This window comes from Amycolatopsis sp. NPDC051716, from assembly GCF_040681595.1.
Lineage (GTDB): Bacteria > Actinomycetota > Actinomycetes > Mycobacteriales > Pseudonocardiaceae > Amycolatopsis.
In genome coordinates this window covers 25,167-82,837 of the sequence record NZ_JBFAZA010000025.1, presented here as the reverse complement: position 1 = coordinate 82,837, position 57,671 = coordinate 25,167, and the positions used below count along the sequence as shown (strand labels likewise).

Here is a 57,671-nt window from a genome sequence, read left to right as displayed (position 1 = left end):
CCGGCGCGCCAAGCGCGCCGGTGGACCAGACCGCCTGCAGGAACAGCGCCAGCCGGAACGCGGCGGGCACCAGAACGAGCCGCGGCACGGCGCTCTGGACGAGCGACAGCCCGCCCCACCGCCCGCTTCCGCCGGCGAGCGCCCCCGCTCCGCCGAGCAGCACAACCCTCACGACGTCCTCCCCGGTCAAGGCGCCCCCGCCTTGATCAGCCGACCTGAAATTGAAACGTCGCCGTATTCATTTCAGTTTACCGACCCGGATCAGCTTGCCCCGAGCGGTTCCGCACTGTCAACGGGTCGGGCGGCCTTCGAGGTGACGTCCCGGGTGCGGCGGTCCCTCCCGCCTTCATCCGGACGTCTGCCGCGCTTCCTCGCGGCGGCGCGACCGCCGGGCGGCGACCGCGGCGGGCAGGATCAGCGCGGCGATCAGCGTGACGAACAGGAACGCCACGCCGAAACCCGCCGCCTGCGCGATCCCGCCGATGAGCGGCGGACCACCGAGGAACCCGGTGTAGGCGATCGCCGTGACGAAGCCGATTTCGCGTTCCCCGCCGGTGCCGTCGGCGCGTTTCCCGGCGTCCCCGGCCAGGCTGAGCGCGAGCGGGAACGACGCGGCGAGCCCCGCGCCGGCCAGCGCGAAGCCGGCGAAGCCGACGGCGGCGACCGGGACGGCGGCCGCGGCGAGCAGCCCGGCCGCGGCCAGCGTCGCACCCCCGGTGAGGCAGCGGGTCAGCCCGAACCGCCGCTGCAGCCACGGACCGCCGAGCCGGGTCAGGGTCATGACCAGCTGGAACCCCGCGAACGCCAGTGCGGCGGCGCCCGGGCCCGCCCCGCGTTCGGCCGTCATCAGCAGCGCGGACCAGTCCCCCACCGCGCCCTCGGCGACGGCCGAGCACAGCGCGACGGCGGCGAGCAGCCACAGCGCCGGACGGCGCACCGGGGCCCGGCGGCCGGTGGTCGCCACGGGCCCGGTGGTGTGCGCGGGGTGGATGCCGGGGACCGCGCGGACCACCGACAGCAGCACCACGACGGTGGCCACGCCGGCGACGGTGAGATGGCGCGCCGGGGACCAGCCGTGCGCGGCGGCGAGGCCCGCGGCCAGCGAACCGGCGAGCGCGCCGAAGCTGAAACCCGCGTGGAACACCGGCATGAGCGGACGGCCGGACCGGCGTTCGACAGCCACCGCGGCGACGTTCATCGCGACATCGAGCATCCCGATGCTCACGCCCATCACGAACAGCGCCCCGGCCAGGAGCGGGACGTCGGGCGCGAACCCGATCAGCACCAGCGAGACGGCGGCCAGGCCGGTGCTCCCCGCCACGGCCGCCCTGGCCCCGGCGCGTTCGACGAGCCGCCCGGACAACGAGGCGGCGGCCAGCAGGCCGGCGCTGGCACCGAAGAGGGCGAGCCCGAAAACCCCCGGTGAGGCGTGCACCTGCGCGGTCAACGCGGGCGTCCGCGTCGCCCACGAGCCCACCGCGAGGCCGTTGAGGGCGAAGACGGTGAACACCGCGACCCGGTCTCGCATCGCTGCCCCCTCTCGATCGTGCCAGCTTGGCACGGCCGCGCGTAACACTGGAACTCCCCGGCCGCAAGACCCATTCGCGGACCTGTGGACAACCGGTCACCCACCGGCGACTTGTCCACAGAAAGGAAATCACGGGCTGACAACTGGCCGGCAACCCGCCAATCTGGAATTACACGTTCACCGCGGCCCGCAATCGGGCCGCGACTCCGGAGGGGAAATCCACAATGTCTTCACGTCGTCTTCGCACCCGCCTGCCGCACCTGCTCGTCTTGGCGGTGGTCGGGCTCTTGACCAGTGCCGGAGTGGCACAGGCCGCGTCGGCCCCGGCGGATCCGAGCTGCCGGAAGGGTGAGTTCTGCCTGTGGTCCGCGGACGGTTATGGCGGCGAGGCCCAGCGTTTCGACCTGCGCACCGCGAATCCGGGGGAATGCATTTCCCTGCCCGGAGGATTCGACGGATCGTCGTTCGTGAACCGGATGAGCCGGGACGTCACGGTGTACCAGAGCGAGGAATGCTCGACCGAGGGTGATTTCGTCACCTATCCGGGGGGCGGCACCTTCGTGCCGGACGCGCCGTTCCTGGTCCGCGGGATCCAGATCTGGGAGTGACGTCATGAGCTGGGCCCACACCGCCGTCCGCCCCAAGGGGGAGCCGGCTCGCGGCGGCGGACGGGCCCGTCCGGGGCCGCTCCCCCGACAGCGGCCCCAACCCGTGGGCGCGCCTCTCCGGCGTGGCGCGCCCACGGGCCCCGCTCCCGCGGGTCTTCGCCCGTGCGGGCTCCGGTGGCTCTCGCTCGCCGGTGCCCGCCCAGGCGGGCTCCGTGGTCCCTGGCTCGCCGATCTTCGCCGGGCGGCTCCGGTGGGACCCCTCGCAACGTAGGGGGTCATGGCGGCCCCGTGGGGCACCCCGGGCCGACCACGCACAGCGACCGGCCACACACGACCAGCCTCCAGCCGTCGCCCGCGACTCAGCCGCCCGCGGGCCCACCCCAGCAACCGTTTCGGAAAGCGAGGAAGCCATGCCCTTCGTCACACCACCAGGCACGCGAGCAGCAGGCACGCGGCCACCCGACCGAGTGTCGCCCGCAGGTCGGCACCATCGTCGTTCCGGGCGAGCCGGCGGCGTGCGGGCTCGGTACGTTGCCCCGCCGTGACATCGGGGCCGACGAGTTCTCGAATTAAGTCGAACGAGACCTGAAACGATTCGCCGGTGTCGAACGATCGAGAGGTTGGCGACGACTAAGCTGCCGATGCCGGGCGACCGGCACGGCCGGTACAGGTCGTCGGCGCGGGCCCTCGTAGCTCAGCTGGATAGAGCAAGAGCCTTCTAATCTCTAGGTCGCAGGTTCGAGTCCTGCCGGGGGCGCCACCAGGGAAGACGCCGTGCGCGGGCCGCGCACGGTGCGCCCTGGCCGGAAAATCGGTTTCGTCGCTGGGCAGCGGTCCGCGCCCACAATGGACGGCCGCGCCTTGTCAAGCGCAGGTCCGGAAGACGCAACACGTCAGCGGCCGAGTGGCGCAGTGCCCCGATCGGACTTCCTTTCGAGACGACCTTGTTATCACCTCCTTGCGCAACCACACGATCACCCCAAGCGACGAGCACCAGACCCGCTCCCGGCACCGTGCGGGCGGGAGCACACCCGAAGGACGACCACGATGGTTCACCGGCAACCCACCCCACGGGAGCAGCGCAGGCGTGCGAACCGCGCTGCCCGCCTGGTCTTCGAGGAAGCCCGCCGGGCCGGCCTGGTCCGGCGGCACCTGGTGAAGCTGCGCCACCTCGACGAACGAGACCGGTCAGTGCGGCCGGACGCCACAGCCGGGGCAGCAGCCTCCGCGCCCACGGCCGGCCACGCATCCCGCGCCGCGACGGCACCCGGCACCGCGGCGACCCCCGGCGGCACGGCCGGCCGCCCGTCGGCCACCGGCCACGCCACGGCGACGGACTTCCGACACCCGGACAGCTGCCCGCCGGGAACCGGCCAGGCAACGGCCGCCGGCCGCGAAACCGCGGGTTCGGCGGACACACCGAATCCGCCACCCGGCGGCGGCAACCGGGACGGCACAACGGATACGTCACCGTCCATATCGGAGGCCGCTTGACGGAAGAGGCCGGTGCGAAAGCCGGCGGCCGGAACGTCCACGCCACATCGGCGAGCTCGCCGCTCATCCGCAGTTCGCTTGCGCCTCCGGCCGTCCCGGCCGGGTCAATCGAGGAGAAGGCAAGCGGCGGATCGGCGATAGCGTGGTCGGCGTCGAGTCAGCGAGGCGGGAGTGGCCGTGCGCATTCTGTTCACCACCATCGGTTTGCCGGGTCACTTCTTCCCTCTGGTGCCGCTCGCCTGGGCGTGCCGGGCTCGCGGTCACGACGTCTTGGTGGCGACGACGAACGACTTCCGCGCCACCGTCCTGCGCACCGGTCTGCCGGTCTGCTCGTGGAGCGCTTCCGGCGGGGCGGCCGACGTTGCCGCGACAGACCTGTTCCCGCACGAAAACCAGCGGTTCGCGCACGGGCTCGCCTTCGCGAGGATCGCGCGCCGCAGTCTTTCCGGAGCCGACGAGCTCGTCCGGGATTGGCGTCCCGACCTGGTCGTCAGCGAACGGGCGGAACTGGCCGGTCCCCTGGTCGCCGAGGATCACGGGCTGCCTCGTGTCGAACTGCACTGGGGCGCCGCGCAACTGACCGAGTACCGATCCGCCTGGGACGCCGAAGGGGGAAGCACCGCTCTCGGCGCCGCCGATGTCCTGCTCAACCCCTGGCCCCCGAGCTTGCGACCCGCCTACGCCGAAACCCACCACAGCATCCGGCACGTGCCGTACAACGGGGACGCGTCCGTCCCTCGCTGGCTGACCAGCCACCGGCACCTGCCACGGGTCTGCCTGACGTTCGGCACGCTGCTTCCCCACCTCGGCTCGCGGGACATCGCCGGATTCGTCGTCCCGCTGCTCCGGCGGCTCAGCTCGCTGGACGCCGAATTCGTGGTCGCGATCGACGACGAGGTGGCGGCGACCTGGCCGGACCTGCCCGACCGCGTCCGCCACGTGGGCCGGCTGCCCCTCGCCGAGGTGCTGCAAACCTGCGTGGCGACGATCAACCACGCCGGGCAGGGCACCGCGCTGACCGCCCTCGCCGCCGCGTGCCCGCAGGTGATGATTCCGCAGTTCGACGACCAGTTCGACAACGCGGAGGCCGCGGCCAAAGGCGGGGCCGGCATCATGCTCTTGCCCGACGAGACCACGATCGAAGCGGTCTACCGCGCCTGCCGTTCGGTACTCGAGCCGGCCGAGCACCGGACGGCCGCCGAGCAGATCGCCACGGAGATCGCCGCCCAGCCCAGCCCGGCCGACATCGCCGCGCGGCTGGAGAGCTGGTTCTGAGCACCGCGGCACCGCCGGAAAACCGACGTCACCGCCGGAAAACCGACGTCGAGCACGAGCATCACCACGCGAGCATGGCCACGCGGCCGAAGAACCGGCCCCGGGCATCGCCACGGAGCCGAGGAACTGGGCGCGCTGGAACTGGGCGCGCTCCGGCGGCCCCACCAGGCAGTGGGGCCGCCGGAGCGCGAACGCTATCGCCGCTGCCCTACGAACATCCCGCAGTACAACGCGTCCTCGACGTAACGCATCTCGAGACCGGCGTCGGAAAACGCCTTCAGGTACTGATCCTGTGACCACAGGCTGAAGACGTGCTTCTCGGTGAAGTGCTCCATTCCCTGCTCGTCCGCCACCACGTAGTGGATGTCCATGTGAGCGTGGTCGCCGCGACGTTCGGTGCGGGATACCCGGGACACCGTCCGGCCGTCGCCGCGGACCACGTCGCCCGCGATGTAGCCGTCGACGAACTTCTCGGTGAACCACCAGGGTTCGACGATCAGCACACCGTCCGGGGCGAGGTGTGCGACCATCCGCTCGATCGCCGCACCCAGTGCGTCGATCGACGGGAGGTAGCCCACCACCGTGTACAGCGACACCACCGCGTCGAAGGTTTGGCCGAGGTCGAAGTCGCACATGTCGCCGACGTGGAACGCCGCCTGCGGTACCTTCGCGCTCGCGATCGCCACCATGTGCGGCGAAAGGTCCATGCCCTCGACGTGGTCGAAAAGCTTCGCGAGCCGTTGGACGTGCTCGCCGGTGCCGCAGCCGACGTCGAGCAGTGTCGCCGCGTGCGGGTTGCGGGCGCGGACGACCTCGGCGATCATCTCCGCTTCGCCCCGGTACTCCTTGCCGCGGCCGGTACGGTAGATCAGGTCCCAGACCTCGGCCAGCTGTCGCTCGAACATGTCTCCCCTTCAGGCAGCGAGGTCGGCGGCGGACGACGAACGGCGGGAAAGCACGAACCCCTTGATCGAGGAGATGACGTAGTCGATCATCTCGTCGGTCAGGCCCGGGTACACGCCGATCCAGAACGTCCGCTCGGTGATGACGTCACTGTTGGTCAGTTCGCCGACGACGCGGTACGGCTGGTCGATGTACGCCGGTTGCCGCGTCAGGTTGCCGCCGAACAGCTTGCGGGTGCCGATCTTGCGGCTTTCGAGGAACGACACCAGCTGTGCGCGGGTGAACGGCGCATCCTGGGCGAGGGTGATCACGAAGCCGAACCAGCTCGGGTCCGCGCCGGGGGTCGCTTCCGGCAGCACCAGGTGGGGCAGCCCCTCCAGCCCGGCACGCAGCCGGCTCCAGTTGTGCTTGCGGGCCGCGCAGAAGCCGTCCAGTTTGGCCAGCTGGGTCAGGCCCAGCGCGGCTTGCAGGTCCGTCGTCTTGAGGTTGTAGCCGATGTGGGAATAGATGTACTTGTGGTCGTAGCCCGCCGGGAGCGAGCCCAGCTGCCATTCGAACCGCTTGAAACAGGTGTTGCTCTTGCCCGGCTCGCACCAGCAGTCGCGGCCCCAGTCCCGCAACGATTCCACGATGCGGGCCATGGCCACGCTCCCGGTCGCCACGCAGCCGCCCTCGCCCATGGTGATGTGGTGGGCCGGGTAGAAGCTGATCGTGGCGAGATCGCCGAAACTGCCGGTGGGGCGCCCCTCGTAAGTGGACCCCAGCGCGTCGCAGTTGTCCTCGATCAGGAAGAGATCGTGCTCTTTCGCCAGCCGGGCCATCTCGGTGACCTCGTACGGGTTGCCGAGCGTGTGCGCGATGATGATCGCGCGGGTCTTCGGCCCGATCGCCCGCTTCACCAGGTCCACCGTCGTGTTGTAGGTCTTCAGCTCCACGTCGACGAACACCGGGGTGAGGCCGTTCTGCAGCAGGGGGTTCACCGTCGTCGGGAACGCCGCCGCCGGGGTGATCACCTCGTCCCCGGGGCGGAGCCGCCGCTCTTCGAGGTGAGGCGACGTCAGCGCGGACACCGCCAGGAGGTTGGCCGACGAGCCGGAGTTGGTCAGGTGGGCCTTGCGCAGGTTCAGCTTGCGCGCGATCGCCTTCTGGAACTCGCGGACGGACTTCCCCGCGGCGATCCGCAGATCCAGTGCGGCCTCGACCAGCGCCACCCGGTCGTCGGCGTCGAGGACCGCTCCCGAGGGCCAGATTTCCGTGACACCCGGCTCGAACGTGGCGGCCTGGTCGACGGATTCGTGGTACTTGCGGACTTCCTCCAGCAGGTGCGCCTTCTGGTCGCTCATCTCGTCGGTCTCCTTCTCCTGGTCTGCGACCGGACGCTCAGCCGGCCAGTCCGGTGCGCGACGACGTCGCGCGATACCGGCGGGTCAGGCGCTCGAGGTCCGGCACGATCGCGGCCGGCGACGGCATTTCCAGCGTCTCCTTGCGCAACTGCTCGGCGTTGGTCTGGAAGGACGGGTCCGAAAGCACCCGGACGAGACCGTCGCGGAGCCGCTCGGGCGTCAGGTGCTCGGAATCGCTGATGTACCGGCCCGCACCGTGTTCCTGCAGCCCGTTCGCCATCGCGATCGGCCCGTACCAGCGTTCGCTCCACCAGCTGCTGGGCACGATCAGCTGCGGCACGGCGTGTTCGACCGCCGCGGCGAACGTGCCCGCGCCACCGTGGTGGACCAGTGCCGAGCAGGTCGGCAGGAGTTCGTTCAGGGGCACGAAGTCCACCGCGCGGACGTTGCCGGGCAACGTGGTCTCGCCCAGTTGCCGGGTGTCGAGGGTCGCGACGACTTCGACGTCCAGGTCGGCGACCGCGGACAGGAGATCGGCGGCCGACGCCTCACCCCGGCCGGCGTCCCGGTGGGAGTTGCCGAGCGTGACGCACACTCGCCGCCGGTCCCGTTCTTCGTAGACCCAGCTCGGTGCGAGAGCGGGGCCGTTGAACGGCACGTGCCGGACCGGGAGGTAGTCCACGCCGTCGGGGTGCCAGGTCCACGACGGCATCGGGTCGATGGTCCACTGGCCGAGCGACAGGTCCTCGGCGAATTCGCCGCAGTCGTACCGGTCGAGCCGCGGCTGGAACCACTCGCGCAGCGGGTCGTAGTCCGGGTTCGTCCGCTCGGCGAGGAAAGCGGTGCGCAGCTGGCCCATCCCGTCGGTGGCGAGGGTGAGCCGGGCGTGAGCCGCGCCGCAGGCCCGGGCCGCCAACGGGCCCGCGTAGGTCAGCATGTCCCAGATGACCAGATCGGGTTGCCAGCGGCGGGCGAAGGTCACCAGGTCGTCCAGCATAGCGTCCGGCGACATCACCGAATAGAGGTTGGTGATGAGGGATTCGTACTCGCCGATCCGGTCGTCCTTGGCGTAGTCGGTCTGGTGGGGATCCCGCCAGCCGTCCGGGTCCGCGGGTGGCTCCGGTTCGGCCTCGTTCATCCGCGCGGTCATGGTGGCGTCGTCGGGTGGACCGCAGGTCACGCCGATGAGGCCGGTCTGCTCGATGGTCTCCGCCAGGTCCGGCCTGCTGGCGACGCACACGTCGTGCCCGGCGCTGCGCAACGCCCACGCCAGTGGAGTCGCGATGTAGAGGTGTGACCTGTTGGCCGGGGTCAGGAACAGCACGCGCATGGACAAACCTCCAGTTCGCGCGAAACGGTGCCGGCGTCCCGCGATCTCAAGCGACCTTCGCACTGTTCGACGCGCCGGGGCTTCTCTTCGTCTGCCGCTTCCGGCTGCCGCTCACGCCGGGCCCGGCCACTCCCGCCCGCGTCGCCAGAGCAACCCTGAGGACGGCGGACCCGCTCCGCACCGTCGAGACTGAACCTCCGTCAAAGGTTTCAGGCGCCGGAAACCTCACGAGAGGAACGTGATGATCAACGTCTTCCAGCCGACCGTCGGTCAGGCGGAACTGGCCGCGGTCGCTGACGTCTTCGAGAGCAACTGGCTCGGCAAGGGCGGACGGACCGCGGAATTCGAGGCGATGTTCGCCGATCACCTGGGTATCACGCACGACCGGGTCACGACAGTCAGCTCCTGCACGGAGGCCTTGTTCATCTCGATGCAGCTCGCCGAGGTGGGCGAGGGGGACGAGGTCGTGCTGCCGACCGTCAGCTTCGTGGGCGCGGGCAACGCGGTCGCGGCGCACGGGGCGACCCCGGTCTTCTGCGACGTCGATCCCCGCACGCTCAACCCGACCGTCGACAACATCGAAGCCGTCCTCACCCCGCGGACGAAGGCCGTCATCCTGCTGCACTACGGCGGATATCCCGGTCAGATCACCGAAATCGCCGAGCTCTGCCGCCGCCGGCGGATCTTCCTCGTCGAGGACTCCGCCAACTCCATCGCCTCCCGGGTGGACGGCCAGGCGTGCGGCACGATCGGGGACGTCGGGACGTGGAGCTTCGACAGCGCGAAGATCGCGGTGGCCGGGGACGGCGGCATGCTGTCCGCCCGCGATCCCGAGCTGGTCCGGCGAGCCGCGAGGTTCGCCTACTTCGGGCTCGAACAGTTCAGCGGCTATTCCCAGGCCAAGAGCGCCAGCAAGCGCTGGTGGGACTTCCAGATCACGTCGTTCTCCCGGCGCTCGGTGATGAACGACATCCAGTCCGCCATCGGGCTCGTCCAGCTGGGAAAGCTGAAGGACTTCGTCGCGCGCCGGGAAGACGTCGTCGCCCGGTACGACGAGGAACTCTCCGGTGTAGCCGGCATTCTCACCCCGCCGGCCCTGCCGCCGGGGCACCGCACCTCGCACTACCTCTACTGGGTCCAGCTGGACGAGCGGATCCGCGACGAGGTGGCAAAGGACCTGCTGGAGAACGGCATCTACACCACGTTCCGCTACCGGGCCCTGCACCAGGTCGAAGCCTACGGGTCCGCGGCCCGGCTGCCCGACGCGGAGCGCGCCGTCGCGCGGACCCTGTGCCTGCCGCTGCACCAGGGGCTGACCGACGACGACGTCGAAACCGTCATCGCCGCGCTGCGCGCGTCGGTCGCCCGCCGCTCGGCCTCGGCGCCGGGCTTCGAGGAAGGCGGGAACCGATGACCACCGACGATCGGGTCAGCGCCGTCTACGACCAGGACGTCAGCGAGCTGTACGAACTCTTCTACGCGGGCCGCGGCCAGGACTTCGCCGCCGACGGCGGCATCCTCGCCGAGGTGATCCTCGACCGGTACCCCGGCGCGGACTCCGTGCTCGACGTCGGCTGCGGGACCGGCTCCCACCTGCAGTCGCTCGCGAAGCGCTTCGGCGAGGTCGCGGGAGTGGAGCTGTCCGAGTCGATGTGCGCACTGGCCCGGGCCAGGCTCGGCGGCGCGCCCGTTCACCAGGGCGACATGCGCGATTTCGACCTCGGCCGCACGTTCGGCGCGGTCTGCTGCCTGACCAGCACCATCGGCTACTCGCGGGACACGGCCGAACTCGAGGGCGCGGTCAGGACCATGGCCCGGCACCTCGAGCCGGGCGGCGTGCTCGTCATCGATCCCTATTGGACACCGGGGAACTTCCTCGACGGGCACGTCGGGCACGACGTGGTCCGCGACGAATCCCGGACGGTGGCCCGGCTCTCGACGTCGACGCGCACCGGAACCTCGGTGCGGCACGAAGCGCACTACCTCGTGGCGGACGCCGGCGGCATCCGCCACCTCACCCACGTACAGCCGCTCACCCTGTTCACCCACGAGGAGTACCTCACCGCACTCGAACACGCGGGCTGCGCAGCGGAACACCTGCGGCGCGACGGCGGGTTCGTCCACCGTGGGCTGTTCGTCGGAGTGCGCCGAGGCTGAGCACCACCACCGAAAGCCAATCAGCAAGCGGGCGCCGGGTGCCGGAAGAAGACTTCCGGCACCCGCCGCGCCCAGGATGTCGGAATGAGGTAGCCGGTGCACAAGTTTCACGCCGACCTTACACACCATCCGGACGGCCGGGCCGGCACGCGGAACGAGCCGTCGTCATGAGCCGCGAACCGGCGATCCTGGTCCTCGAGGACGGCCGGTGCTTCGCCGGCGACGCCTTCGGCGCCCGGGGCGAGACGTTCGGCGAAGCCGTCTTCAACACCGGGATGACCGGCTACCAGGAAGTGCTGACCGACCCCTCCTACCACCGTCAGATCGTCGCGATGACCGCGCCGCAGATCGGCAACACCGGCGTCAACGGCGAAGACGACGAATCGGCGCGGATCTGGGTTTCCGGCTACGTCGTGCGCGAACCGGCAAGGCTCCGGTCGAACTGGCGCGCCCGCGGCGGCCTCGAAGACCGCCTGACCGCCGAGGGGGTCGTCGGCATCTCCGGTGTCGACACCCGGGCGTTGACCCGGCACCTGCGCGAGCGGGGCACCATGCGCGCCGGTATATCCACTGTGGACACCGAGCCGCGGTCACTGCTGGACCGGGTGCGGGAGCAGCCGTCGATGTCCGGCGCCGACCTGGCCGGCGAAGTGGCGACCGCGAGCGCTTACACGGTGCCCAGCGAGGGTGCGACCCGGTACACCGTGGCCGCGATCGACTTCGGCATCAAGCGGAACACCCCGCGGCGGCTCGCCGCCAGAGGGATCACCACCCATGTGCTCCCGCCGGATTCGGGGGTGGAGCAGGTGCTGGCGGTGGGTGCCGACGCGGTCTTCCTGTCCAACGGCCCGGGCGACCCCGGCACCGCGGACACCGCCGTCGCACTGACCAGGGCGGTCCTCGACCGTCGGATCCCGGTGTTCGGCATCTGCTTCGGGAACCAGATCCTCGGGCGGGCGCTCGGGTTCGGCACCTACAAGCTCGGGTACGGCCACCGCGGGCTGAACCAGCCGGTGCTGGATCGGTCGAGCGGCAAGGTCGAGGTGACCGCGCACAACCACGGTTTCGCGGTCGACGCGCCACCGCACCGGCGCTCGCCGACCCCGTACGGCACGGTCGAGGTGAGCCACGTGTGCCTCAACGACCAGGTCGTCGAGGGGCTGCGGTGCCGTGACACCCGGGCCTTTTCGGTGCAGTACCACCCCGAAGCGGCGGCCGGCCCGCACGATGCCGACCCGCTGTTCGACCGCTTCGCCGCGCTTTTGGAGGGACGGTATGCCTAGGCGGACCGACCTGCGTCACGTCCTCATCATCGGGTCCGGCCCGATCGTCATCGGCCAGGCGTGCGAATTCGACTACTCGGGCACCCAGGCGTGCCGCGCACTGCGTCAGGAGGGCCTGCGGGTCAGCCTCATCAACTCCAACCCGGCGACCATCATGACGGACCCGGAGTTCGCCGACGCGACCTACGTGGAGCCGGTCACCCCGGAGTTCGTCGAGAAGGTGATCGACCGGGAACGACCGGACGCGCTGCTGGCCACGCTCGGCGGGCAGACCGCGCTCAACACGGCGGTGACACTGGCCGAGACGGGCGTGCTCGCCCGGTACGGTGTGGAGCTCATCGGCGCCGACCTCGACGCGATCCGCCGCGGCGAAGACCGCCAGCTGTTCAAGGACGTCGTCGCGAAAGCCGGGGCCCGCATCGGTTTCGCGGCCGCGTCCTCGCCGTGCGGTGAGGACATCGTGCTGCGGTCGCGGGTGTGCCGGTCGATGGCGGAAGTCGTTTCGACCGTCGAAGAGCTCGGCCTGCCGGTCGTGGTCCGGCCCAGCTACACGCTGGGCGGCCTCGGTTCGGGCCTGGCCCGCACCGACGAGGAGCTCGAACGCCTGGCGGGCGGCGGGCTGACCGCGAGCCCGGTCGGCGAGGTGCTGATCGAAGAAAGCGTGCTGGGCTGGAAGGAGTACGAGCTCGAACTGATGCGCGACCGCGACGACAACGTCGTGGTGGTCTGCTGCATCGAGAACGTCGACCCGATGGGCGTGCACACCGGCGACTCCGTCACCGTGGCCCCGGCGATGACCCTCACCGACCGCGAATACCAGGCCATGCGCGACCTCGGGATCGCCGTGCTCCGTGAGGTCGGCGTCGACACCGGTGGCTGCAACATCCAGTTCGCCGTCGAGCCGGAGACCGGCCGGATGGTCGTCATCGAGATGAACCCGCGGGTGTCGCGGAGCTCCGCGCTGGCGTCGAAGGCGACCGGGTTCCCGATCGCCGAGATCGCGGCGAAGCTCGCCATCGGTTACACGCTCGCCGAGATCCCGAACGACATCACGCGATCCACCCCCGCCGCGTTCGAGCCCGCGCTCGACTACGTCGTGGTGAAGATGCCCCGGTTCGCCTTCGAGAAGTTCCCCGACGCCGACACCGAGCTGTCCACCACGATGAAGTCGGTCGGTGAAGCGATGGCGATCGGCCGAACCTTCGCCGAAGCCCTCACCAAGGCCATGCGGTCGCTGGAAACACCCGCTACGGGCTTCTGGACCACCGGGGAACCCGAGCCGGAGACCGCCGGTTCGCTGCTCGCCGCCCTGCGCGTCCCGCACGACGGGCGTCTCCACACCGTCGAGCGGGCGCTGCGGGCCGGCGTCACGGTCACGCAGGTGGCCGAGGCCTCCGGCATCGACGCCTGGTTCGTCGACCAGATCGCCGTCCTCGTCGAGCTGCGGGCCCGGATCGTCACCGCGCCCGAGCTCGATCCCGCCCTGCTGCGGGACGCGAAGCGCGCCGGTCTGTCGGACGAGCAGCTCGGCGCGCTCCGGCCGGAGCTGGACGGCGAAGGCGGCGTCCGCGCGCTGCGAGAGCGGCTGGGCGTGTTCCCGGTGTACAAGACCGTCGACACGTGCGCCGCGGAGTTCGCCGCGAGCACGCCCTACCACTACTCGTGCTACGAGGAGGAGACCGAAGTCGCGCTCTCGGCCCGCGCCAAGGTGCTGATCCTCGGCTCCGGTCCGAACCGGATCGGGCAGGGCATCGAGTTCGACTATTCCTGCGTGCACGCGGCGATGTCGCTGCGCGAGGCCGGCTACGAGACGGTCATGGTCAACTGCAACCCCGAAACCGTGTCGACCGACTACCGGACGGCCGACCGGCTCTACTTCGAGCCGCTGACGTTCGAGGACGTCTTCGAGGTGTACCGGGCCGAGCACGAGTCCGGCCTCGCCGCCGGCGGTCCCGGCGTGGCCGGCGTGGTCGTCCAGCTGGGCGGGCAGACGCCGGTGGGGCTCGCCAGGGAGCTGGCCGCGGCCGGGCTGCCCGTCGTCGGGACGACCCCGGACGCGATCCACTCGGTGGAGGACCGCGGGGTCTTCGGCGAGCTGGTGACCCGCGCCGGGCTGCTGGCACCGAGGTACGGCATGGCGCGCAGTTTCGCCGAAGCCGAGCGGATCGCCGACGAGATCGGGTATCCCGTGCTCGTCCGGCCGTCGTACGTGCTCGGCGGCCGCGGCATGGAACTGGCTCACGACCGGCACACGCTCGAGCGCTACATCGCCCGCGCGACGGACATCTCGCCGCGCCACCCGGTCCTCGTCGACCGGTTCCTGGCCGGCGCGGTCGAGATCGACGTCGACGCGCTCGCCGACGCCACCGGTGAGGTGTACCTCGGCGGCGTGATGGAACACCTCGAAGAGGCCGGCATCCATTCCGGCGATTCGGCGTGCGTGCTCCCGCCGGTGACCCTCACGCCGGAGCACTTGGCGGAGGTGCGCCGGTACACCACGGCGCTCGCGCGGCACATCGGCGTGTGCGGACTGTTCAACGTCCAGTACGCACTCCAAGGCGACGACCTGTACGTCCTGGAGGTCAACCCGCGGGCTTCCCGCACGGTGCCGTTCGTGTGCAAGGTGACCGGGACACCGCTGGCGAAGGCCGCGGCCCGGATCATGTTCGGCGCCACCATCGCGGAACTGCGCGCCGAGGGCTTGCTGGCCCGCAGCGGCGACGGCGGCCTCCCGCCCGCCTCCGCTCCCTTCGCGGTCAAGGAAGCCATCCTGCCCTTCGGCCGGTTCCGCACCCCGCGCGGGGAACCGGTGAACGACCGGCTGGGCCCGGAGATGAAGTCCACCGGCGAAGTGATGGCCACCGGGCCCCGGTTCGCCGACGCCTACCTCAAGGCGCAGACGGCGGCCCGTGGGTCGGTCAACCACGCGAAGGTGGTCGTCACCGTCCTCGGCGCCGACGGCGGGCTCCCCGCGATCGAACGCCTGGCCCACCTCGGGTTCACGTTCACGGCTACGCCGGGGACCGCCGAGCTGCTGCGGGCCGCGGGCATCGCCTGCGCCGAGGAACCGGCCGCGGACGGCGTGGAACAGGCCGTCGCCCGCACCGGGACCGGCGCGGCCGGGCTGGTCCTGACTCCGCGCGTGGACCCGCACGACGGGCAGCTCCGGTTCGACGTCCGCACCCTCGCCGTGACGGGAACTCCCGGCACCGCGCCGGAACCGGGGGCGGAGGCGGAGCGCGGTGTGCCGGTGCGGTCCCTGCAGGAAGTGCACGCGGCGCTCCGCTCGGAGGCCGCCGCCACACCCACGCCCCGGGCCGCCTGAGCCCGGCGCGGCCGATCCGGACCGGTGGGGCACCGGTCCGGATCGGCCGCGCGCCCGGACCGGGACGGGCCACGCGCTGTCGTGCCCCTTGAGCGGGCACCACGACGGGCACCCCGGCGGTGACGGTGCGGGACGAACCCGCCCGTCACCACCGGGGTGCCCGGGTCGTTGCGGACCGGAGCAGGCGCTAGTCCGATTCCAGCAGCTTGGTCAGCGATTCGGTGAGACCCGCGTACGCCTCGGCGGCGTTCGTGTACCGGTCACCGAAGCGGTCCAGGCACCAGGGTCCCAGCTCCGCGAGTTCGCTCGTGCCGTGCACGATGTGGTCGGCCAGCACCTTGCCGAGGCCGGGGCCCTGCGTCACGCCGAGCTCGTTGTCGCCGCCGAGCGCGTGCAGCCCCTCGATGCCGGGCACCGGGCCCACGAGCGCGAGGTTGTCCGGCGTGTAGCACGGCGCGCCGTGCTTGACCCGGATGCTCGCCGGACGGCTCAGCACGGGCATGAAACCCGCCGCTCCCCTGGCCATCCGCTGGTCCTCGAGGATGCCGTCGGTGGGCAGTTCGTCGAGCCGGTCCGGGATCGGCGCGTCCGCCAGCACGTCACGCGGGTAGGTCCCGTACATGCCGCCCCACAGCAGCCCCCCGTCGTGCCACCGCACCCACAGCGGCGTACCGCCGCCCGGCTCGTCCGGGGCCAGGCCGAGCATGAAGAGCATCGGCAGGGTCTCGGGAATTCCGAGGTCCTCGGTGATGATGCGCGAAGTGATCTGGGGAACCGCCGGCAGGAACGCGCCCAGCGGCTCGAGCAGCTGGTTGCTCCACGCACCGGCCGCCAGCACGACGTGGTCGCTGTCGATGCGCCCGAAGGCGGTGTCCACCCCGGTCACGCGGCCACCGGACACCCGGATCGCCTCCGCCGGACGGCGGGTCTCGACGACACCGCCGAGTTCACGGATGCGCGCGGCGAGTGCGGTGCCGACCTTGGTCGTGCTGATCTGCGCGCCGGAAGGCACGTAGTAACCGCCGTACACCCCATCGCCCGACACCACACCGGCGCTGAACTCCGCCATGCGGCCGGGTTCCACGGCCACGGCGGCGGCGTCGGCGACGTCCCAGGCGAGGCTCTGCGCCAGTGCCCAGGTGCCTTCGCTGGCGGTCACCCACAACACGCCGTTCTGCCGGTAGTCGATGTCGTGGCCCGCGGCGTTCAGCTTGGCGTAGAACTCCATTCCGTACCGCTCGAGCGGTCCGGCGGGCGAATCGGGGCCGTGCAGATGGGAAATGACCGTCCAGGGCGCCAGGAAACCGCCACCGGCACCGGTTGTGCCCTCGCACAGGCCGTCTCGCTCGATCAGGTGAACCTTCTCGACGCCGGCCTCGAGCAGGTGCACGGCATGGGTGAGCCCCATGATCCCGCCACCTACCACGACGACATCGGCAGTGTCGCTCATATCCGTCTCCTCCGGGTGGAAGCCACAGTCAAAATCAGTCGCCGCGTGCCGGACACGCCGCGCCGGCAGCCGCCGGTTGTCACCGCTTGCGATCCTCGCGGTTCACCCCGGCTTGCGGCATCCTCTGAAGTGCGCCCCGGTGCGAACGGGAATTCACCGGGCACGGAGAGAGCATTCTCGAAGTTGCGACGTGATCGGCCTCACAGAAGGATGGGGGACTGGATCTGCATACCTTCGCGTGAAACCCGATCCGGTTGGCGCTGTACCGAACGAAGGAGGGACGTCCGATGGAAACGAGCGCGGGAGCAGACACCGCCGCACGGGCCGGGCGGCGGGAATGGCTGGGGCTGGCGGTTTTGGCGCTGCCGACCCTGCTGCTGTCACTGGACCTGAGCGTGCTCTACCTCGCGTTGCCCCGGTTGACCGTCGCACTGCAGGCCAGCAGTGTCCAGCAGCTGTGGATCACCGACATCTACGGCTTCATGATCGCGGGCTTCCTCGTCACCATGGGCACCGTGGGTGACCGCATCGGCCGGCGGCGCCTGCTGCTGATCGGTGGCGCGTCGTTCGGCGCCTTCTCGGTGCTGGCCGCGTTTTCCACCAGCCCCGAAATGCTCATCATCGCCCGTGCGCTGCTCGGCATCGCGGGCGCGACGCTGATGCCTTCGACGCTGGCCCTGATTTCCACCATGTTCAAGAACCCGAAGCAGCTCGCCACGGCGATGGCCGCGTGGATGAGCTGCCTCGTCGGCGGGAACGCGCTCGGCCCGGTGCTGGGTGGCCTGCTGCTGCAGTCGTTCTGGTGGGGTTCGGTCTTCCTGATCGGCGTGCCGGTCATGGTGCTGCTGCTCGTCGCCGGCCCGCTCGTGCTCCCGGAGTTCCGCGCCCCGCACCCGGGACGGCTGGACCTGATCAGTGTCGCGCTGTCGATGGCGGCGATCCTGCCCGCGGTCTACGGCCTCAAGGAAATCGCCCGGCACGGGCTCGAACCGGCCGCGGTGATCGCGCTCGTCGTCGGTCTCGCGATCGGCGTGGTGTTCGCGCGACGCCAGCGAAAGCTCGACGACCCCCTGCTCGACCTGCGGATGTTCAGCAACCGGACCTTCAGCTCCGGTCTGACGATCATGCTCGGTGGTGGCGTCTTCCTCGGTGGCACGACTTTGCTGGTGACGCAGTACATGCAGGTCGGCGCGCGGCTCGATCCGCTGCACGCCGGTCTGTGGCTGCTGCCCGCGATCGTCGCGATGATCATCGGCTCGATGGTGGGCGGCCCGGTGCTGGCCAGGAAGTTCCGCCCGGCGTACGTGGTCGCCGCGGGAATGGTGATCGCGGCGATCGGGTACCTCGTCCTCGCCCTGGTCGGGTTCGACGTCGTGTTCGCCCGTGGCGGCCATGACACGGTCCTGCTGCACGGCGACACCCTGGCCCTGGTGGTGGTCGGCTGGGCACTGGCGCTCGGCGGCAACGGCCTGCCCGCCGGGCTGCTCGTCGGCATGATCATCGGCTCCGCACCGCCGGAGAAGGCCGGATCCGCTTCGGCGATCCAGCAGACCGGGACCGAGCTCGGCCTCGCGTTGGGCATCGCCCTGCTCGGCAGCCTGGGAACGGCGGTGTACCGCAGCGGGATTTCGGGCAACATCCCCGCCGACGTCCCCCCGGATGCGGCCGCCGCGGCCAGTGAAAGCGTCAACGGCGCTTTGGTGGCCGGGGAACGGTTCCCGCAGCTGCTCGCACCGGCGCACGACGCGTACACGGCCGGGCTCAACGTCGCCTGCGCCGTCAGCGCGGTCGTCTTCCTCGCGCTCGCGGTGCTCTCGGCGAGGGCGCTGGGACGTGCCGGCGCCCAGCAGGCCGACCAGGCGGACCAGCAGAAAGGCGAAGACTCCGAGTCCAGCGACGAAAAAAGCCGCATGGCGGCGTGACCCGGCGACCGAGAAACGCGAGGATGGCATCATGACCGAAGAAACCCCGAACACTCTCCCCGAAATCGTCGGGCCGAAGGAATGGCTGACCGCCCGGCGCGAACTTCTGGTCAAGGAGAAGGAACTGACCCGTGCTCGCGACGCCGTGACCGCGTTGCGCCGGGCCTCACCGATGATCGAGGTCGAGAAGGAATACGTCTTCGAAGGCCCCGACGGCAAGGTCACGCTCCTCGACCTGTTCGAGGGGCGTCAGCAGCTGATCCTGCAGCACGCCATGTTCGCCCCCGAGTGGGACGACGGCTGCCTGAGCTGCCGGCACGCCATCCGGGACCACGGCTACCTTCCGCACCTGCACGAGAAGAACACGACACTGGCCGTCGAGTCGCGGGCGCCGTTCCCGAAGATCCAGGCGTACAAGGAACGGATGGGGTGGACGCTGCCGTACTACTCCTCCTTCGGCAACGATTTCAACTACGACTTCCACTTCACCCTCGATGAGGAAAAGGCCCCGATCCTGATCAACTGGCGGACGAAGGAAGAACACGAAGCAGAGGTCGGTCCCTGGGACATGTGGGGTACCGAACTGCCGGGGATGGCCGTTTTCATCCGCGACGGCGAGGACATCTACCACTCGTACTCGACGTTCGCCCGTGGCACGGACAATCTCTTGTGGACACTCAACCACCTCGACCTGACGCCGTTGGGCCGCCAGGTGTAGCGGACCGAGGACCCCACCAGCCCACCCCTTTCGCGGACGGCCCGGCAGCACGCTGCCGGGCCGTCCTTCGTTTTCCCCGCAATCGACAAGACGTGTCCGGGACACCGAAGTGCGAGAGTCGACCCACGGCGCATGGGAAGGACTGGTTAGGGATGTTGATACTCGGGCTGAACGGGAACTTCGGCACCGCGGCCGCGGATCTGGTGCCGGGAATGCCGGACTACTATTTCCACGACGCGGCCGCATGCCTCATCAAGGACGGCAAGCTCGTCGCCGCCGTCGAAGAGGAACGGCTCAACCGCATCAAGAAGACCACCAAGTTCCCGGTCAACGCGGTTCGCGCCTGCCTCGACGTCGCGAAGGCGGCGCCGTCCGACATCGACGCGGTCGGCTACTACTTCGACGAGGAGTTCACCGATCACGCCCTGAACTCCTGGTACCTCGACCACCCTCGGGTGCCGAACCGCGGCTCGCGCCAGCTGATCGACGACCTGCTGCGCGCGGAGCTGGACTGGGCGCCGGCGGAGGACAAGCTCCTCTACACGCCCCACCACCTTTCGCACGCCTACTCCTCCTTCGTCCGGTCCGGATTCGACGAAGCGCTGGTCGTGGTGCTCGACGCCCGCGGCGAAGAGGACTCCGGCACGATCTACCGCGGCCACGCCGGCGGGCTCGAACCACTGTCCACCTACCCGATCGCCCAGTCGCTCGGCACGTTGTACGAGGCCGCCATCCACCTGGTCGGCTACCGCTTCGGTGACGAGTACAAGGTGATGGGCCTCGCTCCGTACGGCAACCCCGAGACCTACCGCGAACTCTTCAAGAGCCTGTACACCCTCGGGGAGAACGGCGAATACACGCTGAACCCGGCCGCACCGGAGATCAACATGGTGGGCCCGGTCTTCTTCTCCAGCGGCTTCCTGCCCCGCCGCAAGGGTGAGGAGCTCACCCAGGCGCACATGGACTTCGCCGCCGGCCTCCAGGAGACGTTGGAGACCATCGTCCTGCACGTGCTCGGGCACTGGGCGAAGACCGCCGGCCTCCCGAAGCTCTGCTTCACCGGCGGGGTAGCGCACAACAGCACGCTCAACGGGCTCATCCTCAAGTCCGGGCTGTTCGAAGAAGTGTTCATCCACCCCAGCTCCCACGACGCCGGTGCCGCCGAAGGCGCGGCTCTCGCGGCCGGTCATCGGCTCGGCGAGAACCCCTTCGGGCAGCCGCAGCTGCGGTGCGCCAGTCTCGGCCCGGCGCTGGGCGACAGCTACGGCATCGAGAAGACGCTGAAGGCCTGGAGCGCGCTGATCGACTTCGAGCGGCCCGCGGACATCGTCGACACCGCCGCGGACCTCCTCGCGAAGGACGCCGTCCTCGGCTGGACCCACGGTGGCTCCGAGTTCGGCCCGCGTGCGCTGGGAAACCGCAGCATCATCGCCGACGCGCGGCCCGCCGAGAACCGGCACAAGATCAACGCGATGGTCAAGAAGCGCGAGGGCTACCGGCCGTTCGCGCCCGTCGTCACGCGGGAGGCCGCCGGGGAGTACTTCGACCTCCCGGCCACCACCGCGAACTACGACTTCATGTCCTACGTGATCGACGTGCGGGAGGAGCACCGCGAGCACCTCGGTGCGATCACCCACGTCGACGGCTCGGCACGGCTGCAGATCGTGGACCCGGTGTCCAACCGGAGGTTCCACGACCTGGTCGAGCGGTTCGGCGCCATCACCGGGACACCGGTGCTGCTCAACACCTCGTTCAACAACAACGCGGAGCCGATCGTCCAGAGTGTCGAGGACGCGCTGACCTCGTTCCTCACGACCGATCTCGACTACCTGGTCGTCGAGGACTACCTGATCAGCCGCCGGCCGGGCGGTACCCGGGCGTTCGACGACTTCGTCGTCGGGTTCCGGCCGGTCACCCGGCTCGCCCGGAACGTCCACCGAGGCGCGGCCGGCGAACGCGAGGTCGTCCACGAGATCTTCCTCGACTACGCGACCGGGCCGCGAGCCGAGGTCTCCCCCGAGCTGTTCTCCTTGCTCGAGGGGACCGACGGGCAGAAGACGCTGGCGACGCTCGCACAGGACAGCGGTGTCGCGTTGTCCGACGAGATCCGCGAGGAGATCTTCGCCTTGTGGCACATCCGTTACTTCACGCTCACGCCCAGCGCCACCTGATCCCGGGTCTGCCCGCCGTCCCGCGGCGAGGCCCTTGAACGGCCTCGCCGCGCGGGATCGGGCGGAGTAGCGCTGCTCCGCCCGGAACCACGGTGGAGCACGGAGAGCTTCAGCCGCACAGGAGGTGGCGACCATGTCCCAGAATCTCGACAGCCGGGCCCCGGCCGTACCCGGGGAACGCGCCCCGGGCAGTCCCCCACGACCGGCACGCGGGGCCGGGCGGAAGCCGTTCTGGCGGCGGCCGTGGCTCTTGCCGCTGGCGTTGCTGCTCGGCGCGTTCCTCCTCTGGCGGGTGCCCGCCGTGGTGACGTTGAACCCGCGCGCGTTCCCCCCGGTGACCCTGAACCCCACCGAGCCCCTGCACCACTCGGTGATGCTGCTGCACGTCGCGTGCGGAACGATCGCCTGGATCACCGTGTGCCTGCAGCTGTCGCCGTGGCTGCGCCGCAAGTACCCCGCGGTCCACCGGACCAGCGGCCGGATCTACGTCTTCGGCGGGATGATCCCCGCCGCGCTGCTGGCGATCATGCTGATCCCGCTGAGCTCGTGGGGGCCGATCGCCAAGGCCGGGATGGCTTGCTGGGCGGTCCTTTCGCTCGGCACCACCATCACCGGGCTGGTGATGGCGCGGCAGCGCCGCTACGGCGAACACCGCCGGTGGATGCTCTACAGCTTCGCGATGGCGATGAGCGTCATCACCGGACGGCTCATCGCGATCCTGGTGCTGCAGATCCCCGGCGCCGGCCCGCAGATCATCGCCGCGACCCACGGCGAGCTCGAGGGTTTCTGGCTCGGCTGGCTGGTCAACGCGGCGTTGGTCTTCTGGTGGCTGAGGAGGACGCGGAAGCCCCGGAAGACGCCGGCCCCGCAGCCAGCCAACGCCGGCTGAGCGACTGCAGGAGGAGCACGCCCATGCGCGCACGCGAGCTGACGATCGACGGAGCCGCCGAGTTCTCGATCCCGTGTTTTCCCGACGACCGGGGGATGTTCGCCTCCCCCTACCTCGGCAGCGCTTTCACCGGTGAGTTCGGTGGCCGGCCGTTTTCGCTGGCACAGAACAGTCTCAGCGTTTCGCACCGGGACGTCGCCCGCGGGATGCACTACACGGCCGCACCACCGGGCAACGCGAAGTACGTCTACTGCGTGCACGGAAAGGCGACCGACATCATCCTCGACGTGCGTGCCGGGTCCCCCACCTTCGGCCGGTGGGAAACGATCGAACTGGACCCGGCCGACTTCCGCGCGGTGTACGTCCCGGTCGGGGTGGCCCACGGTTTCGTGTCGCACACCGACGGAACGATCATGAATTACCTGATGTCCACGGAGTACGTCCGGGAGGACGAGCGCGCGGTGCACCCGCTGGATCCCGCGCTCGGGCTGCCGATCCCGGCCGCGTCGATCCCGCTGCTGTCCGATCGGGACCGGCTCGCGCCGACACTGGCCGAAGCCGGTTCGGCCGGTCTGCTGCCCCGCTACGAACACTGTCTCGCGATCGAAGCGGCACAGTGCGCCGGCACCGCCACCCGCTGAAAACCGGCACACCGCAACCGGGGAGATGAACGTCGCGGCAGCGGGTGCGACAGTCGGACCAGGGCTCGGTCGTCCTTGCCTCGCGGAAGGCGAGCCGGCGCCGCCCGCCGCTCCCCGTCCGCACACCACCACGGAGGAACCGATGGAACACACCGAAACACCTTCGCGGGCGGAACTGCTCCGCCGCGCGAAGGAACTGGTACCGCTGCTCCAGAAGAACGCCCTGCGCACCGAAGAGGAACGCCGCCTTCCCGAGGACACCGTCGAGGCGCTGACGAAGTCCGGCCTGCTGAAGATGCGCATCCCCAAGCGCTACGGCGGCTACGAGTCGGACATGGGCACCGTCATGGACGTGCTCGCGGAGCTGGCCAAGGGCGACGGCTCGACGTCGTGGACCGTCGCGGTGTGGGCGATCAGCTCCTGGATGCTCGGCCTGTTCCCCGACGAGGTCCAGGACGAGGTCCACAGCACGCCGGACGTCCGGGTGTGCGGGATCCTGAGCCCCACCGCGATGGCGAAGTCCGTCGACGGCGGGCTGGTCGTCAACGGGAAGTGGTCGTTCAACACCGGCGCGCAGCAGAGCCACTGGAACACGAACGCCGCCGTGCTCGCCCACCCGAACGGCGAGTTCGAGCCGATCATGATCGCGATCCCGTCCTCGGACCTGATGATCGTGGACGACTGGCACACGGCGGGCCTGCGCGGCTCCGGCAGCGTCACGTCGATCGCGCAGGACGTCTTCGTCCCCCAGGAGCGGGTGCTGTCGATGGGCCCGGTGCTGGCCGGCCAGCACCGCTCGGTGCTCAACGCGGATTCGCCGATCTTCAAGGCGCCCTTCATGCCGACCGCGTGCGCCACGGTCAGCGCCACCGCGCTGGGACTGGCGAAGGCCGCCAAGGACGCGTTCTTCGAGCGCCTCCCCGGCCGCAAGATCACCTACACCTCCTACGAGAACCAGGCCGAGGCGCCGCTGACCCACCTGCAGGTGGCCGAGGCGACCACCAAGATCGACGAGGCCGAGTTCCACGCCAACCGCATGGCGGACCTGATCGACACGCTGGGCCCGACCGACCACGAGTGGACGATCGAGGAGCGGGCCCGGGTGCGCCTGGACATGGGTGCGGTGGCCCAGCGGGCCAAGGAGGCCGTCGACATCCTCAACACCGCGAGCGGCGGCTCGTCGATCTACCAGAGCGTGCCGATCCAGCGCATCGAGCGTGACGTCCAGACGCTGAACCTGCACGCGATCATGCACCCGAACACGAACCTCGAGCTGTACGGCCGGATCCTGTGCGGCCTCGAGCCCAACACGCACTACATCTGATCCCTTCGACAGAACGGACGAAAGCCATGACGAGCACCCCAGTGCCCGCGCCGAGCCCCGAGGACGTGGCGGCCGTGCAGCAGGTCCCGCAGCGCATCGTCGCGGCATGGGCGGACAACGACGCCGACGCGTTCGCGGACGTCTTCGCCGTCGACGGCAGCCTGATCCTGCCCAACGACGTGTACCTCAAGAGCCGCGAAGAAGTCCGGCTGTTCATGAAGCAGGCCTTCGCGGGACCGTACGCCGGTACCCGGGTCTACGGGCAGCCCCTCGCCGCCAAGTTCCTCGCCGACGGCGTCGCGCTGGTGATCACCCAGGGCGGCGTCCTCCAGCCGGGCGAAGAAGAAGTCGCGCCGGAACGCGCGATCAGGGCGAGCTGGCTGCTGGTCAAGCAGGACGAGGAGTGGCTCCTCACCGCGTACCAGAACACCCCCGTGCAAGCGGGCTGAACGGAACCAGACCAGGGGAGATGGCCACGGTGGAAAATCAAGTAGGCAACCGCGCCGTGGTGCTGGGCGGAAGCATGGGCGGCCTGCTGGCCGCCCGTGTCCTGGCCGGCGCCTTCCGCGAAGTGCTCGTCGTCGATCGCGACCAGCTGATCGGCGTCGAAGGTCCACGTCGCGGCGTCCCGCACGGGCGGCACGCGCACGGACTGGTCGCGCGCGGGCACCAGATCCTCGAAGCCCAGTTCCCCGGTCTGACCGACGAACTGGTGGCCGCGGGCGTCCGCCCCGGCGACTTCAACGGCGACATCCGCTGGTACGTCAACGGGCAGCGGCTCCGCCCGTCCCGCTCCGGTCTCATCTCGGTCCCGGCGACGAGGCCGGTGCTGGAATACCACGTCCGGAACCGGGTTCAGGCCATCCCGAACGTGACGTTCCTGGAGCGGCACGACATCCTCGGCCTGAGCGCGTCGCCGGACGGAGCCCGCGTCACCGGTGCGCGGGTCCGCGCCCCCGGCTCGGAGGAGGAGCGGGTGCTGACGGCCGACCTGGTCGTCGACACCACGGGGCGCGGCTCGCGCACCCCGGCGTGGCTGGAGGAACTCGGCTACGCGCGGCCGGAAGAAGAGAAGATCAAGATCGGGCTGGCCTACACCACCCGGCACTACCGGCTGGACCACGACCCGTTCGCCCCGGACCTGGCGTTCATCCCGGCGCCGACGCCGGACTTCCCGCGAGGGGCGTTCTTCTACCGGCTCCCCGGCGACGACAACCGGGTCGAGCTTTCGCTGACCGGCATGCTCGGCGACCACCCGCCGACCGATCCGGAGGGTTTCACCGAGTTCGCCCGCAGCCTGCCCGTCCCGGAGATCTACGAGACCATCAAGGACGCCCCGGCGATCGACGAGCCGGTGAAGCACCAGTACCCCGCCAGTGTGCGGCGGCACTACGAGCGGCTGAGCCGGTTCCCGGCGGGCCTGCTGGTGCTGGGGGACGCCGTCTGCAGCTTCAACCCGCTTTACGCACAGGGAATGACCGTCACCGCGCTCGAATCCCTGGTGCTGGAACGGCACCTCGAGCCGGGCGGGATCCCGGACGCGCGGGCCTACTTCCGGGACATCTCCCGGGAAATCGACTCGCCGTGGGACTTCTCGGCCGGTGCCGACCTCGGCTACGCCGGGGTTGAAGGCAAGCGCACCGCCAAGATCCGCTTCGCCAACGCCTACGTGGCGCGGCTGCAGCGTGCGGCGGTCGACGACGCCGAGCTCACCAACGCCTTCATCCGGGTGGCCGGCCTGATCGACCAGCCGCCGGCCCTCATGCGGCCGCGCAACATCCTCCGGGTGCTGCGTGGCGGCAAGGCACACCCCGCGGCCGGGACTCCGAGCGTCCCCGCCGCCGAACCGGACCACGACCTGGGCAAGGCGGCCTGACGCGGCCCGCCGGAAAGAAAGTGCGATGACGCAAATCCGTCCCTTCCGCATCGACATCCCCCAGGCCGACATCGACGACCTCAACCGCCGCATCGACGCGACCCGCTGGCCGGTCGAACTGCCCGGTGTCGGCTGGAGCCGGGGGGTGCCCGTCGGCTATCTGCGCGAGCTGGCCCGCTATTGGCGTGAATCCTACAAATGGCGGGCCGCCGAGGAGCAGCTCAACAAATTTCCGCAATTCACAACAGAAATCGACGGCGCCAATGTGCATTTCTGGCACGTGCGTTCACCGGAGCCGGACGCCACACCGCTGATTCTCACCCACGGCTGGCCGGGGTCGTTCGCGGAGTTCTCGGCCGTGCTCGAGCCGCTCACCAATCCCGCCGCGTACGGCGGCGATCCCGCGGACGCTTTCCACGTGGTGGTCCCGTCCATTCCCGGCTACGGTTTCTCCGGACCCACCGGCGAAACCGGCTGGGACGTGCCGCGGGTGGCCAGGGCGTGGGCCGAGCTCATGCGACGGCTCGGGTACGACCGCTACGTCGCGCAGGGCGGTGACTGGGGCATGCCGATCTCGCTCCAGCTCGGTCTCGCCGACCCCGAGCACGTCGCCGCGGTGCACCTCAACATGTTCGTCACCTTCCCGCCCCCCGACCCGGAGGCGCTGAGCGCGCTCGACGACGCCGACCGCGCGCGCCTGGAGTTCACCGTCGACTTCGCCCAGCACGCGGCCGGCTGGCAGAAGATCCAGGGGACCCGGCCGCAGACCCTGGCCTACGGGCTGACCGACTCCCCCGTCGGGCAGCTCGCCTGGATCGTCGAGAAGTTCAAGGAGTGGACCGACTCCGGGGAGGTCCCCGAGGAGGCGGTCGACCGCGACGCCCTGCTCACCAACGTCACCATCTACTGGCTCACCGCCACCGCGGGCCCGAGCGCACAGCTGTACTTCGAATCCGCGCACGACGACCAGCAGTTCGCCCAGACCTGGGGTGGCCCGTGGCCGCTGGAGATGCCCGTCGGGGTCGCGTTCTTCCCCCACGACGCGGTCCGGCCCATCCGCCGCTTCGCCGAGGGCCTGCTCCCCAGCCTCGTCCGCTGGACGGAATTCGACCGCGGTGGCCACTTCGCGGCGCTGGAACAGCCGGAGCTGCTGGTCGGCGACATCGCCGAGTTCACCAGGAACGTGCTGCAAGGACGACACTGAAGCCGCGACGATCCAGCGAGGAGAACACAGATGACCGAAGCGGCACGATGGGAACTGCTGGTCAAGCGCGACGATCTCGCGGTGACCGAGACGCGGGCGGCCGAAGCCGCGCCGCTCGGCGCGGGTGAGGTCGAGCTCGCCTTCGAGCGGATCGGCCTGACCATGAACAACGTGACCTACGCGCGGTGGGGCGGCGTCGCGCCGATGAACTTCTGGGACGCGTTCCCCTCGCCGGACCCGGCGTGGGGCCGGCTCCCGGTGTGGGGCTTCGCCCGGGTGACGCGGTCGAACCACCCCGGCTACCCGGCCGGCGACCGGTTCTTCGGCTACCTGCCGTCGTCGAGCCACCACGTGGTCCGGCCGGAGCCGGCCTCCCGCGGGTTCCGGGACACCACGCCGGGCCGGCACTTCGCGCACCCCTGGTACCAGACGTTCCAGCCGGCCGGTGCGGCCGACCACCGCGACGACCGGCGCACCCTGCTCCGGCCCGTCTACCCGGCGGCGTTCCACGTCGCCGACTTCGTCACCGGCAAGGCGGGGGACGGCGAGGTCACCGTCGTCATCACCTCGGCCTCGAGCAAGGTGGGCATCGGGATCGCCCACCGCCTGCGCGGCCACGCGAACGTGCGCACCATCGGCCTCACGGCGGCCGGCCACTCCGCGTTCCTCGCCGGCCTGGCCGTCTACGACGAGGTGACCACCTACGACGCCCTGCCGGCGGCCGCCGGCGGCCCGGTCGTGTGCGTCGACATCGCCGGCGACGCCGACGTCCTGACCGCGCTCCACACCGCGTTCCGCCCCCACCTCGGGCACCTCGTGCTGCTGGGGTGGACGCACGGCGGGAGCACCCCGCCGGAGCTCACCGACCCCGAACCGGAGATGTTCTTCACCCCCGCGGTCGAAGACGAGGCCATCGCGGCCGAAGGCGAGGACGCGTTCTTCGCCCGCTACCACGCGGCCGAGGACGAGTACATCGACTTCACCGAGTCGTGGCTGGCCGTCGCCACCGGCCGCGGTCCCGAGGCGATCGCGACGGTCTTCCGGCACCTGGTCGACGGAACGCACGCGGCTGACAGCAGCACCGTCATCACGCCCTGAGGACGGCAGCCGGGCGCCGGTCAGAGCCAGCCGGAGTCCTTCGCGATCCTGATCGCGTCGACCCGGTTGCGGGCGTTGAGCTTCGCGACCACCGTCGTCAGGTAGTTGCGTACCGTGCCGGCCGAGAGGTGCAGCCGCGCCGCGACTTCGACCGTCTCGTATCCCTCGGCGGTCAGCCGCAGCACGTCGATCTCGCGTCCGGTGAGCGGGCAGTCGGCCGCGTCCCACGCCGCGAGCGCGAGGTCGCCGTCGACCATGCGGCGGCCCGCCACCACCCCGCGCACGGCGTTGGCGAGCCGATCCGGCGGCGCGTCCTTGAGCAGGAAGCCACTGACCTTGGCGGCCAGTGCCCGGCGCAGGGTGCCCGGTCTGCCCAAGCTGGTGAGGATCAGCGTCCGGCACTCGGGCAGGTACTCGTGCAGCTCGCCGGCGGCGGTCAGCCCGTCCTTGCCCGGCAGGTCGATGTCGATGACCGCCACCTGGGCGCCGGTCGCCTTGGCCGCCGGCAATATTTCGTCACCCGAAGCAACTTCGGCGACTATCTCGATATCCGGTTCCAAACTCAGCAACGCGATAAGCGCGCCTCGGACGATATTCATGTCCTCGGCGACCAAGACCTTGATCACCCGTCGGCCCCCATTCACCGCCGCCCCAGTGATATCAGTTAAACACCCGCCGGGGTTTTTCGCCGCGTCATTCGGGTAACCCGTCTCCGGCCGCACCGTGCGTCACGAATCAGGCGCCCTGCGTGGCCGGCGGACTCGTTTCCGCATTCACACGAACACTTTTGGTGACCTGGGGACACGGAGCACAAAATCGAGTTCTGCTCCGGCGGGGAATGAAAAACGGCCGGCGGGCGCGTGCTCCGCCGGCCGGCCGGAAGTGGATCAGGCTTCGGCGAGCAGCCCCGCGAGACCCGCGTACCCGACTTCTCTCAGCCGTTTCCCCGATTCGGCCGTGTACGCCGCGTCCGCTCGGATGCCGACGCCCTCGACCATCCGGTTCATGAAGTTGAACAGCGCGCAGACCAGCACGGCGTCGTGCAGCGCACGCTCGTCCCACCCGGCCGCGAACACCGCTTCGGCGTCGGCCTCGGTCATCCGGGCCGGGGTACGGGTCAGCTTGCCGACGTAGGCCAGCACCGGCTTGAGCCGGGCGTCCACGGGGGACGAAGCGAGATCCGCGACGGCCGCGGAGAGCAGGCCTTCCGGGACCCCGAACGCCTCGGCGGTCACGGTGTGGATCCCGTGGCAGTAGTCGCAGCCGTTCAGCCCGGACACGTAGGCCGCGATCAGCTCCCGTTCGCCCGGTGTGAACGGCGATTCGCCGCGAAGCACCTCCTCGTGGAAGGCCAGCAGGTGCTTCGCCGGGCCGGGGTAGGCGCGGAAGACCTGGAGCAGCGTCGTCTCAGCCGGCAGGGACTTCAGGTAGGACATCGAAGGGATCCTCCGTCTCGATCGGTGCGTCGGCGAGCTCGTCGACGTCACCGCGGCGCAGGGCGCAGGCGGTCAGGTAGGCGATCGTGGCCGGGCCGGCGTCCGGGAGCGCGGCGGCGACCCGCTCGGCGGCTCGCGTCCACTCCTGCCGGTGCGACCCGGGGTTCGGGCGGGCCGGGAATTCGAGTGCCCGGCGCAGCGAGCGCCAGTGCTCGGCGCCCCCGGCGACCAGGCCGGACAGGGTGAAGCCGGCGACGCCGTGGCGGGCCTGGTCGACCGCTTGGGTGACCAGCGCGGGGTCGTCGGCCAGCCGGGCCAGGCCGAGGCCGGCGAGCAGCCGGTCGGCCTCGAGGCCGAGCAGGATGACCCCGACCTCGGTGCCCGCCGGGGCGTCGACTTCGGGCAGGGCGAACCGGCTGTCCACGTACTCAGACACCGACGGCCTCCCGGTGCACGGCGGCGGGCCGCTCGGCGCGGACCGCGGCCGCGACGGCGGCGGCGACCCGGGCCGTCGCGACCCGGTGCCCGTCGATGTTCCGGGCCGCCGGGCCGAGGACCATCCCCGCGGCCGCGCCGATCACCGAAACGCGTGGAGCCCGCTCGAAGGCCATGGTCCGTTCGTCCAGCGCCGGCCAGCCGTCGCGCGCGCCGACCACCTCGTCCGGCAGCAGCCCGGTGCCGATCGACGGCGTGGTGCCCAGCGCGAGCACCGCGTGGTCGCCGGTGGCGGCCTGGCCGCCACCGAGCCGCACGGCCACCGTGCCGCCGGTGCCGGTGGTGATCCGTTCGACAGCCTGCCCGCGGTGCACGACGAGCTGCCCGGCGGCCTCGGCGCGCTCGAAAAGGGGGCGGAACTCGAACATGATCGACGCGCGGCGGAACCGGCCCATCAGGCCGAGCCGGTCGGCCCAGCCGACGCTGTCGAACCTCTTCCGGCCCTCGGGCCGGAAGAACGACGAATTGACGTCGGCGCACTGGTAGTGCTCGCCGGACCCGCGGATCACCCAGTGCACCTCGCGGCCGGCGTCCAGCGCACCGCTGATCAGGTGCGCCGCGGTGAGCCCCGCCCCGACGACGATCCGCCGCTCGCCCGCCGGCACCGGCTCGTCCCAGTACGACACGCCGGCGGGCGGCCGCCCGCCGCCCCACCACGAGGGCGGGGCGTCCTGGCGTTCCTCGCCGAGGCAGAGCACGGCGTGGGCCGCGGTGACGGTGAACCGGTCGGCGCGGACGGTCACCGCGTCGGCGGTCGGCAGGACTTCGCGGACCGTGCCGCGCCAGGTCTTCTCCGTGACGTGGTGGCTCGCCACCAGGTGCGCGCAGTACGCCTCGAACACGTCGACCGGGACCACCGAACGGTGGCCGGCCTGCGCCATCCGGATCTCACGCCGTTCGACGGCGGTCAGGCGCGCCCAGTGCAGCCGGGCGAAGTCGAGCAGCTCGCAGTCGCGGTAGCCCTCCACACCGGGGTGGTGCTCGTAGGGCGAGCGCAGCACCCGTTGCCCGAGCCGGTCGATCCGCTCGAAGAACCGGCCGCACGGCCGGCCGTCGCGGTCGACGACCACGACGTCGTCGACACCGTGGTGCCACAACGCCGACGCGACCGCGAGCCCGGCGGGCCCGGCCCCGACAACCACGACATCGGCCGTGGCTCGGGGCGTCGTGGCCGACGTCGTCACCGGCGGCGCGGGCAGCCGTGGCCAGGGGCGGCCCCGCGGTGAGCCCAGCAGGTGGGGTCCGGGCACGAACGTGATCACGTACTCCCCCGTCCTCCGGCCACCGGCACCTGGGCGCGGTTCAGCCGAGCACCGTGACGGGCACGATCAGCTCGATGACCGGCCGCTGGGTCATCCCGTTGGTGACCAGTTCCTCGAGGGTCTGGCTGGACTGCTCGGTGCTGTCGGTCGCGATCGGGCTGTAGCGCGAGTAGAAGTAGGTCGGCTTGTCGCCGCCGGCTTCCATCGAATACGTCTTGAGCACGGCCTCGCCGGGCCGGACCTCGCCGTCGTAGAAGGTGAGGCGCCGCTGGTCCGGCGTCATGAAGCTCTTCGCGAACTGGGGCGACATCAGCGGCTCGTCGTCGAGGAACACGGAGTCCTCGTCGAGGACGGCCTGCATCGCCACCCACGTCTGGTCGGTGAGGTTGGTCTCGGACTTGATGACCTGCCAGCGGCCCGCCGCGGGCAGGGAAACGCTGACCGAGACGTCGTGGTCGGTCGTGTCGATCGCACCGGTGATCATGAGCACCCGGCGGGCGACATCGGCGACGCCGGTCATCTGGATGTCCCGGGCACGTACCCGGCTGGAAACGTCGAGTCCTGGCAATTCAGGCGAAGACACGCTGGAGCCTCCTCGCTATCCCCCATGAATAACGTTTCGATTCATGAACGCCCAAAGGCTTACACACCACGAGAGACGCTGTCAAGGTGAGAAATGCATGCTCGGCACCGGTATTCCTCATGGGTGGGCGCGGGGCGGACCCGTTGGCCCATTCGGCCCACAGTGGCTGGTCCGGCGGTCACTCCCGGTTGCGGCGCTTCGTCCGGGTGGACGCCTGGGCGTCGTCTTCGTGCGCACCGACGTAACAAATCGAGAATGCCGATTCCGCGCGCTGGACCATGACCTTGAGCACCAGTTGCGGTTTCACCAGAATAACGAAATTTCCAGGATTTCGAGGGTCGCCGAAAACGTCGTACACGAGAAAAGCGGAACCGTCCGCGATGGCGAACAACGCTTCGTAGACAAGGTTCAGCTCCGTCTGTGTCGCCGTCTCGGCCCATTCGTCGAGCACGTTCACGCCCGCGGTGAGCTGGAGGCGCATCGCCATCCTCCGGCCTCCCAACCGAACCTCCGCCGGGTGTCCGGCATCCCGGCGGGTCTGGCCCCGCCGGCGGTCTGCCGACACGCCGGCCCCGAGAAGCTCAAGTGTCCCGCCGGCCCGGCGGGCCGGACATCTCCGTACGTGCGGTCCGGCGCGGGCGGGCACGCGCGGTGCCCGCCCGGAGCCGTCAGTTGTACCCGAGCACGATGTGCTCGCGCAGGTACTCGCGCACCGCGGGGGCCCGCCGGGCCCGGGGCCGGCCACGACCCTCCGCCGCCCGCCCGTGCGCTTCCGCCCGGCGGTTCGCGCCGGCCGGTCCCGCTTCCGCCCGGCGCCGTGCGCTGGATGATCCTGCTGCTGCCATGGCGTTTCCTCCGTTTCCCAGTGGTTGCGACTCCCCGCCATGCCCGCGGGGGCTCGAGGACCGGCCGGACCGCGGTCCGGCGGTGAGGGGGCAGGTCACGAGCGGCCGCGGTCCGCGCACCCCGGCAGGCCGGACCGCCGCCACGCGCCGGGGCGGCCGGGGACCGCGGCCGCCCGGTCGGCCCAGACCGGCCCGGGCGGGTCCGCCGGCCCGGCGCGGCCCAGCACGCCCCACAGGACCACCACCAGCGCCGCCAGCTCCTCGGCGGACGGCTCGCCGCGCAGCACTCGCAGTTCCGCCATCGCGCCTCCCTCAGATCGGCTGGTTGCCGTGTTTGCGAGCCGGTCCCGGCTTGCGCTTGTCCTGCAGCATCTCCAGGCCGCGGGCCAGGGCGGCCCGGGTCTCCGCGGGATCGACGATGTCGTCGACCAGCCCGCGTTCGGCGGCGTACTGCGGGTGGAGGAACTCCTCGGTGTACTCAGCGACCAGCTCGGCGCGCACCGCGTCCGGGTCGTCCGCGTCCGCCAGCTCCCGCCGGTGCAGCACGTTCACCGCGCCCTCGGCACCCATCACCGCGATCTGGTTGGTCGGCCAGGCCAGCGACAGGTCGCAGCCGATCGAGCGCGAGTCCATCACGATGTAGGCCCCGCCGTAGGCCTTGCGCAGGACGACCTGGATCCGCGGCACCGTGGCTTCGCAGTAGGCGTGCAGCAGCTGCGCGCCCTGGCGGATGATCCCGCCGCGCTCCTGCTCCACGCCGGGCAGGAACCCGGGCACGTCGACCAGGCTCACCAGCGGGATGCCGAACGCGTCGCAGAACCGCACGAACCGGGCGGCCTTCTGCGACGCCGGCCCGTCGAGCACCCCGGCGAACACCACCGGCTGGTTGCCCACCAGGCCGACGACCCGGCCGTCGATCCGCGTCAGGGCGCACAGCACGTTTTTGGCCCAGCCCTCGTGCAGCTCGAAGAACTCGCCCTCGTCGGCCAGCTCGGCGAACACGTCCCGCATGTCGTACGGCTGGTTGGGCTCCACCGGGACGAGCTCGGCCAGCTTCGGCCGGTGGTCGTCCTTCGCGCCGGTCGGCGCCGCCGCCGGGGCCGGCTCGAGGTAGTTCGAGGGCAGCAGGGAGACGAGGTACCGGACGTCCTCGAGGCACGTCTCCTCGTCGTCGTGCACGACGGTGGCGACGCCGGAGTGCACGCCGTGCACGTCGGCACCGCCGAGGTCCTCGTGGCTCACCCGCTCCCCGCTCACCGCGGCCACGACGTCCGGCCCGGTGAGGTACATCCGCGCGGTGTCGCGGACCATGAACGTGAAGTCCGCCAGTGCCGGCGAGTACGCCGCGCCACCGGCGCACGGCCCGACGATCACGCTGATCTGGGGGATCACCCCGGACGCGTCGACCTGGCGGCGGAAGATCCCGCCGTAGCCGTTCAGCGCCAGCACGCCTTCCTGGATCCGCGCGCCCCCGCTGTCGTTGAGCCCGATCACCGGCGCGCCGGCGGCCACCGCGAGGTCGAGCACCTTGTGGATCTTCGCCGCGTGCGCTTCGCCGAGCGAACCCCCGAAGAGCGTGAAGTCCTGCGCGTAGACGAACACCCGGCGCCCGTCGATGGTGCCGGATCCGGCGACGACGCCGTCGGTGTGCGGACCGGCCGCCGTGGCACCGGCCGGGCGGCGGTAGGGCTCGAGTTCGACGAACGAGTCGTCGTCGAGCAGCAGCGCGAGCCGCTCACGAGCGGTGAGCTTGCCGAGGGAGTGCTGCCGGTGGACCCCCTCGGGCCGTCCGCCGACGATCCGCGCACGCAGTTCGTCGCGCCGCTGCCGGAGCACGCGCATGGTCGGCGGGCCGGGTGGTGCCTGCTCGGCCGCCCTGGCGAATTCGATCACCTTGGCGTCGCCGGACCCGGCCGGCGGCCCGTCCGCGCGGCGGCGGACGGGCCGGACCGGCCCGTCGGCCGGCGGCACGTCCGCCCGCCGCGCGCCGGAATCCCGGGCTCCGCTCACGCGGCATCCCTCATCCCGGGTTCGTCGGCGTCCCGGGCGATCTCGGCGACGATGTCGGACCACACGATGCCGCGGCCGAGCCGGGGCACCGGGCGGATCGGCACCTCGGCCGGCGGCTCGCTCGGCACGGGGCCGGGCATCGGCCGGACGACTCCGAAGGCACCGGTGGCTTCGCTGTTCGCGGTCATCGCGGGAACTCCTTCCGTCACTGCGTTCGCGGTTGCGCGGGGATCCGCGCCGCGGTTTCCGGCCGCGCGGCGGCACCAGCCTGCCGCGCGGTGAGCCGTCCGGTGGCGTGCAGCCAGGCCACCGTGTCGCGCACGGTGTCGCCGGCGGGCCGCGCCCGGACGCCTTGGGTGGGTGCGTCCCCGTCGACGGGGACGGCGGTGGCGCAGACGTAGATCGCGCCGTACTCGGCCGGGATGTGCCACGGCCAGGCGTGCTGCACCAGGTCGGCCAGCCGCCCGACCGGCGCCATCGCCGCCGGCGGCAGGAAGACCGCCGGCAGGCGCCGCCCGGTCGCCGACCGCGCCGCGGCGAGGTACTCGCGCGTGGTCAGGAAGCGGCCCGGCCCGAACGCCGCGGGCGCGGCCGCCGCGGGTTCCCCGAGCAGCCTCGCGTGCAGCTCGGCGGAGTCCCGGACGTCGCCGATGGGCAGGCCACCGGACGGCCAGATCGGCATCAGCCCGCGCAGCAGGTCCCGCAGCCGCGCGTTCTGGTCGCCGAGGTGCGGGTCGTGGGGCCCGAGCAGCGCCGGCGGGTAGGTGATGGTGACGGGCGCGCCGCCGGCCCGGTGCTGCCGCGCGATCCGCTCGGCCGCGGCCTTCGACGCGAGGTAGGGCTCCCGCGGCTCGCCGGCCGGGCTCGCCGGCCCGATCGTCGGCCGGTCCGTCGGGTAGAGCGCCCCGACCGTCGAGACGTGCACGATCCGGCCGGTCCCCGCCCGCCGGGCGGCGCCGAGGACGACCTCGGTGCCTTCGGCGTTCACCCGCCACAGCTCGGCCTTCCGCCTGCTGTCGAAGGTGTAGACGCCCGCCGCGTGCAGCAGCGCGTCCGCCCCGGCCACCAGCCGTCCGGCCGCCGCGGGGTCCGTGACGTCGCCGACCTGGACGTCCACAGTGGACGAATCGGCGCCGGGCCCGGCCAGTGCGCGGGCCACGCCGCTCGCGTCCCGGGCGAGCAGCCGGACCCGGTGCCCCCGCCGCAGCAGCGCCGCGACCGTGTGGGCACCGAGGAAGCCGGTGCCGCCGGTGACCGCGATCAGCATGACCTTCACTCCCCTCAGGCCGCGCGGGCGTGGCCGTCGATCCGGTGGTAACCGCCGCCGTAGAAGACGAGCGCCTGCTCGCCGGTGCCGCGGCTGGTGGCGACGACCTGCCCGAGGAAAATCGAATGGTCGCCGCCTTCCAGCACCTCGGCCAGCTCGCACTCCAGCCACGCCAGTGCGCCGGTGAGCAGGGGCGACCCCGTTTTCCGGCCCGTCGTGTACCCGACCGCTTCGAACTGCGCCATCCCGCCGGGACGCCGCCAGTCGGCGAAGTACTTCGAGACGTCCTCCTGCTCGGCGGCCAGGATGTTCACCCCGAACGAGCCGGCCGTGACGATCGACGAGTGCATCCGGGCCGCCTTCGACACGCAGCACAGCACCATCGGCGGTTCGAGCGACACCGACGTGAACGCGTTCGCGGTCATCCCGTGCGCGTCCTCGCCGCCCGCCGTCAGCACGGTCACCCCGGTCGCGAACTGCCCCAGGGCCTGGCGCAGCCCGGACTGGGCCGAGATCCCGCGGCGCGACGAGGACGTCGGCACCCGCTTCAGCACGTGGGCCCGTTCGGCGGCCTCCGTTTCGTGGCCCACGTCAGGCTCCCTTGCCGTTGACCGCCGCCGTCGAATAGGGCTCCAGCGCCTCCTGCAGCTGCTCGGGGACCCGCGACGGCACGGTGTTCGTGTTGGGCCCGCGCATGCAGGCGATGCGCTGCCGTCCCCTCGCCACCAGCCGCTCCTCGCCGTCTTCGGTGAGGTGGACGTAGTCGAAGGCGAACTGGATCTGCGTCGAGGTCTGCTCCTCCAGCCGCATCCGGATGGACAGCTCGTCGAACGCCGTGATCTCGGCGAAGAACTCGCATTCCACCTTGAGGGTGAACAGCTTGAGGTCGTGCCGGACCTCTTCGAGCACCGCGGGTGCCTTGTCCTTCAGGAACATCTCGCGGCACCGGCCCTGCCAGCGCACGTAGTTGACGTAGTAGACGTTGCCCACCAGGTTGGTCTCTTCGAAGCCGACCGTGTGGCGGATCTCGTAGTAACCGGTCATCTTCAGTTCCCCTCCGCGTGGAGCACGGCGAACACGATCGGGTCGGTCCGGTCGTTGACGGTGGTCGACCAGGTGGCGATCAGGGCGTTGCCGCAGGCGAGCAGCGCCCAGCCGTCGGCGTCGACATGGCGCACGGTCAGTGCCTGGGTCATCGAGCCGGTCTTGCGCACGCACTCCACCGCACTCCAGACCCGCGTGTTGGCCACGCTGATCGGCTCGCCGGTGTCCGCGGCCAGCAGCCGGCCGAGGGCGATGAGCTCCTCACCCAGCAACCCGGCCCAGTCCTCTTCGGTGCGTTCGACCGCCGTCTCGATGTCACAGGCGACCTGGTCGGCGCCGGCGACCACGAGGGTCAGCTGCGAGGTGTGCGACGCGGTGACGTTCCCCTCGTCGCACTCCGGCTTGCCGTCGGGGCGGTAGCGGACCTCGACCGGGTGATCGACCGCACGGCCCGCGGCCAGCGCGGTCTGCGCCCGGCGTTCGGCGACGCCCTCCGCCGGCTGGCCGGCGGGGTCGGGCTCGAGGACCACCGACCGTGTCCCGCCGAGCAGCCGCTCGCAGGCACGCTCCACGTGGGACCCGAGCATCGACGGGACCCACGGCCCCGCGCCGTCACGCTTGCGGACCGCGCGCAGCTGCAGCCCTTCCCACCGCTCGACCAGCGTCCCGTCCGGGTTGCGCACGTCGAGGTCGTAGACGTAGCTGTCGCCGTCCTGGGAGCGTTCCTTCGCGTCCAGCAGGACGAATTCGTCGTGCTGGCGGCCGGGTTCGGCCAGGTACAGCTTCTCGATGCCCTGCGGCAACAGCGTCGCGTCCGGGACGCAGCACTGGATCGCGTGCATCATCGCGTCCCGGGTGCCGGGGTCGGCCAGCAACTGCTCCTGGGGCAGGAACGGCGCGAACCAGCTGACGTTCGCGGTCGTCGCGATCTCGGCGACGGCGTGCCGGGCGCTCGCCCGCCGGTAGCCGAGGACGCGCTGGAACCGCTTGCCCTGGAACAGGACCGAGCCGTACAGCTCGCTGATCGGCTCCACCGGGACCGGCGGCAGGGCGACGTCACGAGCGGCCCGCTCACCGAGCTCCTCCGGCCGCGCGAAGCTCAGCCGCGCCCGGAAGTGGTCGGCGCTGAAGCCGGTCTCGTCACTGCGGATGACGACGTCCACGGTGTCCGCGTCCCGGGCCAGCGTGGCCAGCCGGATCGTGGTCGACCCGCCCGGGGAGACGATGATCGGCCGGAGGAACTCGACGTCGGAGAGCACCGGGGTGCCGGTGCGGTTCAGCGTCGCCGCCGCGGCCTGCGTCATGGCCTCCATGCCGAGCACCGCCGGGAACAGCAGCTTCCCGTCGAGCAGGTGGTCGGTCAGGTACGGGTCGCTGCCGTCGGAGAGGTCGGCCTCGGTGATCAGCTCGACACCCGGGTAGTGCACGACCGCGCGGTCGACGAAACGAGTCAGCGGCAGCTCGCGCCGCTGGATCGGCAGCGTGACCAGTCCCGACGTGCGGCCGCAGACCACCAGCACCGACGGTGTGGCCGGGTCGGCCAGCACCTGGCGGAGGATGGTGATGCCCTCCTCGGTCGGGATCGGCGTGATGCCGTCGCGCATCAGGGCGGACACGACGCCGAGCTTCTCGCCCATGCCGGTGCCCGACCAGACCGACCACTCCAGCGCGATCGCCCGCGCCTGCGGGTGCTCCTGGCCGAAGCGCACGGTCAGCTCGGTCATCCAGTCGTTGGCCGTGGCGTAGTGCGCTTCACCGCGCAGGCCCGCCCGGCCGATGATGCTGCCGAAGGTGACCAGGAGCTTGATCCGGTCGGGGTCCACCGCGGCGAGTACGGCTTTGAGGCCGTCGATCTTCGGCGCGAGGGTCTTGCGGAAGGTGTCCTCGGTGAGGCTGAAGAGGGCAGCCGGTTCGTTGCGGCCGGCGCCGTGCAGCACCGCGGTGACCGGGCCGAGGTCGGTGTCGATCCGGGCGACCGCCTCCGCGACCTGCGCCGCGTCGGTGACGTCGGCGCGCTCGTAGCGGTAGCGGATGCCCGCCGCCTCCATCCGGTCGAGGTTCTCCGCCAGCTCGGTGTCGGACTCCGGGTCGCTGCGCCCGAGCAGGGCCAGCCTGGCGCCGGAGTCCTCGGCCAGCGCCAGCGCGCTCTCCGCCGTGATGCCCTTGCCGCCGCCGGTGACGAGCAGGACGTCGGAGGCGTCCAGCGAGTCGCGAATCGGCCCGGCTTCCGGCGCGGGCAGCGCGGACAGCCGCGGCACCGTGCGCTTTCCGTCGGCGCTGTAGTGGGCTTCGGTGAAGTCCGAGGTCGCGGCAACCTCGGCCACCACGGTGCGGACGGCTTCGGAAACCGCGTCCCCACCGGAGGGAGCCGGGTCGGCGAGGTCCACGATCGTCGTCTTGGCCGAGGGGTCCTCGAGCCGCAACGTCCTGGCCAGGCCGGCGGCGCCGTAGCCGTGGTGCACGACCACGAACCGCGTGCCGTTGGGGGCGGCCATGACGGCACGGGCGGCCTCGAGGAACAGGCCCACGTGCTCGGAGTCGCAGTCCGCCGGCAGGCAGAGCAGCACGCCGTCGCCGGTGCCGGCCGCGGCGAGCGCGGCCTTCAGCGGCTCGGACAGCGGGTGCCCCGGCGTCGAGAAGGCCTGCCATTCGTCGCGGGCGTCCCCCGGCGTGCGGTCCGCGACCGGCCGCGGGGCCGGCACGTGCTCGACCGCGAACGGCCGGACCCACGGCCCGACGCCCGGGGCCTCTTCCGAGCCGGAGGAATCGCTCGGCTTCTCCGTCTCCGCCAGCTCGTCGATCATCTCGGCGAGCTCGCCGAGGCAGACCGTCGCGAAGTTCGGCATCCCCTCCAGCGCGGGCCGGCCCAGCGCCCGGGTGACGTCGTTGACCAGCTGCCCGACCGTGATCGACGACAGGTGCAGGTCGTCGAGCGGGTGCGTGTCGGCGGTGACCGTCTCCAGCGGCAGCTCGACGTGCTCGGCGGCGAGCTTGCGCAGCAGGTCCAGCGTCGAGGTGCCGTCGCCTTCGGTCGCGGCGCCGTCCTCGGCGTCCTGCGCGTTTTCCGCCGCCAGCTCGGCAGCGAGTTCGCTGTCGATCGAGGGGGCGGCTTCGCACGGGCTGGCGAGGAAGCGGAATTCGCCGTCGACCGGCAGCGGCCGGACGACGCGGTCCGTGAACAGGGCGTCCAGGGAAACCCGCGCGCCGAGCGCGTAGGCCGCGCCGAGGACCCCGAGCAGGCCGGCCAGCGACGCGTTGTCCGTGTCGATCGCCAGCACCGGCGTTTCCGGCACGGTCTCCTCGAACAGGCCGCTCAGCACCCGGCCGGGGCCGACCTCGACCACCAGGTCGCTGCGCTCGGCGACCTTCGCGGCGGCCTCGCGGAAGCGGACCGGCAGCACGATCTGTTCGCGCAGCAGCTCGGGCAGGTTCTCCGCGGCGTGCAGGACGTCACCGCTGACGGTGGACACGACCGGTCGTTCCAGCCGGGAGAAGTCGAACTCGCCCAGCCGCTCGGTCATCGCGTTCGCGGCCGGTTCGACGGCCGGCGAGTGGAAGGCGTGCGAGACCTTGAGCCGGGTCGCGCCGACGCCCTGGGCCTTGGCCTGCTCGACGATGCGGTCGATTGCCTCGGCGGGCCCGGAGATCACGGTCTGCCCGGGCGCGTTGTACCCGGCGATGACGACGTCGTCGCCGAGGCCCAGTGCTTCGACGCGGCCGGGCGAAGCGACGATCCCGGCCATCGCGCCGGTGCCCTCGCCCGCCGTCGTGGCCATCACCTTGCCGCGGATCTTCGCCAGGTCGATCAGCGCCCGCTCGTCGAGCGCGCCGGCCCAGTGCAGCGCGGTCAGCTCGCCGAGGCTGTGCCCGGTGGCGGTCGAGGCCTCGATGCCGAACGAGCGCAGCACGCGCAGCCCGGCCAGCGAGCCGGTGACGATCCGGGGCTGGGCCACCTCGGTGGCGATCTGGTCGCCGGTGACCGGCAGCGCGGCGACGTGGTGGATCTCGTCGGCCACGGTGAACCGGCGGCGCAGCGCGCTGTCCCCGCCCTGTCCGGACCCCTGGCCCGGGAACAGGTAGCCGATCTTCGGCGCGGAGGTGCGGCTGCTCGCGAAGATGCCGTCGGCACCGTCGAAGACCGCGTCGCCCGACTCGAGCTCTTCGAGGAGCTTGGTCAGCTTCCGCTCGGCCTGCTCCGGGTTGCCCGCGACGACCGCGGCGCGCACCGGCTTGCCCGACAGCTCCCCGGCCAGCGAGCCGGCGAGGTCGGTCAGCTCGGCGAACGACAGCTTCGGCACGATTTCCAGCGTCGCGACGATGCTCCCGCGCAGGGTCGCGACGTCGTCGGCGTCGAACAGCAGCAGCTCGGCGTCCTGGCGGCCGGCGACCAGTGCGCGGGCCCGCTCGTCGAGTTCGCGGCGGCGGGACGCGGTCGGCGCCTCGGTGACCGTGATGTGCGAGTTGATCCCGCCGAAGCCCATCGCGGACACCCCGGCGCGGACCGGCTGGTCTTCGGGCCACAGTGCCGCGGCACCCGGGACGTACATCCGGGCCGAGGATCCGGTGAGCGACTCGTGCGGCTCGAAGTGCCCGGTGGCCGGCGGGATGACCTGGTGGTACACCGCCAGCGTCGCCTTGATGAGGCCGGCCACCCCGGCCGCGGCCTTGGTGTGCCCGATGTTGCCCTTGATCGTCGACAGCGCGGCCTGCGCGGCCAGCGGGTCGGCGTCCCGGCGGGCGGTGGACAGCGCCTCGATCTCGGTGGCGTCGCCCAGGGCGGTGCCGGTGCCGTGGCCCTCGAAGTAGGAGACGGTCTCGACGCCGTAGCCGGCGCGGTCGTAGGCGCGCTTGAGCGCCAGCCGGTGCCCGGCCGCCTCGGGCCGCGTGATGCCGCCCTTGCCGTCGGAAGAAACGCCCCAGCCGCCGATCGACGCGTAGATCCGCTTGCCCTGCTCGACCGCGTCGCTCTCGCGCATCAGGACCAGCATGCCCGAGCCCTCGCCGGGCCAGAAGCCGTTGGAGCCGGCGTCGTAGACCTTCATTTCGGTCTTGGCCAGCGCGCCGGTCTTCGCGAACCCGATCACCTCGAACGGGTCGATCGAGAGGTCGACACCGCCGGCGACGGCGAGGTCGAGATCGCCCTGGACGAGCGCGTTGGCCGCGGTCACCACCGAAAGCAGCGAAGACGAGCAGGCGCCGTCGACGGTGTACCCGCCGCCGGCGAAGTCGAAGTGGTTGCACACGCGGCCGGCGATGGTGTTCGCCAGGCCGCCGGCGAGGCTGTCCTCGTTGATCTCGGGGAACGGCTCCTTGTACTGGACCTCGAGCTGCCGCAGGAAGTCCACCGTGTCGTCGTCCTCCCAGCCGCGCTCGGCCAGCGCCGCGGCGATCGTGCGGCGGACGTACGGCCAGCGCAGCCGCATGATGTTCGCACGGGAGAACTCCCCGGTCAGGCTGTTGCCGATGACGACACCGGTGCTCTGCCGCGGGGCGCCTTCGCCCTCGGCGAACCCGGCGTCGGCCAGGGCCTGTGCCGCGACGTCGAGCGCCAGCCAGTGCGTCGTGTCGGTCGACCGGAAGGTGCTGCCGGCGACCTTGTGCGCCACCCGGTCGAACTCGTAGTCCCGCAGCACGGCCGCCTTCTGCGCGTAGAAGCGGTCAGGCGCCTTGGGGTCGGACGAGTAGTAGTCCGCCCGGTTCATCCGTTCGTCCGGCAGCCTGCGGAACGCCCGGCGCCCGGCCAGGACGTTCTCCCAGAGGTCCTCCGGAGAACTCGCGTCGGGATATCGGAGGCCGATACCGACGATCGAAATCCGCTCTACGCTCATGCCACCGCACTCCCACTGGCTCTCGAGCCCCGTATCACGGGGACTTTCGGGTCCCCGCTGTCCGCCGGCGCGGGACCCGAAGTCCCGTCGCCGGCCTGTCTCCGTCTGGCGGCGCCGCCGCTGCCCGGTAGCCCGGGCTGCCGGGCCGTTCAGTCCAGCATCCCCGGGCGATGCGGACCGTCTTCTTCTGTTCCTGCCGGTGGCCGGATCAACAGCACGACCGGACAAGGATCCGCATTGTCCACAATGGATTCAGGCGTCGAACTGGCCGGGCCGGCGTCCTTCGCCCGCCGCCCCGCGGTAGGCCTGGGCGATGTCGAGCCACTGGTCGGCCAGCGTGCCCGTCGCGTGCAGGTCGAGGTCGAAGCGGTGCCGCCGCCGGGTCACGAGCAGGCAGAAGTCCTCTGCGCTGCCGATGATCCGCTGGGTCGCGTCCGCGGGCCCGAACGTCCACTCCGCGCCCGAAGGGGCGGTGAGCTCGAACCGGAACTCCTCGTCCGGCGGCGTCAGGTTCCGCGCCTCGTAGCCGAAGTCCCGGACCCGCACGGCGAACCCGGCCAGGTGCTTGATCCGGTCCGTCCGCTTCGGCCGGACACCCAGCGCGTCGGCGATGTCCTGGCCGTGCCCGAACACCTCCATCATCCCGGCGCACGCCAGCACGTACGGCGGCAGCGGGTTGACCAGCCACGGCACCAGCTGGTCGCCGGGCACGGCCGCGAGGGCCTTGATCGCCGTGTCGCGCTCGGCCCGCCAGCGGCCCAGGAGCACCTCCGCCGGGTCGTGGATGTATTCCTGCAGCGCGCCTTCGACCGCTTTCTCGAACCCGACCGCGGCGGAAGCCTTCGCCATCTCGACGAAGGCGTCCGGCTGCGCGGCCGAAAGGCCGGCGATCCGGAAGATGAACGCGAGGTGCCCGATCTGGTGCCGGACGTGCCAGCCCGGCGCCGGGGTGGGCGTGTCCCACTCCTCTTCGCTCAGGCCGGCGACGAGTGCGTCGACTTCGGCGGCCTCCGCGGTCAGATCCGCGATCACGCCAGTGGTGTCCTTCACCTGTCTGTCCTCTCCCCGATACGTCGTCTTCCCGTGGGCCCGCAGATCGGCTGCGTGCGGGCGATCTGTCCTTCCGATCATCACCCGCGCCGGACGGCGGGGTCTTCTCTTGGCGGGCGGACCGGCAGCCGGTCACCGGCCGCCACGGCCGCGGTGAGACTCGCCCACGACACCAGCTCCACCAGCGCGCGATCGTCCGTCCCCTCCGGACCGAACGCCGCGACGTCGGCGGCGTCGACCTGGTACGGCGCTTGGGCCGCGAGCAGGGCGAGCCGGCCCGCCGGCCGGTCGGCGGCGGGGAGTTCGGCGAGCACCGGTTCGGTCCAGGCCCGGCTGAGCCCGGGCGGTTTTCCGTCCCAGGCCTTGATTTCCCGGCGGACGAGGTCCCGCACGCCGGCCGGCACCGAGCGTTCGCCCGCCGCCCCGATCGCCGCCGAGGCGCGCGCGAAGGCCTCGCTCAGCACACCGCCCGGCGACGCCGGGTCCGGGCCGTCGGCGGAAGCGGCGGGCAGCAGCTCGAGTGACTCGCCGGGCGGCGGCGCCTCCCCCGGCTTGAGCAGGAAACCCAGTACCGCCTTGGCTTTCGCCCGCGCCGACGGCGGCACAGAGGCCGGCAGCGGCGACGGGCCGAGGAACACGTTCACCATGCGGTTGAGGTAGTGGAACGTCACGGCCACGGCGGCCAGCTCGGCCGCGGCGGGCGCGGAGACGTCCGCGGGCAGCGGGCCCTCACCCCGCGCCCACGCCGCGAGCTCGCGCGTGTCCCGGTCCCGGATCGCCGTGACGGTGTCCGCTTCGATGGCGGCCGCCGCGTCCGGATCGCCCAGGGAGCCGAGCGCCATCGCGTGCACCTCGACGCAGTACGGGCACGAGTTCGCCGCCGACACCGCGGCCGCGACGACCTCCTTGTCGGCCCGGCGGGCCGCCCCGCCCGCGACCAGCGACTCCCGCAGCATCAGCCACGCCGCGGCGAGCGCGTCCGGCGACGCCGAGTGCAGCGCGATCGGCGGGGCGAGCATCCCGAAGTCCCGCTCGACCTGCCGGTAAACGTCCTTCACGAGCCCGCGCGCCCGCCGCGGCCGCACGGCCTCGACGTACTTGACCTCCCGCAGCGTCCGCCGCAACGCGACCCGCACCACTCCCGGCGCCATTCGTCCTCCCGGATCCGCGTGATCAGAGCGCCGGCACCCGTGATGGGAAGGTCGACTCACGTGATTGAAGGGTCGACACGGCCGGCGTTCCCCGCCGCGGTGTGTCGGCTTCTCCATCACGCGTGTCGGCTTTCCCGTCACGCGTGTCGACGGTTTCGTACCTCAGTTCCCGGCGACCAGGTCCAGTTTGGACACCGCACGCCGCCCGGTGATCGAGCCGTCGGGCGCCGGGGCGCCGTACTTGACGTCGACGCCGCGGTCCTGCAGTGCCCGGACGATGCCCGGGATCGAGCGCTCGGCGAGCGCCGCGACGGTCATCGCCGGGTTCACGGTCAGCGCGCCCGGCACCGACGCGCTGTCGGTGACGAAGATGCCCGGGTGGTTGCGCAGCTCGTGGTTCGGGTGCAGCGCGGACGTCGCCGGGTCGTCCCCGATCCGGCACGAAGCCAGCGGGTGCACGGTGTACGCGCCCACGACGTCGTTGGTCCACGGCGCGACCTTCGCCAGGCCGTCCTTCTCGATGATCGCCTTGCAGTCGGCGTCCGCCAGCGCCCAGCCGTGCTTGGTGTTCTCCGTCGGGTCGTAGCGCAGCGAACCGCGGCCGAGCATCTGCTGCGAGATCCGGTAGGCGTTCCCGGTCGGCGGCGGGGTGCCGAAGACGCCTTCGTTGTCGTCCTCGGTCATCAGGAAGATCGTGAGCCAGTTGGCCCACTGCTTCAGGATTTCCTTCTTCTCCGCCCCGAACCAGCGCGGCTCCTCGCCGCCGGGCACCTGGGCGAGAATGGTGCCCAGGCCCGGCGGGAAGTACAGCTGCTCCAGCGAGTACCGCTCGTACTCCGGCAGCGACCCGTCGAGCTTGTCCCAGTTCGCGACGGTCGGGCCCTTGCCGATGTGGTTGGCCGAGTACACCGGACCGTCCTCGCGGGACAGCCCGAGCACCTCGCGGACGCGGTCCTCGTCGATGATCGCGGTGTTGAGCCGCTCGCCGTTGCCGGAGAAGTACCGGCCGACGCCGTGCGGCATCTCCCCGAGCGTGGCTTCCGAGCGCTGCAGGATCACCGGGGTGGCCCCGGCGCCGGCGGCGATGATGACGACCTTCGCCTCGAGCACGCCGCTGCCGGTGTGGACTCGGTAGTCCTCGTCGTCGACGATGTCGAAGTGGACGCGGTAGCCGCCGTCCTCGGTCCGCTCGAGGCGCTGGACCTCGTGCAGCGGCCGGATCTGCGCGCCGTGCGCCAACGCCGCCGGCAGGTAGTTCGTCAGCATCGACCGCTTCGCGTCGAACTTGCAGCCGGCCATCATGAAGTTGCAGTTCACGCACTTGGTGTTGTCCACCGCGACCGGAGCCGGGTTCGCCGTGCGCCCGGAGTGGTTGCAGGCGGCGGCCCACAGACCACCCGCGTAGGAGACGTCGTTCCAGTCCTGTGTGGACACCGGCATCGACTCGTCGACGCGGTCGTACCACGGCTCGAGCGAGTCGCGCGAGATGGCCTGCGGCCACATGCGGTGCCCGACGCTGCCGTGCCGCTCGAAGACGAACTTCGGCGCCCGCGGCATCGCGGCGAAGTACACCACGCTGCCGCCGCCGACGCAGTTGCCGCCGAGCACGCTCATCCCGTCGCCGACGGTGAAGTCGAACACCCGGGTGTAGGACGAACCGAGCAGGTAGTCGTGCTCGTAGTCGTCCGCGGCCAGCCACGGCCCGCGTTCCAGCACGGTCACCTTCGCCCCGCCCGCGGCGAGGTGGTACGCGGGGATGGACCCGCCGAATCCGCTGCCGACGATGACGACGTCGGTCTTCTCGACCGTGCTCATGCGGGACTCCCCGATTCCGTCGTGTCCGGGTGGATTTCGGCCAGCTTCCGGCCGTAGCCGTACCGCGGGAACCGCCAGAAGCCGTCGGCGTCGGGCTCGGTGTACCCGAGGGCCAGCAGGCCCGGGTGCCCGTCGCGGATGGCCTCGGCGGTGTGCCGGTGTGCGGCGCTGTCGTAGGCCATGTTGCAGAACAGCGCGAGGCTGACCCAGCCGTCCTTCTCCGGGTGCCCCGGCGCGGTCAGCCGCCGCACCAGCTCGCGGCGGTGCTCGTACGGCAGCGCGACGAACGGCGGGACGTCGTCGTCCAGTTCGAGCCCGGCCTCGCCCGCGTAGGACTTCGCGTGGTCGTTGACCGACTGCGCGAGGTAGGGCAGGCCGGCCGTGACGCCGGTCGCGTCGAAGTTCAGCAGCTCGAGCGCGCCCGCCGCCACCGAACCCGGGCCGGGGGCGGCCCCGGCGATCGCGCGGTCGCCCGGGAACCGCTTCTCCCCCGGCACGATCGTGTCCGCGAAGGCCTCGAGGGTCAGGTTCATGACGCGTTCTTCTTCGGTGGCCTCGGGTGGCACGGGCCTACCTCCTCATCGCAGTTCCAGTGGACGTCACGCGGCCCGGCGCAGCTCCGCCGCCCGCTCGTGCACGGTCATCGGCAGCCCGCCGCGCACCCGCAGCGAGAGCATGGCTTCGGGCTCGACGCGGTACCCGGGCAGCTTGCGCAAGCGCAGGTCGCGGGCCACGGTCGCCAGCACGAACACCGCCTCCATCACCCCGAGGCTGTTGCCGATGCAGAACCTCGGCCCGGCGCCGAACGGGAGGTAGGCGTAGCGCGGCGGCCGCTCGGCCGCGGTGAACCGGCCCGGGTCGAAGCGCTCGGGGTCGTTCCAGAACTCCGGGTGGCGGTGCAGCGTGTAGGGCACGACGACGACGTCGGACCCGGCGGGCACGTGGTACCCGCCGATCTCGTCGTCGGCCTGCGCGACCCGCGGCAGCAGCCACACCGGCGGGTACAGCCGCATGACCTCTTCGACGACCGACATCGTGTACGTCAGCTTCCGCAGGTCTTCGTGCCCGGGCAGCCGGTCGCCGAGCACCTCGACGGCCTCGGCGTGCAGCCGCTCGCCAACCTCCGGGTGCTCGTCGATCAGGTGGAACGCCCAGCCGAGCGTGCTCGCCGTCGTCTCGTGCCCGGCCAGCAGCAACGTGATCAGCTCGTCGCGCATGCGCTCCCGCGAGGCGCCGTCCCCGGAGCCGGTGGCGATCAGCCGCGACAGCACGTCTTCGCCGTTCTCGACCGGGTTCGCGAGCCGTTGGTCGACCAGCTGATCGGCGATCCGGCGCAGGTCGTCGCGCGCGGTCCGGAAGTCCAGCTGCTTCTTCAGCGGCACCCACTGCGGGATCATGCTCAGCGTGACCGCCTCGAACATGGCCTGGTCCTGCACGGCCTCGAACGAGTGGCTCAGGGTGTCGAAGCCGCCGAGCTCGGCGTCGAGCAGGGTCTTGCCCAGCACGCCGAGCGTCAGCCCGGTCATCTCGTGCAGGATCTCGACCGGCCCGTCGTGCGCGGCCAGCCGTTTCACCAGGCTGTCCACTTCGGACGCGATGGCCGTGGCCTGGCTCGCGATCCGCTTGGGCTGGAACACCGGCTGGATGGTCCGGCGCTGCCGGCGCCAGGTCTCGCCGTCGCTGGTGAGCAGGCCGTCGCCGAGGGCCCGGCGGGCCTCCTGCAGGCCGATGCCCTTGTGGTAGTTCGCGGCGTTGTCCGCGAGGACGTGCTTCGCCAGGTCCGGGTGGTTGACGAGGTACATCGCCTTCGGTCCGATGGCGATGCGGACGACGTCGCCGTAGTCCTCGGCGTTGTCGCCCATGAGCGCGAGCCGGTCGGTGAACAACTGCTTCAGCAACCGGAAGGTCGCCCGGCGCGGGGGCCCGGGCGGCGCGGTGCGCGCCGCCCGGGCGTCGTTCGATGAGCCGGTCATGCCGCAACAGCTCCCGGCTTCTCTTCATCGACGGCCGGCTCGGGCGCGGTGAGTTCGAGCTGGGCCTTCTGTTCGGCCTGGTCGGCCTCGAACTTGATCCGCGCCTTGTTCGAGAAGTGCAGCGCCCACAGGAAGGCGCCGCGGATCAGGCACACGGTCGCGGTCGCCAGGAAGAGCCCGTACGCCACGTGCACGGCGGTGAAGAAGCCGTACGCGAGCGCCACCCCGGCTCCGAACGCGAACTGCGAAACCGGTTTGGACGGCGATGTGCCCGGGTCGGTGACCATGTAGTTCGTGTAGAGCACGAACGCGATCCCGGTGGCCATCCCCAGCGCGCCGGGGATGGCGGTGCCCCAGATGACACCACGCAGGACGGCCTGGACCACGAAGAAGATCAGCCAGCCCGCGACCAGGAACATCCGGCCGGTGAGCATCGCGTTGAGCATCGTCCCCGAGAACAGGATGATGCCGACGATCAGCCAGCCGACCCAGGTGTCCACCTTCTCGCTGAAGTGGTACGGCGGGGCGATGCTGGCCCACGGGAACACCAGCAGGATGATCGTGATGCCGAAGTTCGACGGGTTCATGTAGTGCCGCATCCGGCCGTACACCGGGGCCTGCAGGACCCACTTGGCACCGACCGCGACGACCACGCCGAACACCAGGACCTGCCAGCGGTCGTTGACGTAGGTGAGCATGTTGAGCGCGAGTCCGGTGATGTGGGCCGGGAACAGGAACTCCACCAGGCCCTTGAACCCGTTGCCCCGGAACCGCACGTCGCGGTGGGTCACCCGGGCGTTGATGATCTCGAGCACGATCTCCGTGGTGTACGCGGTCGCCAGCGCGAGGAACGGGTACAGCCACGGCTGCTCGAAGCCGAGCACGGTGTAGCCCAGGATGTTGAAGATCGTGATGGAAATGGCGAAGCGGCGCAGTGCGGTGACGACCTTGTTCGTCCGCTTCGGTGGCGCGGTGTCCACTTTGGTCAGAGTCGGGCTGGTCATGATGTCACATCTCTTCCATCGCCGTGGTGCCGAGCTTGTACATGTGGCAGCCGGGCTGGAGCTTCAGGTCCTGCGTACGGACCTGCCCGGTCCGGTCCCGCCACTGCAGGTGCACGTCGAGCGGGCCGGTGACGTTCTGTCCGAGCCCGATCTGGACGTCGAAGCTGCGCCGGCCGCCCTCGCCGCTGCTGCCGTCGACCCGGCCGAGGTACTTCTTGCCGTCCGAGGTCGTGACCGTGGCCTGGGCGCCGATCGCGGGCGGGCCGGCCGCGGGCAGCGGGCCGGGCGCCACCGGGGCGTCGGTGGTCAGCTTCAGCTGGAGGAACTTGCCGGGTTTCGGGCTGTCGTTGTGGTAGAAGATCGGCTCCTCCCACTGCCGCGCCACCGCGAACTCGGGCAGGCCGTCCCCGTCGGTGTCGCCGACGGCGATGCCGCGGGTGGGCACCGGCACCGCGAGCCCGAGCTGCGGCGCGAGGTCGGTGTAGCGGCCGTCCGAGCTCTTCACGAAGAAGTGCAGGGTCTGGTCACCACCGATGTCGTCCCCGGCGCGCGCGTTCGGCCACCAGAACGGGTTGGACAGCAGGCCGTCGTTGGCCGTGGCCAGCTCCTGCAGGTTCGGCCAGCGGTTGACCTGGCCCTTGACGAACCCGGTCGCCTGCGCGATCTGGTTCTCGCCGCTGTTGTTGAAGTCCTCGATCTTGACGTCCCAGCCCCAGCCGGACCACGCCGTCCCGTTCGCGGCGCTGTCGTCGTGGAACGGCGCGACGCCGTCGTGCAGCTGCTTGCGCAGGTCCTCGGCGTTCTTCGCGGTGTTCATGAACTGGAAGTTCGACTCTTCGATGCCCCACGACGTGGTGATGTTGCTGACGAACAGGTCGTAGAGGCCGTCGTGGTTCAGGTCGCCGAAGTCGACGCCCATCCCCTTGAAGGAGTCGTTGCCCAGCACCTTCGACTTCGGATCCGTGATGCTCCGCACCCCGGTCACCTCGCCGAAGCTCACGTTCCCCGGCGTCGACTTGTTGTACAGCATGTGGTCGTGCCCGAAGTCGTTGGCGATGTAGAGCTCCGGCCGGCTGTCACCGTCGATGTCGGTCGCGCTGGACGCCAGTGTCCAGCCCGAGCGCGCGGTGTCCGGGATGCCCTGGGAGGCGTCGGCGAACTGCGCGCTCGGCTGTGCGCCCGAGGTGGCGCCGGTCCAGCGGTAGATGTACTTGCCGCCCGAGTTCTTCGCGTGCGACATCGACTGGTTCATCGTGATGCCGCCGTCGGCGTTCGGGTCGAGGACCTTGCTGTCCGGGAAGTAGTTCCCGATGAAGATGTCGGTGTGCCCGTCGCCGTCGAAGTCGCCGATGGTGGCGGAGTCGGTGTTCCACAGCGGACCGCTGTACTTGCCGTCCGGGCCGCGGTGGTCGCCGGGCACCAGCTCGGTCGGGGTGAACGCGGACGCGTCGAACTTGGTCGCGGTGGCCTTCTGCATGAACAGGACCGGGGTCCGGCCCCAGTAGTAGGCCAGCAGGTCGGTCCGGCCGTCTTCGTTGAAGTCACCGGGGACGCAGCCCATCGGCGCCATGTAGTCCCACGTCGGCAGCGCCGGCGCGGGGTCGAGCGCGAAGGGCGCGTAGCGCGGGCCGGAGTCCGGCGCGGGCGTGATGACGACCTGGTCGCTGCGCGGGTCGACCAGGCAGATGTCGTTGGGCTTGCCGCTGCCGCTGATGTCGTTGAGCGCGATCGCGGCGCCGACCGAGGAGATCCAGGCCGAGATGTTCTCGTACTCCTTGTTGACGGTGCGGATCGACTGCGATTTCTTGGCCGCGGGCAGCGCGAGCGACATCGGGGTGAAGTGGAACTTGCTCGCCATCGCGTCTTGCTCGGCAGCGGAGACGCTGGGTAGCCGCGCGACCAGGAACAGGCCGAGGATCAGCACCAGCGCCACGATGCCCGCCAGCTGCTTGCGCAACCAGCCGAAGGTCGTGGTCATTTCTTCTTCCCTCCGTGGGTCAGCACTTCTTCGGCGATCCGCTGCCGCCAGGTCTCGAACGCCGGGACGTCGTCACCGTCGACGACGACGGCCGGGCGGACCTCCTGCGTGATCGCGGCGGCCCGCTCGGCCGGGAGGCCGCAGATCGCGCGGGTGGCGACCTCGGTCTCCGGGATCAGCAGGCCCGCGCGCACGCGGGCTTCGGCGGCAAAAGCGCTTCCCTGCGCCAGCTGCCCGTCGTGGATCCCGGCCCGGTCGACCAGTTCCGTCAGTTCGTCGGCCGAGACACCGCACGCGTAGGTCGAGGCCAGCCCCACCCCGGCGTAGAGGTCGCCGTGGCGCGACTCGGGGAACTCCTCGATCGTCTTGGTCACCAGCGAAACGTCGGTGCCGCAGACGAACCACAGCGCCCGGCCGATCCCCTGGTCGATGGCCCGCAGCGCGTAGCCGTCGTACCGCCGGTCCGGCCAGGGGAAATCCTTTTCCTGGTACTGGTTCCGGACGTAGGAGTCGGTCTTGAAGTACGCCTGGTGGAAGCCGTAGCCGTCGAGGACCAGCCAGCGCAGCAGCGGGTCGAAGTCCGTCGCCTTCGGCCAGGTGAACCGCGGGATGCGGGCCATCGCCCAGCCGACCCCGACGTAGACGATGTAGTCGTGCTTCGCGGCCGGGCCGGCCAGGAACTCGGCGATGTTGGTGCTCTTGCCGAAGGGCAGCCCGTCTAGCACGCCGTACCCCATTCCGGCGCCTTCGTAGGCGAAGCCGCGGAACTGCGGGGGAATGCGCTCCAGCCATTCCTCGGCCTGCTCGGGCGAACGGGCCTCGACCGCGTGCGCGTAACCGAGGAGGAACTTTTCGCCGACCGTCTCGAGCAGTTCTTGAGCGGCCGGGCTCTTCCGGTGGAAACCACGCTTCGCCAGCGACGTCTCCGAGATGTCCGGTGTCAGGATGCGACGTCTGAACGCGCGCCAACCATTGCCCAACGCACTCTCCCCCTTCGGGTCGAATAAGGTTTGGTCCTGCTCTTCACTTCTACCGTCACAGATTCGCCGTTCGGCGGTCTACTCCACGGTTGCGTGCGAGCGCTGTTCAGCTCGCACGGCGGTGGGCTTCCGGGCGGAACTCCGCGCGGATGCGCTCCCGCCACAGTTCGTAGGGCGGCTGTGGCCCGTCGTCGCCGTCGGCCTGTTCGGTGCTGTCGGCGAGGTTTTGCGCGCCCTGCACGGTCAAGTCGGTGAGCACACCGGCCGCGAGGTGGGTGTGGGTGGGAATGTGACCGGCGTACGTCCGTGCTTTCACCGCGAACACGACGCCGAGGGCCAGCTCGTCGAAGTACTCCCCGGCCCCCTGGCGCAGCCGGCCCAGCCCGTGCTGGTCGGCCCCGCCGGCGAACGTCGCGGCGAGCCCGACCCCGCTCCACAGGTCGGCCCGGCGGTGTTCGGCGAAGCGCCCGACCGCGGCGGCGACGGCGTCCGGGTTCCCGCCGTGGATGAACCACAACGCGCGGCCCACGCCCTGGTCGAAGGCCCGGGCGAAGTATTCGGGACGGCCCGCCCACGGGTAGGGCACCGGCTCCGCCTGCTCACCGATCCACTTGTCCGTGTCGAAGTAGGCGCGGTCGAAGCCGTAGCCGTCGACGGCGAGCCAGCTCATCACGGGGTGGTGGGCCACCCCGGTCAGCTCGGGCAGGACGTTCTTCCACAGTGGACGGGGCAGCCGCGCCATCGCGAAGCCGATCCCGATGTAGGTCAGGAAGATGTGCGGGCGCCCCGGTCCTTCCAACAGCGCCCGGGTGCGGTCGCGGCCGCCGCCCGGCATGGCGTCGAGGATGGTGTAGCCCATCGTCGCGCCCTCGTAAGCGAACCCGCGCTGCTCAGGCTCGATGAGCGCGAGACGGCGCTCGATCTCCCACAGCGGGGCACCTTCGACGGCCCATTCGAACCCGCACACCACCGCTTGCGGAACCGCCTCCAGCCGGGCCGTCGCGTCGGTGTGCGTGACCGGGAAGCCGCGTTCGGCGAAACCGACGGAGGCCAATGGCGGCGCCAGGACGCGTTTGCGCAGGACACCCAGGAAAGTCGACATCGGAATCCTTCTGGTTGTCGGTTGTCGGGACGATCAGGCGACCGCGTGCAGGTGCGACCGCTGGACCGGCAGGGCCCGCTCTCCCGCCGGCGACTGGTGCGAGGCCAAGGTGACGGCGACCGGCGGGTCGGTCAGGGACGGCGGGTGCAGCCGCATCGTGACTTCGGCCGGTTCGAACCCGGTCACGGTCACCGGCGCCGAGGCGATGGTGAAGGCCGGGCCGGAGTGGGCGTCGCGGACCGCGCCGTGGTCGGCGACCGCGTTCACCGTCCAGGTGCCTTCGGGCACGCCGTCGATGGTCAGGTCGGTGGACAGCGCGTCCGCCACACCCCCGAAGGCCACCGGGCTGCTCTGCGGTACCGCGTCGGCGAAGACACCGACGAGCACGTTGGCCCGCGCGGCCTCCGGCGGCATCCGCAGCCGCACGGTGAGCCGCCCGCCGCCGGCCGGCAGGGACGGCCGCATGCTGCCGGCCTCGCGCAGGGACCGCAGCGACGGCAACCGCTGGAAGTGGGCGGAGTGCGCCACCAGCAGCTCGCCGACTTCCGGCTCCCGGTACGCGGTCGGGGTCATCCCGACCGAGCGCAGGAAGCGGCTGGTGAACGTGCCCACGCTGCTGTACCCGACGCTGCAGACGATGTCCGACACCGTGAGCGATGTCGTCAGGAGCAGCCGCTTCGCTTCGAACAACCGCACCGCGGTGAGGAACCGGCCCGGCGTCACCCCCGTCGCCTTGGCGAAGATCCGGGAGAAGTGGAACGGGCTCACGTACACCTCGGACGCCAGGGCCGACAGCGTGATGGGCTCGAAGTACCGCTCGAGGATCAGTTCGATCGCGCGGAGCACGGCGGGCGGAACGGCCTTGCCCCGGGCCGGTTCCGCCTCCCGGCCAGTTCGCTCCGCACCTGCCGACGACGCGATCTCGGCACTCATGGACGCAACCGATCGCAAGATCATCAGAACTACCTCGAATTCGCAACGACGTCAATTTCCTACTTAGCCAGGTAAGACGCCGTGCCTCGCAGTCCGGTCGATCTCCGATGGAGGGCCGGCGGGGCCGCTCCGGGCCCCTGTGCGGAGGTCCCGGACGGCAATGTGTGAAACGCATACCCGCCGCGTGACCGCCGAATACCGCGGTACGACGCACCTGTGCGCGCGGCGCGTGATAGCGACCACATCCGGCGTTCTCACGGCTATGGGGAAGATCAGGACCTGCGGTTTACCTCGGCGTTCCCGGTCGGCGGGCGTGCGCGGCGCCCCCCTCAGGAAGTGCGGGGCGCACGGGACCGCCCGGAGAAACGCATCTCGACTCTGGTGGACGGGTCACTGGCTGGGCACCGCCACGTCTGACACTGTCGAAAACAGAAAGACCCGCGGCCGGTACGGCTTCACTGGGGAGCTTGGGAAACGCGACGGGTCTTACTGGAGGCGCCCGACATGTACTCAACGAAAAATCTAGCGGACGGCACAGTCATGGTTCCGGACCGCCCCGAGCAAGCGTCCGGGATCGACACCGGGTTCACCGTGCTCGGCCCGCTGGCCCTGGTCCGCGACGGCGTCGACTACGCCCCGACCACGCCGAAACTCCTGCAGCTGCTGGCCTTGCTGGTGCTTCGGCCCGGCAAGATGGTGCACGCCGACGCGATCGCCCAGGAGCTGTGGGCCGGCAAGCCGCCGCGCACCATGCGGACCACCATGCACACCTACGTCTACCACCTGCGCCGCTGCCTCGACGAGCACGGCCTCGGCTCGTTGCTGGAAACCAAGGCACCCGGGTACGTCTTCCGGATCGACCCGGCCCAGGTCGACGTCTTCCGGTTCGGGCAGCTGCACCAGGAAGGCCAGGAGCTGCTCCGCGAGGAGCAGTACGCCGCGGCCGTGGAGCGGTTCCGCTCCGCGCTCGACGTGTGGAACGGGCCGCCGCTGGCCAACGTCCCCTCGGGTCCGATGCTCCTCCCGTACACCGTCGAACTGCTGGAGCAGCGGCGCACGACGATGCACATGCTCTTCGAGGCCGAGATCGCCAGCGGGCACCACCGCGAGCTGATCGGGGAACTGCGCGCGGTGACGGCGGGGAACCCCCTCGACGAAGCGCTGCACGGCCAGCTCATGCGGGTACTGGGCCGCAGCGGCCGCCGGTCCGACGCGATGCTCGTCTACCGCACGCTGCGGAAGCGGCTGAGCGAGGAGCTCGGCGTCGAGCCGTGCGCGGATCTGCAGATCCTGCACCACGACCTCATCTCCGAAGGCGACCACAGCTGACGCCTCGCCGCCCGGACCGACCACCTGCCCGAAGTGAGGCCTCGTGACCGCACCCACCCGGACTTACGGCCAGTTCTGCGGACTGGCCCGCGCACTGGAGCTCGTCGGCGAACGCTGGGCCCTGCTCATCGTGCGCGACCTCGTTCTCGGCGCGAAGCGCTACACCCAGTTGAAGGCGGGCCTGCCCCGGATCCCGCCGAGCATGCTCTCCACCCGGCTCAACGAGCTGGAGGCGTCCGGGGTGGTCCGCCGCCGCGTCCGCTCCGACCTCGACGCCGGTCTGGTCTACGAGCTCACCGAGTACGGGAGCGAGCTCGACCGCATCCTGCTGGACCTCGGCCTGTGGGGCGCGAGGTCGCTCGGCCGGCCCGCCTCCGGCGACGTCTTCACGCTGGACGCGGCCATCCTCTCGCTCTACACGACCTTCCGGGGCGAGGCCGCGGCCGGCGTCCGGGTCGCCTACGAGATCCAGTACCCCGGCAAGATGGTCCTGCGGGTCATCGTCGACGACGGCGCGCTCGAGGTGTCCGAAGGCCGCCACGCCGACGCCGACCTGGTCATCCGGTGCGACCAGGGCCCGGCGCTGCTGGACGTCATCAGCGGCCAGGCGAGCCCGGCGGAAGCGGTGCGCTCCGGCCGGCTTTCGATCGAGGGCGACCTCGGCGACCTCGAGCTGTTCACCCGGCTGTTCCGCCTGAAAACGGCGCCCGAACCCGCGGCGGGGATCGCCCTGCGCTGAGTCCGCGCCGGGTCCCGCGCCGAGTCCCGCGCTGACCCCGGGGCGGGGACTCAGCATTCGCTCGAGGACGACCTCGGCGACCTCGAGCTGTTCACCCGGCCGCTCCAGCTCAAACGGCACCCGAACACACGGCGGGCATCAGCCCGCACTGAACCCCGCGCCGACCCCGGGGCGCGAACTCAGCATTCGCTCGAGGACGACCTCGGCAACCTCGAGCTGTTCACCCGGCCGCTCCAGCTCAAACGGCACCCGAACACACGGCGGGCATCAGCCCGCACTGAACCCCGCGCCGACCCCGGGGCGCGAAC

Annotated in this window: 48 protein-coding genes and 1 tRNA gene (1 of these 49 only partly in view); 19 read left to right on the top strand and 30 right to left on the bottom strand. The window is 71.0% G+C overall.

Features of this window, described 5'->3' with window-relative positions; translation table 11 throughout:
* Positions 1-172 carry the 5' end (the start) of an ATP-binding protein gene (locus AB0M30_RS30260; RefSeq protein ID WP_364590434.1) on the bottom strand. Its footprint begins 1,001 nt before the window's first position, so only the first 172 of its 1,173 coding nucleotides appear in the window; the start codon lies at positions 170-172; the stop codon falls past the left edge of the window.
* 174 nt (positions 173-346) lie between these two features.
* The gene (locus AB0M30_RS30255) at positions 347-1,528 is read right to left on the bottom strand and encodes an MFS transporter (RefSeq protein ID WP_364590431.1); all 1,182 of its coding nucleotides are present in this window, start codon (positions 1,526-1,528) and stop codon (positions 347-349) included.
* Between the two features lie 224 nt (positions 1,529-1,752).
* Between AB0M30_RS30255 and AB0M30_RS30250 the strand changes: the two genes are divergently transcribed.
* From AB0M30_RS30250 to AB0M30_RS30240, 3 genes are all read left to right on the top strand, one after another.
* Positions 1,753-2,136, top strand: a complete 384-nt coding sequence (locus AB0M30_RS30250) for a peptidase inhibitor family I36 protein (protein WP_364590428.1) — start codon at positions 1,753-1,755, stop codon at positions 2,134-2,136.
* Between the two features lie 683 nt (positions 2,137-2,819).
* Positions 2,820-2,896, top strand: a tRNA-Arg gene (locus AB0M30_RS30245).
* 911 nt (positions 2,897-3,807) lie between these two features.
* Positions 3,808-4,905: a nucleotide disphospho-sugar-binding domain-containing protein gene (locus tag AB0M30_RS30240; RefSeq protein WP_364590425.1), complete on the top strand. Its 1,098-nt coding sequence runs from the start codon at positions 3,808-3,810 to the stop codon at positions 4,903-4,905.
* Between the two features lie 194 nt (positions 4,906-5,099).
* Here the strand turns inward: AB0M30_RS30240 and AB0M30_RS30235 are convergent, their stop codons facing one another.
* The 3 genes from AB0M30_RS30235 to AB0M30_RS30225 are packed head-to-tail and all read right to left on the bottom strand — an operon-like array spanning position 5,100 to position 8,481.
* Positions 5,100-5,810 (bottom strand): class I SAM-dependent methyltransferase, encoded by a 711-nt coding sequence (locus tag AB0M30_RS30235; protein WP_364590422.1) that lies wholly within the window; start codon positions 5,808-5,810, stop codon positions 5,100-5,102.
* A gap of 9 nt (positions 5,811-5,819) precedes the next feature.
* Positions 5,820-7,151 (bottom strand): lipopolysaccharide biosynthesis protein RfbH, encoded by a 1,332-nt coding sequence (gene rfbH / locus AB0M30_RS30230; RefSeq protein ID WP_364590419.1) that lies wholly within the window; start codon positions 7,149-7,151, stop codon positions 5,820-5,822.
* Positions 7,152-7,188: 37 nt separating this feature from the next.
* On the bottom strand, positions 7,189-8,481 hold the full coding sequence (locus AB0M30_RS30225; RefSeq protein WP_364590416.1) for an activator-dependent family glycosyltransferase: 1,293 nt from the start codon (positions 8,479-8,481) through the stop codon (positions 7,189-7,191).
* A gap of 241 nt (positions 8,482-8,722) precedes the next feature.
* Between AB0M30_RS30225 and AB0M30_RS30220 the strand changes: the two genes are divergently transcribed.
* From AB0M30_RS30220 to carB, 4 genes are all read left to right on the top strand, one after another.
* Positions 8,723-9,895 (top strand): DegT/DnrJ/EryC1/StrS family aminotransferase, encoded by a 1,173-nt coding sequence (locus tag AB0M30_RS30220; protein ID WP_364590413.1) that lies wholly within the window; start codon positions 8,723-8,725, stop codon positions 9,893-9,895.
* Entirely contained in the window at positions 9,892-10,638 is a 747-nt protein-coding gene (locus tag AB0M30_RS30215; protein ID WP_364590410.1) for a class I SAM-dependent methyltransferase, read from the top strand. Before AB0M30_RS30220 ends, AB0M30_RS30215 begins: the two co-directional genes overlap by 4 nt.
* Before the next feature lie 167 nt (positions 10,639-10,805).
* Positions 10,806-11,921: a glutamine-hydrolyzing carbamoyl-phosphate synthase small subunit gene (gene carA, locus AB0M30_RS30210; protein ID WP_364590407.1), complete on the top strand. Its 1,116-nt coding sequence runs from the start codon at positions 10,806-10,808 to the stop codon at positions 11,919-11,921.
* Complete coding sequence (gene carB, locus AB0M30_RS30205) at positions 11,914-15,246, top strand: carbamoyl-phosphate synthase large subunit (RefSeq protein WP_364590404.1); 3,333 nt, start codon at positions 11,914-11,916, stop codon at positions 15,244-15,246. Before carA ends, carB begins: the two co-directional genes overlap by 8 nt.
* Before the next feature lie 187 nt (positions 15,247-15,433).
* On the opposite strand, the gene AB0M30_RS30200 is transcribed toward carB, so the two are convergent.
* Entirely contained in the window at positions 15,434-16,696 is a 1,263-nt protein-coding gene (locus AB0M30_RS30200; protein WP_364590401.1) for an FAD-binding oxidoreductase, read from the bottom strand.
* Positions 16,697-16,983: 287 nt separating this feature from the next.
* On the opposite strand from AB0M30_RS30200, the gene AB0M30_RS30195 reads away from it, so the two are divergent.
* The 10 genes from AB0M30_RS30195 to AB0M30_RS30150 all read left to right on the top strand — a co-directional run bounded on the left by AB0M30_RS30195 (position 16,984) and on the right by AB0M30_RS30150 (position 28,539).
* Positions 16,984-18,618, top strand: a complete 1,635-nt coding sequence (locus AB0M30_RS30195) for an MFS transporter (protein WP_364590398.1) — start codon at positions 16,984-16,986, stop codon at positions 18,616-18,618.
* A gap of 31 nt (positions 18,619-18,649) precedes the next feature.
* Positions 18,650-19,336, top strand: coding sequence for a DUF899 domain-containing protein (locus tag AB0M30_RS30190; RefSeq protein WP_364590395.1), 687 nt, complete (start codon positions 18,650-18,652; stop codon positions 19,334-19,336).
* Between the two features lie 152 nt (positions 19,337-19,488).
* On the top strand, positions 19,489-21,507 hold the full coding sequence (locus AB0M30_RS30185; RefSeq protein WP_364590392.1) for a carbamoyltransferase C-terminal domain-containing protein: 2,019 nt from the start codon (positions 19,489-19,491) through the stop codon (positions 21,505-21,507).
* 133 nt (positions 21,508-21,640) lie between these two features.
* Positions 21,641-22,396: a DUF2306 domain-containing protein gene (locus AB0M30_RS30180; protein ID WP_364590389.1), complete on the top strand. Its 756-nt coding sequence runs from the start codon at positions 21,641-21,643 to the stop codon at positions 22,394-22,396.
* A gap of 23 nt (positions 22,397-22,419) precedes the next feature.
* Positions 22,420-23,037 carry a dTDP-4-dehydrorhamnose 3,5-epimerase gene (gene rfbC / locus AB0M30_RS30175; RefSeq protein ID WP_364590387.1) on the top strand — a complete coding sequence of 206 codons (618 nt, stop codon included), beginning with the start codon at positions 22,420-22,422 and terminating at the stop codon, positions 23,035-23,037.
* A 142-nt stretch (positions 23,038-23,179) separates the two neighbouring features.
* Positions 23,180-24,361: an acyl-CoA dehydrogenase family protein gene (locus AB0M30_RS30170; RefSeq protein ID WP_364590384.1), complete on the top strand. Its 1,182-nt coding sequence runs from the start codon at positions 23,180-23,182 to the stop codon at positions 24,359-24,361.
* A 26-nt stretch (positions 24,362-24,387) separates the two neighbouring features.
* Positions 24,388-24,810 carry an SgcJ/EcaC family oxidoreductase gene (locus tag AB0M30_RS30165; protein ID WP_364590381.1) on the top strand — a complete coding sequence of 141 codons (423 nt, stop codon included), beginning with the start codon at positions 24,388-24,390 and terminating at the stop codon, positions 24,808-24,810.
* Between the two features lie 29 nt (positions 24,811-24,839).
* Complete coding sequence (locus AB0M30_RS30160) at positions 24,840-26,237, top strand: FAD-binding monooxygenase (RefSeq protein ID WP_364590378.1); 1,398 nt, start codon at positions 24,840-24,842, stop codon at positions 26,235-26,237.
* A gap of 25 nt (positions 26,238-26,262) precedes the next feature.
* The gene (locus tag AB0M30_RS30155) at positions 26,263-27,441 is read left to right on the top strand and encodes an epoxide hydrolase family protein (RefSeq protein WP_364590375.1); all 1,179 of its coding nucleotides are present in this window, start codon (positions 26,263-26,265) and stop codon (positions 27,439-27,441) included.
* Between the two features lie 30 nt (positions 27,442-27,471).
* Positions 27,472-28,539, top strand: a complete 1,068-nt coding sequence (locus tag AB0M30_RS30150; protein ID WP_364590372.1) for a DUF2855 family protein — start codon at positions 27,472-27,474, stop codon at positions 28,537-28,539.
* 20 nt (positions 28,540-28,559) lie between these two features.
* On the opposite strand, the gene AB0M30_RS30145 is transcribed toward AB0M30_RS30150, so the two are convergent.
* From AB0M30_RS30145 to AB0M30_RS30030, 24 genes are all read right to left on the bottom strand, one after another.
* Positions 28,560-29,165 (bottom strand): response regulator transcription factor, encoded by a 606-nt coding sequence (locus AB0M30_RS30145; RefSeq protein WP_364590369.1) that lies wholly within the window; start codon positions 29,163-29,165, stop codon positions 28,560-28,562.
* Positions 29,166-29,426: 261 nt separating this feature from the next.
* Positions 29,427-29,975, bottom strand: a complete 549-nt coding sequence (locus tag AB0M30_RS30140; protein WP_364590366.1) for a carboxymuconolactone decarboxylase family protein — start codon at positions 29,973-29,975, stop codon at positions 29,427-29,429.
* The gene (locus tag AB0M30_RS30135; protein ID WP_364590364.1) at positions 29,947-30,411 is read right to left on the bottom strand and encodes a DUF6187 family protein; all 465 of its coding nucleotides are present in this window, start codon (positions 30,409-30,411) and stop codon (positions 29,947-29,949) included. The genes AB0M30_RS30140 and AB0M30_RS30135 overlap by 29 nt, the downstream gene beginning before the upstream one ends.
* Entirely contained in the window at positions 30,404-31,732 is a 1,329-nt protein-coding gene (locus tag AB0M30_RS30130; RefSeq protein WP_364590361.1) for an NAD(P)-binding protein, read from the bottom strand. Before AB0M30_RS30130 ends, AB0M30_RS30135 begins: the two co-directional genes overlap by 8 nt.
* A gap of 40 nt (positions 31,733-31,772) precedes the next feature.
* Entirely contained in the window at positions 31,773-32,252 is a 480-nt protein-coding gene (locus AB0M30_RS30125) for a DUF6423 family protein (RefSeq protein WP_364590612.1), read from the bottom strand.
* A 241-nt stretch (positions 32,253-32,493) separates the two neighbouring features.
* On the bottom strand, positions 32,494-32,802 hold the full coding sequence (locus tag AB0M30_RS30120; RefSeq protein ID WP_103343300.1) for a DUF6235 family protein: 309 nt from the start codon (positions 32,800-32,802) through the stop codon (positions 32,494-32,496).
* 181 nt (positions 32,803-32,983) lie between these two features.
* Positions 32,984-33,160: a hypothetical protein gene (locus tag AB0M30_RS30115; protein WP_364590358.1), complete on the bottom strand. Its 177-nt coding sequence runs from the start codon at positions 33,158-33,160 to the stop codon at positions 32,984-32,986.
* Between the two features lie 95 nt (positions 33,161-33,255).
* Positions 33,256-33,462, bottom strand: coding sequence for an acyl-CoA carboxylase subunit epsilon (locus tag AB0M30_RS30110; RefSeq protein ID WP_364590355.1), 207 nt, complete (start codon positions 33,460-33,462; stop codon positions 33,256-33,258).
* A 10-nt stretch (positions 33,463-33,472) separates the two neighbouring features.
* Positions 33,473-35,002 carry an acyl-CoA carboxylase subunit beta gene (locus tag AB0M30_RS30105; RefSeq protein ID WP_364590609.1) on the bottom strand — a complete coding sequence of 510 codons (1,530 nt, stop codon included), beginning with the start codon at positions 35,000-35,002 and terminating at the stop codon, positions 33,473-33,475.
* A 164-nt stretch (positions 35,003-35,166) separates the two neighbouring features.
* Positions 35,167-35,358, bottom strand: coding sequence for a DUF6222 family protein (locus AB0M30_RS30100; protein WP_103343297.1), 192 nt, complete (start codon positions 35,356-35,358; stop codon positions 35,167-35,169).
* A 17-nt stretch (positions 35,359-35,375) separates the two neighbouring features.
* Positions 35,376-36,437, bottom strand: a complete 1,062-nt coding sequence (locus AB0M30_RS30095) for an SDR family NAD(P)-dependent oxidoreductase (protein ID WP_364590352.1) — start codon at positions 36,435-36,437, stop codon at positions 35,376-35,378.
* Between the two features lie 14 nt (positions 36,438-36,451).
* Positions 36,452-37,027, bottom strand: a complete 576-nt coding sequence (locus AB0M30_RS30090; RefSeq protein WP_103343295.1) for a flavin reductase family protein — start codon at positions 37,025-37,027, stop codon at positions 36,452-36,454.
* 1 nt (position 37,028) lies between these two features.
* Positions 37,029-37,481: an acyl-CoA thioesterase gene (locus AB0M30_RS30085; protein WP_364590349.1), complete on the bottom strand. Its 453-nt coding sequence runs from the start codon at positions 37,479-37,481 to the stop codon at positions 37,029-37,031.
* Positions 37,482-37,483: 2 nt separating this feature from the next.
* Positions 37,484-43,309, bottom strand: coding sequence for a type I polyketide synthase (locus AB0M30_RS30080; protein ID WP_364590347.1), 5,826 nt, complete (start codon positions 43,307-43,309; stop codon positions 37,484-37,486).
* A gap of 252 nt (positions 43,310-43,561) precedes the next feature.
* The gene (locus AB0M30_RS30075) at positions 43,562-44,359 is read right to left on the bottom strand and encodes a TIGR03084 family metal-binding protein (RefSeq protein WP_103343292.1); all 798 of its coding nucleotides are present in this window, start codon (positions 44,357-44,359) and stop codon (positions 43,562-43,564) included.
* Between the two features lie 80 nt (positions 44,360-44,439).
* Positions 44,440-45,510 (bottom strand): carboxymuconolactone decarboxylase family protein, encoded by a 1,071-nt coding sequence (locus tag AB0M30_RS30070; protein WP_364590343.1) that lies wholly within the window; start codon positions 45,508-45,510, stop codon positions 44,440-44,442.
* A gap of 162 nt (positions 45,511-45,672) precedes the next feature.
* A complete protein-coding gene (locus tag AB0M30_RS30065; protein ID WP_364590340.1) occupies positions 45,673-47,325 on the bottom strand; it encodes a GMC family oxidoreductase in 1,653 nt (550 codons plus the stop codon).
* Positions 47,322-47,891 (bottom strand): DUF5987 family protein, encoded by a 570-nt coding sequence (locus tag AB0M30_RS30060; RefSeq protein WP_364590337.1) that lies wholly within the window; start codon positions 47,889-47,891, stop codon positions 47,322-47,324. Before AB0M30_RS30060 ends, AB0M30_RS30065 begins: the two co-directional genes overlap by 4 nt.
* A 33-nt stretch (positions 47,892-47,924) precedes the next feature.
* Entirely contained in the window at positions 47,925-49,298 is a 1,374-nt protein-coding gene (locus AB0M30_RS30055) for a cytochrome P450 (RefSeq protein ID WP_364590334.1), read from the bottom strand.
* Complete coding sequence (locus tag AB0M30_RS30050; RefSeq protein WP_364590331.1) at positions 49,295-50,302, bottom strand: enediyne biosynthesis protein; 1,008 nt, start codon at positions 50,300-50,302, stop codon at positions 49,295-49,297. Before AB0M30_RS30050 ends, AB0M30_RS30055 begins: the two co-directional genes overlap by 4 nt.
* Before the next feature lie 4 nt (positions 50,303-50,306).
* The gene (locus AB0M30_RS30045) at positions 50,307-52,280 is read right to left on the bottom strand and encodes a VCBS repeat-containing protein (protein ID WP_364590328.1); all 1,974 of its coding nucleotides are present in this window, start codon (positions 52,278-52,280) and stop codon (positions 50,307-50,309) included.
* A complete protein-coding gene (locus AB0M30_RS30040; protein WP_364590325.1) occupies positions 52,277-53,260 on the bottom strand; it encodes a DUF1702 family protein in 984 nt (327 codons plus the stop codon). The genes AB0M30_RS30045 and AB0M30_RS30040 overlap by 4 nt, the downstream gene beginning before the upstream one ends.
* A 106-nt stretch (positions 53,261-53,366) precedes the next feature.
* Positions 53,367-54,362 (bottom strand): DUF1702 family protein, encoded by a 996-nt coding sequence (locus AB0M30_RS30035; protein ID WP_364590323.1) that lies wholly within the window; start codon positions 54,360-54,362, stop codon positions 53,367-53,369.
* A 33-nt stretch (positions 54,363-54,395) separates the two neighbouring features.
* A complete protein-coding gene (locus AB0M30_RS30030) occupies positions 54,396-55,295 on the bottom strand; it encodes an AraC family transcriptional regulator (protein ID WP_364590320.1) in 900 nt (299 codons plus the stop codon).
* 540 nt (positions 55,296-55,835) lie between these two features.
* Between AB0M30_RS30030 and AB0M30_RS30025 the strand changes: the two genes are divergently transcribed.
* Both AB0M30_RS30025 and AB0M30_RS30020 read left to right on the top strand, forming a co-directional pair.
* A complete protein-coding gene (locus AB0M30_RS30025) occupies positions 55,836-56,624 on the top strand; it encodes an AfsR/SARP family transcriptional regulator (protein WP_364590317.1) in 789 nt (262 codons plus the stop codon).
* Positions 56,625-56,667: 43 nt separating this feature from the next.
* A complete protein-coding gene (locus AB0M30_RS30020; protein ID WP_364590314.1) occupies positions 56,668-57,363 on the top strand; it encodes a winged helix-turn-helix transcriptional regulator in 696 nt (231 codons plus the stop codon).
* Positions 57,364-57,671 lie beyond the last annotated feature (308 nt).

Bases quoted from the DNA above. Each gene is read 5' to 3' on its own strand.
- AB0M30_RS30195 (WP_364590398.1), top strand. From the start codon at position 16,984: ATGGAAACGAGCGCGGGAGCAGACACCGCCGCACGGGCCGGGCGGCGG.
- AB0M30_RS30085 (WP_364590349.1), bottom strand. From the start codon at position 37,481: ATGACCGGTTACTACGAGATCCGCCACACGGTCGGCTTCGAAGAGACC.
- AB0M30_RS30080 (WP_364590347.1), bottom strand. From the start codon at position 43,309: ATGAGCGTAGAGCGGATTTCGATCGTCGGTATCGGCCTCCGATATCCC.
- AB0M30_RS30105 (WP_364590609.1), bottom strand. From the start codon at position 35,002: ATGCGCGTGCTCCGGCAGCGGCGCGACGAACTGCGTGCGCGGATCGTC.
- carA (WP_364590407.1), top strand. From the start codon at position 10,806: ATGAGCCGCGAACCGGCGATCCTGGTCCTCGAGGACGGCCGGTGCTTC.
- AB0M30_RS30115 (WP_364590358.1), bottom strand. From the start codon at position 33,160: ATGGCAGCAGCAGGATCATCCAGCGCACGGCGCCGGGCGGAAGCGGGA.
- AB0M30_RS30110 (WP_364590355.1), bottom strand. From the start codon at position 33,462: ATGGCGGAACTGCGAGTGCTGCGCGGCGAGCCGTCCGCCGAGGAGCTG.
- AB0M30_RS30150 (WP_364590372.1), top strand. From the start codon at position 27,472: ATGACCGAAGCGGCACGATGGGAACTGCTGGTCAAGCGCGACGATCTC.
- AB0M30_RS30035 (WP_364590323.1), bottom strand. From the start codon at position 54,362: ATGTCGACTTTCCTGGGTGTCCTGCGCAAACGCGTCCTGGCGCCGCCA.
- AB0M30_RS30025 (WP_364590317.1), top strand. From the start codon at position 55,836: ATGGTTCCGGACCGCCCCGAGCAAGCGTCCGGGATCGACACCGGGTTC.
- AB0M30_RS30255 (WP_364590431.1), bottom strand. From the start codon at position 1,528: ATGCGAGACCGGGTCGCGGTGTTCACCGTCTTCGCCCTCAACGGCCTC.
- AB0M30_RS30050 (WP_364590331.1), bottom strand. From the start codon at position 50,302: ATGACCAGCCCGACTCTGACCAAAGTGGACACCGCGCCACCGAAGCGG.
- carB (WP_364590404.1), top strand. From the start codon at position 11,914: ATGCCTAGGCGGACCGACCTGCGTCACGTCCTCATCATCGGGTCCGGC.
- AB0M30_RS30250 (WP_364590428.1), top strand. From the start codon at position 1,753: ATGTCTTCACGTCGTCTTCGCACCCGCCTGCCGCACCTGCTCGTCTTG.
- AB0M30_RS30055 (WP_364590334.1), bottom strand. From the start codon at position 49,298: ATGACCGGCTCATCGAACGACGCCCGGGCGGCGCGCACCGCGCCGCCC.
- AB0M30_RS30220 (WP_364590413.1), top strand. From the start codon at position 8,723: ATGATCAACGTCTTCCAGCCGACCGTCGGTCAGGCGGAACTGGCCGCG.
- rfbC (WP_364590387.1), top strand. From the start codon at position 22,420: ATGCGCGCACGCGAGCTGACGATCGACGGAGCCGCCGAGTTCTCGATC.
- AB0M30_RS30070 (WP_364590343.1), bottom strand. From the start codon at position 45,510: ATGGCGCCGGGAGTGGTGCGGGTCGCGTTGCGGCGGACGCTGCGGGAG.
- AB0M30_RS30165 (WP_364590381.1), top strand. From the start codon at position 24,388: ATGACGAGCACCCCAGTGCCCGCGCCGAGCCCCGAGGACGTGGCGGCC.
- AB0M30_RS30215 (WP_364590410.1), top strand. From the start codon at position 9,892: ATGACCACCGACGATCGGGTCAGCGCCGTCTACGACCAGGACGTCAGC.
- AB0M30_RS30045 (WP_364590328.1), bottom strand. From the start codon at position 52,280: ATGACCACGACCTTCGGCTGGTTGCGCAAGCAGCTGGCGGGCATCGTG.
- AB0M30_RS30095 (WP_364590352.1), bottom strand. From the start codon at position 36,437: ATGCTGATCGCGGTCACCGGCGGCACCGGCTTCCTCGGTGCCCACACG.
- AB0M30_RS30155 (WP_364590375.1), top strand. From the start codon at position 26,263: ATGACGCAAATCCGTCCCTTCCGCATCGACATCCCCCAGGCCGACATC.
- AB0M30_RS30065 (WP_364590340.1), bottom strand. From the start codon at position 47,325: ATGAGCACGGTCGAGAAGACCGACGTCGTCATCGTCGGCAGCGGATTC.
- AB0M30_RS30200 (WP_364590401.1), bottom strand. From the start codon at position 16,696: ATGAGCGACACTGCCGATGTCGTCGTGGTAGGTGGCGGGATCATGGGG.
- AB0M30_RS30185 (WP_364590392.1), top strand. From the start codon at position 19,489: ATGTTGATACTCGGGCTGAACGGGAACTTCGGCACCGCGGCCGCGGAT.
- AB0M30_RS30190 (WP_364590395.1), top strand. From the start codon at position 18,650: ATGACCGAAGAAACCCCGAACACTCTCCCCGAAATCGTCGGGCCGAAG.
- rfbH (WP_364590419.1), bottom strand. From the start codon at position 7,151: ATGAGCGACCAGAAGGCGCACCTGCTGGAGGAAGTCCGCAAGTACCAC.
- AB0M30_RS30225 (WP_364590416.1), bottom strand. From the start codon at position 8,481: ATGCGCGTGCTGTTCCTGACCCCGGCCAACAGGTCACACCTCTACATC.
- AB0M30_RS30100 (WP_103343297.1), bottom strand. From the start codon at position 35,358: ATGACCGCGAACAGCGAAGCCACCGGTGCCTTCGGAGTCGTCCGGCCG.
- AB0M30_RS30180 (WP_364590389.1), top strand. From the start codon at position 21,641: ATGTCCCAGAATCTCGACAGCCGGGCCCCGGCCGTACCCGGGGAACGC.
- AB0M30_RS30235 (WP_364590422.1), bottom strand. From the start codon at position 5,810: ATGTTCGAGCGACAGCTGGCCGAGGTCTGGGACCTGATCTACCGTACC.
- AB0M30_RS30140 (WP_364590366.1), bottom strand. From the start codon at position 29,975: ATGTCCTACCTGAAGTCCCTGCCGGCTGAGACGACGCTGCTCCAGGTC.
- AB0M30_RS30170 (WP_364590384.1), top strand. From the start codon at position 23,180: ATGGAACACACCGAAACACCTTCGCGGGCGGAACTGCTCCGCCGCGCG.
- AB0M30_RS30120 (WP_103343300.1), bottom strand. From the start codon at position 32,802: ATGGCGATGCGCCTCCAGCTCACCGCGGGCGTGAACGTGCTCGACGAA.
- AB0M30_RS30030 (WP_364590320.1), bottom strand. From the start codon at position 55,295: ATGAGTGCCGAGATCGCGTCGTCGGCAGGTGCGGAGCGAACTGGCCGG.
- AB0M30_RS30125 (WP_364590612.1), bottom strand. From the start codon at position 32,252: ATGACCGGCGTCGCCGATGTCGCCCGCCGGGTGCTCATGATCACCGGT.